At 37.3% G+C, this 42,751-nt stretch carries 34 protein-coding genes; 28 read left to right on the plus strand and 6 right to left on the minus strand.

Going from position 1 to position 42,751, the window contains the following annotated elements; all coding sequences use genetic code 11:
- The first annotated feature begins 101 nt into the window (after positions 1-101).
- The 13 genes from H6G68_RS21505 (at position 102) to H6G68_RS21565 (ending at position 19,588) form a co-directional block, all read left to right on the plus strand.
- Positions 102-551 (plus strand): hypothetical protein, encoded by a 450-nt coding sequence (locus tag H6G68_RS21505; protein WP_242045354.1) that lies wholly within the window; start codon positions 102-104, stop codon positions 549-551.
- A gap of 311 nt (positions 552-862) precedes the next feature.
- Positions 863-1,201, plus strand: a complete 339-nt coding sequence (locus H6G68_RS21510) for a hypothetical protein (protein WP_190908465.1) — start codon at positions 863-865, stop codon at positions 1,199-1,201.
- A 147-nt stretch (positions 1,202-1,348) separates the two neighbouring features.
- Positions 1,349-4,222: a hypothetical protein gene (locus H6G68_RS21515; RefSeq protein WP_190908466.1), complete on the plus strand. Its 2,874-nt coding sequence runs from the start codon at positions 1,349-1,351 to the stop codon at positions 4,220-4,222.
- A gap of 564 nt (positions 4,223-4,786) precedes the next feature.
- The gene (locus H6G68_RS21520; RefSeq protein ID WP_190908467.1) at positions 4,787-5,545 is read left to right on the plus strand and encodes a hypothetical protein; all 759 of its coding nucleotides are present in this window, start codon (positions 4,787-4,789) and stop codon (positions 5,543-5,545) included.
- 334 nt (positions 5,546-5,879) lie between these two features.
- Complete coding sequence (locus tag H6G68_RS21525; protein ID WP_190908468.1) at positions 5,880-7,022, plus strand: hypothetical protein; 1,143 nt, start codon at positions 5,880-5,882, stop codon at positions 7,020-7,022.
- A 39-nt stretch (positions 7,023-7,061) separates the two neighbouring features.
- On the plus strand, positions 7,062-7,844 hold the full coding sequence (locus tag H6G68_RS21530) for a hypothetical protein (protein WP_190908469.1): 783 nt from the start codon (positions 7,062-7,064) through the stop codon (positions 7,842-7,844).
- 566 nt (positions 7,845-8,410) lie between these two features.
- The gene (locus tag H6G68_RS21535) at positions 8,411-10,120 is read left to right on the plus strand and encodes a TrbI/VirB10 family protein (protein WP_190908470.1); all 1,710 of its coding nucleotides are present in this window, start codon (positions 8,411-8,413) and stop codon (positions 10,118-10,120) included.
- Positions 10,121-10,162: 42 nt separating this feature from the next.
- Entirely contained in the window at positions 10,163-10,996 is an 834-nt protein-coding gene (locus tag H6G68_RS21540) for a hypothetical protein (protein WP_190908471.1), read from the plus strand.
- Between the two features lie 13 nt (positions 10,997-11,009).
- Positions 11,010-12,296 carry a hypothetical protein gene (locus H6G68_RS21545; protein WP_190908472.1) on the plus strand — a complete coding sequence of 429 codons (1,287 nt, stop codon included), beginning with the start codon at positions 11,010-11,012 and terminating at the stop codon, positions 12,294-12,296.
- Positions 12,297-12,897: 601 nt separating this feature from the next.
- On the plus strand, positions 12,898-14,628 hold the full coding sequence (locus H6G68_RS21550) for a type IV secretory system conjugative DNA transfer family protein (protein WP_190908473.1): 1,731 nt from the start codon (positions 12,898-12,900) through the stop codon (positions 14,626-14,628).
- A 101-nt stretch (positions 14,629-14,729) separates the two neighbouring features.
- Entirely contained in the window at positions 14,730-17,015 is a 2,286-nt protein-coding gene (locus H6G68_RS21555; RefSeq protein WP_190908474.1) for a hypothetical protein, read from the plus strand.
- A 291-nt stretch (positions 17,016-17,306) separates the two neighbouring features.
- Positions 17,307-18,800, plus strand: a complete 1,494-nt coding sequence (locus tag H6G68_RS21560) for a serine/threonine-protein kinase (protein ID WP_190908475.1) — start codon at positions 17,307-17,309, stop codon at positions 18,798-18,800.
- Positions 18,801-19,039: 239 nt separating this feature from the next.
- Positions 19,040-19,588 (plus strand): hypothetical protein, encoded by a 549-nt coding sequence (locus tag H6G68_RS21565; RefSeq protein ID WP_190908476.1) that lies wholly within the window; start codon positions 19,040-19,042, stop codon positions 19,586-19,588.
- A gap of 92 nt (positions 19,589-19,680) precedes the next feature.
- On the opposite strand, the gene H6G68_RS21570 is transcribed toward H6G68_RS21565, so the two are convergent.
- The 3 genes from H6G68_RS21570 to H6G68_RS21580 all read right to left on the minus strand — a co-directional run bounded on the left by H6G68_RS21570 (position 19,681) and on the right by H6G68_RS21580 (position 22,927).
- Positions 19,681-21,387 carry a WD40 domain-containing protein gene (locus H6G68_RS21570; protein ID WP_190908477.1) on the minus strand — a complete coding sequence of 569 codons (1,707 nt, stop codon included), beginning with the start codon at positions 21,385-21,387 and terminating at the stop codon, positions 19,681-19,683.
- A complete protein-coding gene (locus H6G68_RS21575) occupies positions 21,387-22,262 on the minus strand; it encodes a S1 family peptidase (RefSeq protein WP_190908478.1) in 876 nt (291 codons plus the stop codon). The genes H6G68_RS21570 and H6G68_RS21575 overlap by 1 nt, the downstream gene beginning before the upstream one ends.
- Before the next feature lie 110 nt (positions 22,263-22,372).
- Complete coding sequence (locus tag H6G68_RS21580; protein ID WP_190908479.1) at positions 22,373-22,927, minus strand: COP23 domain-containing protein; 555 nt, start codon at positions 22,925-22,927, stop codon at positions 22,373-22,375.
- A 352-nt stretch (positions 22,928-23,279) separates the two neighbouring features.
- Here H6G68_RS21580 and H6G68_RS21585 point away from each other — a divergent pair, with 352 nt between their 5' ends.
- The 12 genes from H6G68_RS21585 to H6G68_RS21640 all read left to right on the plus strand — a co-directional run bounded on the left by H6G68_RS21585 (position 23,280) and on the right by H6G68_RS21640 (position 35,035).
- Positions 23,280-24,113 (plus strand): bifunctional DNA primase/polymerase, encoded by an 834-nt coding sequence (locus H6G68_RS21585; RefSeq protein ID WP_339327878.1) that lies wholly within the window; start codon positions 23,280-23,282, stop codon positions 24,111-24,113.
- Positions 24,114-24,122: 9 nt separating this feature from the next.
- Positions 24,123-24,590 carry a hypothetical protein gene (locus H6G68_RS21590; RefSeq protein WP_190908480.1) on the plus strand — a complete coding sequence of 156 codons (468 nt, stop codon included), beginning with the start codon at positions 24,123-24,125 and terminating at the stop codon, positions 24,588-24,590.
- Position 24,591: 1 nt separating this feature from the next.
- Positions 24,592-25,026, plus strand: a complete 435-nt coding sequence (locus H6G68_RS21595) for a hypothetical protein (RefSeq protein ID WP_190908481.1) — start codon at positions 24,592-24,594, stop codon at positions 25,024-25,026.
- Complete coding sequence (locus H6G68_RS21600; RefSeq protein ID WP_190908482.1) at positions 25,026-25,772, plus strand: hypothetical protein; 747 nt, start codon at positions 25,026-25,028, stop codon at positions 25,770-25,772. The genes H6G68_RS21595 and H6G68_RS21600 overlap by 1 nt, the downstream gene beginning before the upstream one ends.
- A complete protein-coding gene (locus tag H6G68_RS21605) occupies positions 25,751-26,479 on the plus strand; it encodes a prokaryotic E2 ligase family D protein (protein WP_190908483.1) in 729 nt (242 codons plus the stop codon). Before H6G68_RS21600 ends, H6G68_RS21605 begins: the two co-directional genes overlap by 22 nt.
- A complete protein-coding gene (locus H6G68_RS21610) occupies positions 26,476-27,084 on the plus strand; it encodes a hypothetical protein (RefSeq protein ID WP_190908484.1) in 609 nt (202 codons plus the stop codon). The genes H6G68_RS21605 and H6G68_RS21610 overlap by 4 nt, the downstream gene beginning before the upstream one ends.
- Before the next feature lie 129 nt (positions 27,085-27,213).
- A complete protein-coding gene (locus tag H6G68_RS21615) occupies positions 27,214-28,062 on the plus strand; it encodes a ThiF family adenylyltransferase (protein ID WP_190908485.1) in 849 nt (282 codons plus the stop codon).
- A gap of 466 nt (positions 28,063-28,528) precedes the next feature.
- Positions 28,529-28,819, plus strand: coding sequence for a hypothetical protein (locus tag H6G68_RS21620; RefSeq protein WP_190908486.1), 291 nt, complete (start codon positions 28,529-28,531; stop codon positions 28,817-28,819).
- Between the two features lie 246 nt (positions 28,820-29,065).
- Positions 29,066-29,371, plus strand: coding sequence for a hypothetical protein (locus H6G68_RS21625; RefSeq protein WP_190908487.1), 306 nt, complete (start codon positions 29,066-29,068; stop codon positions 29,369-29,371).
- Between the two features lie 286 nt (positions 29,372-29,657).
- Positions 29,658-31,088 carry a DNA polymerase III subunit beta gene (dnaN, locus tag H6G68_RS21630; RefSeq protein ID WP_190908488.1) on the plus strand — a complete coding sequence of 477 codons (1,431 nt, stop codon included), beginning with the start codon at positions 29,658-29,660 and terminating at the stop codon, positions 31,086-31,088.
- A 231-nt stretch (positions 31,089-31,319) separates the two neighbouring features.
- On the plus strand, positions 31,320-32,624 hold the full coding sequence (locus H6G68_RS21635) for a DNA polymerase III subunit gamma/tau (RefSeq protein WP_190908489.1): 1,305 nt from the start codon (positions 31,320-31,322) through the stop codon (positions 32,622-32,624).
- A 605-nt stretch (positions 32,625-33,229) separates the two neighbouring features.
- The gene (locus H6G68_RS21640; protein WP_190908490.1) at positions 33,230-35,035 is read left to right on the plus strand and encodes a 3'-5' exonuclease; all 1,806 of its coding nucleotides are present in this window, start codon (positions 33,230-33,232) and stop codon (positions 35,033-35,035) included.
- Between the two features lie 117 nt (positions 35,036-35,152).
- Here the strand turns inward: H6G68_RS21640 and H6G68_RS21645 are convergent, their stop codons facing one another.
- Genes H6G68_RS21645 through H6G68_RS21655 form a run of 3 tightly spaced genes read right to left on the minus strand, consistent with a single transcriptional unit; the run spans position 35,153 to position 38,926 of the window.
- A complete protein-coding gene (locus tag H6G68_RS21645) occupies positions 35,153-35,629 on the minus strand; it encodes a hypothetical protein (protein ID WP_190908491.1) in 477 nt (158 codons plus the stop codon).
- Between the two features lie 45 nt (positions 35,630-35,674).
- Positions 35,675-38,569 (minus strand): CHAT domain-containing protein, encoded by a 2,895-nt coding sequence (locus H6G68_RS21650; RefSeq protein ID WP_190908492.1) that lies wholly within the window; start codon positions 38,567-38,569, stop codon positions 35,675-35,677.
- A 60-nt stretch (positions 38,570-38,629) separates the two neighbouring features.
- Positions 38,630-38,926 carry a 2Fe-2S iron-sulfur cluster-binding protein gene (locus H6G68_RS21655; protein WP_190908497.1) on the minus strand — a complete coding sequence of 99 codons (297 nt, stop codon included), beginning with the start codon at positions 38,924-38,926 and terminating at the stop codon, positions 38,630-38,632.
- 392 nt (positions 38,927-39,318) lie between these two features.
- Between H6G68_RS21655 and holA the strand changes: the two genes are divergently transcribed.
- The 3 genes from holA (at position 39,319) to H6G68_RS21670 (ending at position 42,513) form a co-directional block, all read left to right on the plus strand.
- Positions 39,319-40,284 (plus strand): DNA polymerase III subunit delta, encoded by a 966-nt coding sequence (gene holA, locus H6G68_RS21660; RefSeq protein ID WP_190908493.1) that lies wholly within the window; start codon positions 39,319-39,321, stop codon positions 40,282-40,284.
- Positions 40,285-40,401: 117 nt separating this feature from the next.
- Entirely contained in the window at positions 40,402-41,397 is a 996-nt protein-coding gene (locus H6G68_RS21665) for an AAA family ATPase (RefSeq protein WP_190908494.1), read from the plus strand.
- A gap of 120 nt (positions 41,398-41,517) precedes the next feature.
- Positions 41,518-42,513 (plus strand): hypothetical protein, encoded by a 996-nt coding sequence (locus H6G68_RS21670; protein WP_190908495.1) that lies wholly within the window; start codon positions 41,518-41,520, stop codon positions 42,511-42,513.
- Positions 42,514-42,751: the final 238 nt, after the last annotated feature.

Consider the following 42,751-nt stretch of genomic DNA (forward strand, 5'->3'; position numbering starts at 1 on the left):
GGCATCTCTAACGCTTATTTTAGCGTACCAGCCAGCTACCTTTGCATTGGGGCATCTCACTTTTAAAAGCAGTGGCAGTAACACTTTAGCTATTTCCGGAGATGTCTATTAATCACCTGCTGATGTCTGTTTTAATCTTGCTGACTGCCATCATCGCAGCATTTCCCAAATTAGCAAATAAATTGCTGACCAAATTTGAAAAATTGCAACGCCGTTGGGGGATCAACTTTTATGCCATTTTAGTTGGCATTATCTGTATAATTTTAACTTTTGATTTCACCACAACATCAGCTAATGCCCAATTTTTTAATGGCGCACAAACATGGATGACAGGAGCTTTTGCAGGTATTCCTGCCACTGCTGTTACACTATTTTTTAATGTTCTAAGAGCATTGTTTTTGTTGTATCTTGGTATTTCACTGGTGAGAATTGTCAATGCTGCCAGAAATGATGAAGATTGGCAGAATTTAGCGAGAACTCCTTTAATCATCAGTGTTACTATTGTAGTTGGGGATATTCTCACTGGTTTGATTACTGGTAATGCGGCTTAAATAGCTCAGAGAAAGAGGGGTTGAACTCTTTCTTAAAGAGTAGCTTTTAGAGATTTACAGCAGATTTCAGATAAGTGAGGTACAGAATCTAAGTTAAAAGCCAGACAATAAGACAGTTTTAATTTTGACTCCTGATCCTTGAATTTTTCTGCATAACGAGCGCTCGTTTCTCAACAACTTCTATCACTCTTGGATAAATTAACTATTTTTCGACAATACAACGGACAAAATTTCAGCTTTTCTCTCAGTCTGATAATAGCAGTTTAGGTTAAATTTACATCTTCAAAAACCTCAGATAACTAATAGAGATAATGAAGCGCAAAGAATTTAGAACAGTCAATCGAATTTTGGGGGAACAGCCGAGAATTGGATTATTTCCAGCAGATCAAGTTTTTCCTTGGACAGCTATTGCACTGATTACATACTTAATCTGCAAACAAAGTCTTCAAGCTTCTTGGTTAGTGACTGGATTAGTTATCGCTTGGGGGTGGGGAACTTGGTGGACTCTTACCAGTAATAAAACCTGGTTATCAAAGTTTCTCACAGTACCCAGAGTTACTAGAGGATATAAACGCTTTTATTCCCTGATTCAAGAACCAAAAATACTAACATCAACAGCAAAACAGATGGTCGTGCCAAATTCCAAATAGTGCTAACCATAGGTTAGGTAAAAAATCAAAAGTCGTTGCTCCCGATGCGGGGTAAGTTAGAATCTGAAACTATCGAAATTTCGAGGCTTGCATCCTTTTTAAATTGGTCAAAGTCAGAAAAAACTACATTATTTGAGTACCGAAATCATGACAATAAATTCTTCAGCGAAAGGGAAAATATCTAAAGATAAGGTAGGAAATAAAAATATCTCTGCCCAAGAGATTTCTGTAGCCAAACGCCTGACTCCTTTTGAAGACTTAACCCATATTGGAGCGATCGCTAGTATTTCCATCACCGGCAGAAAAGATGTTGGTGCGATTATCCTCAAGCGTAAAGACGATATCCAAATTAAATTCTGCTTTGATTGCCAAGGTATCCACTCCTCACTGCCAGAAAGTCAAATTTTACCAATTTTTGCAGGTATAGAAGCAGGACTGAAAGAAATACCTTATGGTGAAACTTTAACCTTTCATCTGGGTTCATTTACCGATGACCATAACCGTCAACAGGAACTAAAAGCATTAGAAGAAAATTGTCGCAGTAATGAACTGATGCTATTAATTCGGTCAGAAAGGTTACGAATTAGAGATTTAACAAATCAAGGCAGTCGCAAAAACAAATTTTTGAGAATTTACTGTACCTACACTGTTGCTGAAAATATTGAAACAGCGGACTTTGTAGAGAAATTCATTCTCCAAGCTAAAGAAAGTTGGCATAAATTTACTGGACAAATTCACGAAGTGCGACATCAACGTATTGAATCAATTCTCAAAAATAGCTTTACATCTGGCTTTCAGCTATGGGAACAAACCCTGAATAATAAAATGGGGTTGAATATCAAACCCTTGGGTTCTCAGGAACTGTGGGGAGTAATTTGGGGACAATTTAATACCAGCAACCCTCCAAATATTCCGCACTTGCTGACTTTGGATGATGATGGATTGCGGGAAGAACAAAACAGCGACTTCCATATCCGTCACTTAATTTTAGAAAGAGAAGCATCAGTTCCTTTTTTGGATAGAGCTTGGGTAAATTTACAAGACCATTATATTGGTGCATTAACATTCACAGAAAAACCGATTGGTTGGGTGGATGAATATACTCAATTGCGTTATTTGTGGGAACTAATTGCTAGAGATAAGGTTTCTGATACAGAAATCATTTGTCAACTGACGAGAGCTAACGAGGGGTTAGCTAAAACCGCACTACAACGTCTGACTAAACAATCTATCGTTTCCTCTGCCATGTCTGCTGATAAAAACAGCGTGGATGTAAAAGCCAATTTGAACATGGAAGAAGCGATCGCTGCACAAGAAACTATTTATAAAGGTGCAGTGCCAATTAATACCGCAGTAGTCTTTCTAGTACACCGTCCTTCACGTCAAAAACTAGATGAAGCTTGTCGTTATGTTTCTAGCTGTTTTCTCCGTCCGGCTGTTGTGGTGCGAGAAATGGAATATGCCTGGAAAGTATGGTTACAATGTTTACCAATTGTTTGGCAAAACTTGCTGACTAAACCATTTAATCGCCGGTTGCCTTATTTTAGCAGTGAAGTCCCCGGACTAATGCCAGTAATAAAAACTGCAACTGGAGATAGAACAGGGTTTGAATTAATTGCTGATGAGGGTGGTACTCCTATTCATTTAGATTTATACAACCACCACAAGAATTTAGCAGTATTTGGAACAACTCGTGCAGGTAAATCAGTGTTGGTGGCTGGTTTACTCACCCCGGCTTTAGCTCAGGATATTCCTGTCGTTGCTCTTGATTATCCCAAGCCAGATGGTAGTAGCACTTTTACTGATTATACTAATTTTATGGGGGAAGATGGGGCATATTTTGATATTAGTCGTGAGACAAATAACCTGTTTGAATTACCAGATTTGAGGAGGTTAGAAGTAGAGTTAAGAAAAGAGCGATTAACAGATTTTAAGGATTTCCTTAAATCCACAATCATTACAATGGTGATAGGGACTAATTCTGTTGGTGTTGATGCCACAATGGTGAGTAATATTGAAAGTATTATCACTTTAGCAATTGAAACTTTCTTTGCTGATGATGACATCAAGTTACGTTATAAATTTGCATTAGAAAAAGGTTTGGGGACGGAAGAATGGAATGATACACCGACACTCAATGACTTCTATAAGTATTGCTCTCCTGGTTATATTAAACTAGATTCAATTGCCAGTAATAGTGAGGAGCAATTAAAAGCACTAGACCAAATTAGGCTACGATTAAAATTTTGGCTCAATAGTAGAGTTGGTCAATCTATTAGCAAACCTTCCAGTTTTCGTACTGATGCTAAATTATTAGTATTTGCATTGCGTTCTTTGTCTTCTGAAGCAGATGCAGCTATTTTATCATTAAGTGCTTATGCTGCGGCTTTGCGTCGCGCTCTGAGTTCTAAGGCTTCAATTTTCTTTTTAGATGAAGCACCAATTTTGTTTCAATTTGAGGCAATTGCCGAACTAATTGGCAGATTATGTGCTAATGGTGCTAAAGCTGGAATTCGTGTAATTTTATCAGCACAAGAGCCAGATACTATCTATCAAAGTAAATCATCTGCCAAAATCTTTGCTAACCTGACAACTCGGCTGATTGGTCGGATTCAAAGTAGTGCGATAGAGTCATTTATCAAATATTTTCAATATCCAACAGAGATTATTTCTCGTAATAGTACAGAGTCATTCTTTCCCAAGAAGGAAAGTATTTATTCACAATGGCTATTAGATGATAATGGGAAATTTACATTCTGCCGTTATTATCCTGCTTATTGCCTTTTAGCTGCTGTTGCTAATAATCCCCAAGAGCAGGAACTCAGAACATTATATCTTAGGAAATACCAAGATGATCCTATTACGGGAATAGTCAGGTTTTCTGAAGTGTACATCAAATTGCTTAGAGGTGAAGAACTTACTGAGGAGGCTAATGAAATTTTAGAACAGGTGAAACTGAAATCAAAACAAATTCATATTTCAGAAACTAAGTCTGATAAACCATTGAAAATAGTAGCATAAGAAAAATCTATGCCTCATAAAGAAATGGTATAGGACTTACGCACAAGTCAATTAGGAACGTATCCCTTACGGGAGTCGATAGCTTGCGTGGGGACGCAGGAGCCATAGACATACCACGGAGGCACAGAGGACACGGAGAAATTAGGGTTTAATACCAAATTAATATGAAGCTGCATAGAACGAAATACCAAGAATAATTGAACGCAGATAAACACAGATAAAAATGGGACAATCAATGGATTTCAGAATTCTGTTCAGCCTCACCTAAAATTGGTATATAGCTTTTCTCAGTCTAGTGGGTTACATCTCTTTTTATCTCTTTCTGTTCCCTCCCCATGACTTATGTCAACTTACGTCACGTTACGCTATCACTGATAAGTTCTCAATTCAAATAGGATTGCTATATAAGAATGTGATCGTAATAATTACTCTACTTTAAAAACCATCTTTCGTTATTTTTGGTGTTGTGAATTATGCTACTACAATTTTTTAATTATTAAAACACAAGGTCTAATATTCTGGGCATATCATTCATTTATTGAATTACTCAACAGGTGAAATATCATGAAAAGTAACAAGAAAAAGTTAATTTCAACTGCCATTACATCAGGTTTTATATTAGCAGCAATAACTTTACCAAAAGATGCCTTTGCAATTGACTTGGGAGGACAACTTGACAACTTCTTCAATCAAACATTTGGATACATAAACGGCTATTTTAACGAGGTAGCGAATCAACTCAAGGAAGAAGTAGATAAAAGTTGGGGAAATCTCCAAAAAGATGCTCAAGCAGCAATTGAAGAATCTAAGGGAAATATGGGGATACCAGACCCTACAGCAGCTAGTCAAAAATTAGCTGATAAGTTGCAAGAAAAAGGAGGGATAGCAGCAGAAAGTAGCACTGTTATTGGTGCGGTGGAAGCCGGGAAACAACTAGAAAGAGATAGCACCCGCGCTACAGTAGCTAGTGTTTTAGGGAAAGAAGGACAGCAACGAACTCAATCGGAAATTGATGCTACCAACAAAACTGTTGAAGAAGCACAGCAGTTAGCAGAAGATGCTCAAAATATGGATGCTTCACAAGATGTCCTCAAAGCGATCGCTGCTCAAAATGCTCAAATTGTCTCGATGTTAGGACAGGTACGTACTGATGGTTTACAAGCACGACATGATGCCCAACAAACTAACCTCATGCTCAATCAAATTGCTGAAAGTCAATCAGAACAAAATCGAGCGAGAAGAGTTTTATCTACTGGTATGACTAGTCAATATTTAGAGTTAACTGGTTGGAGTAGATTAGACCCTGCTTATGTCAATAAGTAGGTTGAAAATGAAAAAGTTTTCTAGCTAATAGAGAATAGTTCTAGAGTGACAGGACTGACGCAAAAATCCTCCAAAACTCTTATTCCTCTGTGTACTCTGCGTCCTCTGCGGTTTGATATTCCGTGATTCGTGCGTAAGTCCTAAGTGATTAACTCTCAATACGGTGCAGTTAACTAAAAATCCCAACGGTGCAGTTAACTAAAAATCCCAATTTTTGAAATCATGAAAAATTGATTATTACATTCCTTTGTTGAGAACAATGTCAATTATTAACCTTATCCAAACCGTATTGGATTAACTCTTTTTTCCCTTTTATTCTACCAGGAATAACATTATGCTTGGTCAAACAATACTAGCAGCAAATAACTTCGGTGCAGGAGATTTAATCGAAAATGCGTCTGCTGGTGCCAGCTTGGTAGCAGAAGGTTTTAATGATCTATGGCAACAAACTCTTACAGGTGGACTATATGCTTCACTGTGTAAAGTTGGAGTATTATTTGCAGTTGCTACCCTCACATTATTCATGGTGCAATGGGGTAAGCAAATGATTAATGACGAAGAACAAAGAGCATTTAGTGAATTAATCTGGCCTTTAATTGTCACTGTTCTTCTTGCTAATAATGGTTCTCTACTAGCGAATAGCACTTTGGCATTGAGGGAATATATTAACAGTGTCAATAACTATATATTAGAGTACACCGCAGCCGATGCTGATTTGAGAGCCGCTTACCAACAAGCATTAGGACAAGCAGCATTAGAAACGGCAGTAGGTAATGCTATTCAAGAATGTCGTTCTTCTCAATTATCAAATGAAGAAGAAATACAGTGTCTCAAACAAGCAAAAGCCGATTTAGAAGCTAAATTTCCTGACACTTTTAAAGATGCAGAAGGTGGTAGCTATTTGGGAGCAGCAGGTAGTTGGGTAACTCAAGGTTTGGACAAAATCAACCAAGCAGCTTCGGAAGCTGAAGGTGATGGTTTAGTGGGAAGTATTACCAGCAAATTGTCTGCGGCTTCTAGTGCGGCAATTGGTGCAGTTGTTACCACTTTTATTACCAGTTTATTATTAGCACTAAATAATGCTTACCAATGGGGGTTGGAACTAGCATTACTTTTAACTGCATTAATTGCTCCTTTAGCAGTTGGAGGTTCTTTAATGCCAATTGGTAATAAAGCAATTTTTGCTTGGTTAACAGGGTTTTTTACTGTTGGTCTTGCTAAACTTTCTTTCAATATTATTTTAGGTTTAGCTGGACAGTTAGTTGCTACAGCCAAAGCTAGTCAACCGATGATTTTTTTGGCATTTATTGGTTTAGTTGCTCCATTTTTAGCCACAGGAATTGCTGCTGGAGGTGGTCTAGCAGTGCTAACTCAGCTTAATAATGGCGCTCAATGGTTGGCTAGTGGTGCTATATCAGCAGGTAATATTGCTCTTTCTGCCAGTGTGTCCCGAATTACAGCCATGATTCGCAAATAAAAAGTTTATCAATCAGAACTTTATCAATTTTGAGAAATTATGCTAAATCACACTAAATCCAAAGTTCCTAAAAGGGAAGCATTACAGTTTCTAAGTTCTGGGCAATCGGTATCTAATCCCATTGCTATTGTTGCTATCATCTCGCTAATTTTTAGTTCTTTATCCTTCTTATTACAAATGCTCAATTATGGTGCAACTTCAACTTTAGCTCGTAAGGAACCACCATCTTTAGTCCAGATTGCTGATGGAAATACAATCAATGTGAAAGCACTCGAACCTGATGACCGTTCAGCAGAAGTGATTAAAAAATTTGTGGTTGATACGTTGGTAAAAATGTTCAATTGGGATGGATTAATCAAATCAACTAAAAATGGAGAAATTATTACTCAACAAGATAATGGCACTGCTATAAAAGTTACAAAAGGGACTGCAAGAGTTATGACAAAAGCTTGGGAAGCTGCTTTTGCATTAAGTGAAGAACAAGACTTTCGAGCCAGTTTTCTCAAAAGATTAGCAGAACTCACACCACCAAGTGTCTTTCAAGGTGGTTTACAAAGTTCTTTAGTTCCAAGATATGTTAGTGAACCACGCAAGATAGGTAAAGGAAAATGGCAAGTAGATGTGATTGCTACTTTGGTGACTTTTAGTAAGGAGGATAATGCTGGTAATGGAATAGCTTTTAACAAAACTGTGACAGTTCAAGTAATACAAACTCCTCAAAAACCTCCAGAAACTACAGAGATTGCTCAGAAAATTTATTCAGTTCGCAAGTCAGGTTTAGAAATTATTGAAATCACGGATTTGAATTTAGGAAAGAACTAAGAGAATACGGTTCAATCAAGGTAAATTACAGCAGATTTCGCTTTTTTGAGGTACAAGCTTAAATAATGAAACTCTTGTGGTGTGGGCATCTTGACGGCTAGAAATGTAACTCATAACACCGGGAAGTGCTGTATCTGTTTAGATAAGCAGAAGGAGAGAAAGAGATTATTTGAACTCAGGACTTACGCACGAGCCACGGAATATCGTATCCCTTACGGGAGTCGGTAGCTTGCGTGGCGACGCAGGAGCCATAGGCATACCACAGAGGACGCAGAGAACACAGAGGAATAGGAGTTTGGGAGAATTTTGCGTAAGTCCTAGAACTGTATTAATACCAAATTAATGTGAGGCTCCACAGAATCATGAAATTCATTGAATATTTCATCTTTATCTGTGTTTATCTGCGTTTATCTGCGGTCAATTATTCTTGATATTTTATTCTATGCAGCTTCATATTAATTTGGTGTGAGAACTGAGAAATTAATCTCATCCAACAGATATTTACTTTATTGATACATAAAAATCAAGAATTCTGGTTGTTTACTGTAAATACAATAGGGATATTTATGAAAACGAATTTAGAAAACAGAACTGAATCTAATAAGATAGATGACTTACTCAATTTCGCTGAAGATAACGCTGAAAATAATCTTGCTGGTACTGAGAATCAAAATATTATTACTGAATCAGATGTGGAATTAGCAGATGAATTGGAATTAGTAGAAACACAACATTCACTTGTAAATTCTCCCTGGTCACGAACAATAGTAGTTGGGGGAGGATTTGGATTAGGATTTCTGCTAATTTTTATGCTCCTCAATCCCATGATGAATGGCAAGATAACTAAGAAAGAAGCAACACCAGAAGTTGCTACTACCTCTCCTCCTGAAGAAGAAGTTCCCAAAAAAGATGGTGATATTTATGCCAAATTAGCATTACAAAAACAAGCTGAAGAACTGGAAGCATTCAAAGAACAAAATAGAATTAGACAAGAATCACCAGTTGAAAAACAAGATAAACAGACAGTTGAAAAACTGCCTAGAACTAAAACTATTCCTAATAAATCTGTTAACAGGGAAACATCGTCAACAGTCACTAGAGAACAACAACCTAGAAGACCGATGAGAATGGAAAGACCTGTTAGAGAAGTGCCAATGGCACGCTCTTCACCCCCAGTACAAACTGTTGCAACTTCAACGATTTTACCCAAACAACAAACCACTTTTAAATCTTCTACAAAACCTTCAGATCCATTAGCAGAATTAGCAAATTTACGTTCTCTAGGTTCTGGTGGTCAAATTTATTATGCAGCAGCAATCACGACCGAAAAACAGGAGGTAGCAAGCACTCAAACTCGAAATATTAGCACATCTGATTATACTCCCAGGCGTAGGTCAAGTTATAATCGTAATTCTCAACTAGAACCACTAGAAACAGTTACTACCAATAACTCATCATCAGATTTAGATAGCACTGTTGATAATAATAATGGGGGAATTGAAGAACTAAAAGCCAAGTGGACTCCGGTAATTAGTGAGAAGACTTTAACTAAAAGTGATAAGGTAACTAATTTCAGTGATAGCAAGAATTATTACCCAGAAGAAGCAGCTATTATTGAGGGCAGAGAAGAACAGTATTTAAGAGTAGGAGAATACACTACTGGCATATTAGAAACACCCGTCGTTTGGTCGGCAAATGTTAATTCTAATAATTCTCACATTCAAACTAAGTTTGTTGTGAAACTCACTCAACCTTTAATGAGCAATATTGGGAAAGAAGCAATTCCTGCTAATACACTTTTGAGTGCAGAAATTCAAGGAGTTGATTCCTCTGGCAGAGTTACTGCTGTAGTTACTGCCATTCTCAAAGATGGCACTGAATATACATTACGACCAGGAACAATTGTCATACAAGGTCAAGGGGGAGAACCTTTAATTGCTAATCAGTATCGGGACAAAGGTAAAGAGATTTTAAGCTTGGATGCAGGACTAGGTTTAATCTCAGGACTGGCCAAGGTGGGGGAGGTAGTTAATCAACCTGATATTCAAAGTAGCATTTCTCAATCCAATGGTGGGTTTAGCAGCATCCAAACCAGTAGAAGTGGCGATCGCTCTTTATTAGGTGCTTTTGCTCAAGGAGCGTTTGGTACAGTTTCCAAGCAGGTAGAGGAACGCAATCAAAAAGCGATCGCAGAAATTATGAAACGACCCAACATTTGGTTTATCCGCCAAAATACCCAAATTACTGTTCAAGTAAATCGCTCTTTGCGACTTTAAACTACCGAATACACATTGGTGAAGGTCTCTTGGAGGGCGAAAATGAACAAGTTTTTCTGGTTATCTCTAGCTATCACAACGTCTTGCTTGGTCAATATTCCATCTCAGGCACTACCGACACCAAGAACACAATCAACTAATACCAAAAGTTCTGTACGTATTATTTCCAGAAGCAAGGCCACCGGCACTCAAGCACAACTGCAAACTGTAGAGGTATGGCCGGGACATGGTGTATCCATCTCGTTTTATGAGACTGGTGAGGTTATTCAACGAGTGTGGTTAGATGATCCTTCCCGCATCCTCATGGATGTAGATGGTTGCTTGCAAGGCTTGTCTGATAGGTCTAATTGTAAAGACTCAGGAGCCGGTTTAATTCACCTCAGACAAATTAACCCGGTTAATATTCCCGGAATGCCTACAGCTAAAAACGGCGCACACTTGACGGTGATCACGCAATCTTCAGCAGGAACGCGCCAAGTTTACAACTTTCGGGTGCTAACAAGCAAAGGCAGTCCACGCTACAGTACCATCTCTATCACTCCTGATGTCACTCGCAAAGAATCACCACCAGCAGATTCTATAATTGTTAAAACTATTACTAAGGGATTACAGGTAGCAGCAGCAAAACGGTGGATAACTCCTAGTAATCCTTTATGGCAGAAACTTCAACAACTAATTCAAGAGTTACAGTCAGGTAAAAATTTGACCAATGCTGCTGAAAGTGTCAAAGTTTCTCCTCAGCTAATTGAGCGTTTATTGCAATTAGGATCTGAATCAACTGCTCCTAATCACGTTCCTAATCAAATTCCTAATCAAAAAGCTAAACCTACAATTCAGAGAAATCAAGATTTTTCAGACGATTCTTCTAGTAATTAATTAAGGTATAAATATGCTGCTAAATCGTCATAATCAAAATAATCAACAACCTGTTGAAAGTACAAAAACTAACCAATTAAATTTCAATTACCATATCAAATACTGGATGTTTTTAGGTTTATGTACAAGTTTATTATTGCATGGCTTAATATCCTTTCGCCATCATAATTTACTTGGTTATATTTTGGGAGTTCAGCCAGCAACAGCAGCTTCAGTGCCAAAAGCTAACATTATCCCTAGCAAATATATAAATAATGCACCAGTTCCTGATTGGCAAAGTATTACATTTAAATCCTTTGTTTTCTCTAATCCTGGCAGTGTTGAACTTCCCAATGTTGAATTTCCTGGATATAAATCAATCAGAAGTTGGCAAGCGGGACAAAGCTTAGATGAAGTGATGGAATTGGGAGATTTTGAAAATGTATTTAATTTAGAAAAATTTAGTTTACAAACAATTGGTCAACTGAGTGGTATTTCTCTGGTAAATATTAAATTATCAGATTTTGATACTGTTAAATGGCAAACTGTGCCTGAATTAACTAAAGCCATTCCCAGTTTAGTTAATGAATATGTAGAAAATGTACCACCCATTAAAGATTTAATCAAAAAGATATTGGGTGTTGCGAATATTAATGGACAAACAATAGGAAAAATTATTAATGATTACCCAAAGCTCAAAGATATAGAGTTAGGAGAAATTGATTTATCAGATTATAATCTGACTTCCATTCCTGGGATAGAAAAAACTGCTTTAAAACAATTTAGTAATTGGCAGAATACTAGCATATCAAAAATCCCTGGACTAAATCAGGTAACATTCACTAATTTTCCTAATGCACCTGTACCGCAAGGAAGTATTGTTGGTAAATTAGATTTGCCATTAAAGGAAGTAGAATCAAACCGACAACGTTCGATTAGTGGTAGTGACCAAGTTGGATTTAATGTTCCATGTACTAACAACTGCGCTCACATAGAATTATCAGGTGCAGGTGGAATCACAGGTAGTCAATGGATGAGTGGTAAATTTCAACAAGTAAAGGGTGGTTTTGGGATATTAGGCAATCTTAATGGTGGAAAAGAACCGACAGGAAGGCATCCTTTTGGCAAGGGTTTTAAACAAGCTGTGTGGGATATTAATGAAGGTGATGGAACTGCATCAACTGCTATTTTCTTCCGCATTTGTCGGCGAGGAGGTTGGTTTGATTTAGGTTGTTCACCTTATTTCATTGGTCCGTTTCCTTTTTTCATATATCAAGAAAAATCACCTATATTTCTTGGTACTCCTTTAACAATTCCCTAGATAATTTAATGTTTTTTGAAGTTGCATTTTAGTGGAGATAGGATATTATGTGTAATGAGAGTTTGTATATGGTGCTGATATCACAATTCTATCTAATTTGTGTTTTTAGAGGATGCGTGAAAAAGCATAAATAGATTTTTTATTTCATGCAGAGGCGCAGAGGCGCAGAGAACACAGAGAAGATATGGAAACAAAAGATAATTTTTTATGCCTGATACAGGACTAATATAGGCATCCTGTTTGATTATTGAAAATATACTGAGACTTTACTCTATGTCCAACAAGGCTTTTATCTTCAAACAAGTTGAGAAATCAAATATGGCACTCCTATTTGATTTGTGAAAAAATCGGGTACACCTTAATTTTCCATAATCCTCTTACCTGCCTAAAAAAACTATCAGCAATCAAATCGTATTCCTATTATATATGTTTTAAAATATTCATCTACAACAACTTTCAAATTTTCAGACAACACTCTTGCGCTCTTCTCTGCGTCTCTGCGTGAGATAAAAAATATAGTTTATCTAGCTTGAAATGACTGTCATACAAAATATCGCAATCTTAAGTCTATATCAATCATTTTGAAATTTATCTAATCACCATGAGTACAAACAACTTTATTTCCGAACTTCAAAATCCCCAAGCACCAATTGGTAAATACACTCATTATCTTTTTTCTGCTAATGGGTTAATGCTGACAGGATTATTGCTAGGATTTCTATTACTACAAATGTTATCTGGGAATAAAAAAGGCAGGTTAGCTACCAGTTATTTTGGCGGCAGCAAGGAGACAGCTAAAGCGAAAAAGAAAGCTATCAAACAAATCGCTAATCCTCAATGTGATAGTGCTACTCTCTATATTGGTAGACACAAATTTACAGGTAAAAAAACTCAAAATAAAGAACCAGGAAGTCCCACACCGTTATACATACCAGATGTACAAAGAGGAACGGCAGTCATTGGTGCGCCTGGTAGCGGTAAATCATTTTCTGCCATTAATCCGATGATTTATAGCGCCATTGACCAAGGTTTTCCGATTGTTTTGTATGACTTTAAATACCCAACTCAAGCTAAAGTTGCCAGTTATGCCAAAAAGATGGGTTATCAAGTCCATATTTTCGCTCCTGGTTTCCCTGAAAGTGAGGTGTGTAATCCCCTTGATTTTCTCCGAGATTCTACAGATGCGGAAACGGCAAGGCAGTTAGCAACTGTGATCAACAAAAACTTAAAAATGATGGCTGCTAGTAATGAGGATGCTTTTTTTGGACCTGCTGGTGATCAGTTGACTGAAGCTATCCTGATGCTGACTAAACAAACTCAGTATGCAGATATTATGACGGCGGCGGCTATTCTCAGTAGCGATCGCATGGTAGAAAGATTAATGGCTGCTAACCTCAATCCCTGGATTAAGATTGCTTTTGGTCAGTTGTTCAGTTCTGCTGGTTCTGAGAAAACGATTGCAGGTATCGCCGGTACTGCCAGTTTGATGTTTACCCGGTTTATGAAAAAGAATACTTTGGGGTGTTTTGTTGGTAAGACGACTCTACCTCTGGAAATCAAGGGTAAGCAGATGATTATCTTTGGGTTGGATAGGGAACGACGGGATGCTGTGGGACCGCTATTATGCAGTATTTTACACATGACCGTTGCTAGAGCGATCGCTAAAAAAAGGCAAGACCCATTAGTTGTTGTCCTGGATGAAGTGCCTTCTTTATACCTACCAGACTTGTTTAGATGGCTGAATGAATCTCGTAGTGAGGGTTTTTGTGGCATTCTGGGATGGCAGAACATGGGACAGTTAGAGAAATACTACGGTAAGGAAGTTGCTAAAACCATGCTGGGTGCTTGCGGTACGAAGTTCATTTTTAATCCGGGTGAGGAAGAATCAGCGCGGTTGTTTAGTGCTTACCTGGGAGATGAAGAAATTAAGTATAAGCAGAAATCTAAAAGCACTGGGGGAGGTAAAAGCAGTACCTCAATCTCTGAACAAGATAAAACACGGAAGTTATTTGAACCAGCACAGTTTTTGAAGTTGCCACCGGGAAAGTGTATATTTATTAATCCGGCTTACTGTAATCAGAATGAAGCTTCTGTGCCTTTATTAAAAACCATTAAAATCCCCAAAGTTTTAATTAATATTGACCAAGAAAATGACTCTAGGTGGACAAGTTTGATTGCTCAGTTGACAGAAAAAAGCACTCAACAACGTCCTACCCAAGAAGATTTAGATAAACGAGTGGCTGAGGTAAATAAATTATTTCCTGTTCCTCAGCAACCTGTACAAGCTGGTGCTGTACCATTACCTATTGATGCTTATAAAGGATTTTTCTAATTATCAATGTTAAAGATATTGCTATATGATAAATCAGCGACTAAAGTTATTAAATGAATCCTAGTAATCCTTTAATCCTGCTCTAAAATGGATATATTAATATGTTTGATGAAAGAGTAACGCAATTAGCAACTGCTTATCAAAAAACTGTTGATCATATAATTGATGAGCTTCAAATTACTGCCTCAGTATTAGCAGAATTAGTCCAGGCTTTAATAGATAAAATCAGAGAAACACTTAAACAAGAACTAGAAAAGATATCTGAAATTGAAGTACAAATAGGAAGTGAGAAATATCGGCTTGTTCCAGATGCGGAATGTCCTGGTGCTTGGAAATGGGAATCTGCCAAAATGTCCGATGTCCAAGTGCAGAATATCGCCAAGCAGTTAATGTTAACAGCAGCAAATAATTCTCAAGACATCACAGATATTGTTCTAGCTAATAATAACTCTTCCTTGGCTATCATTGCCACTATCGAATCAGGTGATAAATTAACTGTTTACCAGCAAGATATTGAAGGTAAATGTCGTCATAACTGGGTGACGGAAAATTTAGACACAGAGGAAATTATCGCTGTAGTCTATGAACCCATAATTCGTTATTTACCTCCTAGTCAAAATTCCACGGATAATACAAGAGAGATAAAGGAAGATTTAACCAAAATTATTGATGAACTGCTAGGTCAACTTTTTGGATTTCAAGATATTGAGAGTGAAGTTGTTGATAATTCTACAGAATCTGAATCTCCAACAACAGCAGTAAGTTCTAGAGAAAACATTGAATTAGAAAATGAATTTACATCAGTTTTAGACTCACCATTTGAAGAGGAGAGTTTCATATTCTGGGATGAAAATACTCCATTACTAGAACCACCAGTAGATGATTCACCAGAATGGGATGATGCCAGGGATATACCTATGGCTGAAATGACATATTCAGAAGAAGAAAATCAGCATAATTTTACTGATAAGCAAGTTTCGACGAATGAAATAAAAACTGAAGAAACAGTCACGGAGACAATACCTGAAGTTGATGCTTTTAGGGAAGAAAAGTCAGCTAAATTTGTTGAAACAATAGAGGAAGAAAGTAAAACACAAAAACGAAAAGTTACTTTTACAGAAAACTACAATGGTGTGGTTTCATCTCCAACAGTAACTTCTCAAAATCAGCAGTGGATACGGGAAGTGGAAGTTCCTATTAAGAAGGATGTTGCAGCCAGTTGGCAAAAGATCCTAAGTTTAAATTGGCTGAAAATGCGGCATAATCTCAAAGTTGAAAATGCCAAAATTGCTCAAACAGCAGTTGAATTTCTCAAGGCTTATGGAGAGACGTTAGCAGATGGTTCTAGAATTTACAGAAGTGATGCTTTTGTAATTAGAAAAGAAGGTGAAAAGTATAGTATCCATCATCGGCGTGATGAATTATCTAATTTTTCTCATTCTCTGATGGAATTTACTGTCAATTCTCGTCAGGATATAAAATTTAAAGTTCCTCCTACACAAATGTTAGCAGTAGAAAGACAGGAGTTTTTGATGGTAGCTGAGAAGATTTCGAGTGAGAAGAAATTACCACAGTTACAAAATGCGGATATCAGAGATATTGCTAATCAACTAGGTTCTTTAGCACCTGCTGGTACTTTTGCAACATTGGAAAGTTTTAGAAAGACTGAGGTTTTGGGTTTACTAAATTCTGCTTTACAACAAGCTAAGACTGATAATTTAACTATAGGAGAATACACTATTTCTAGATCCAGGGATGTAGAAGCTGGGGTGGCACAATTGCAGCTACATAAAACTAATCATCAGGGTGAACAACAAGAAATGGTATCTTTTACTCTCCATAAAACAGCAGAAGGTATTATTAAGCAGGTAGACTATCTTAATATTAGCGATTGGGATTTAACACAGTTGAAGTTTATATCCCGCAATGCTCATTTATTTGATTTGGAGAAGTATGGTTTAGTTGATAAAACCAGGGATGGTAGCAAGGAGGTTAAGAATATTGCTGATATACCAGTTCCTTTACATCCTGCACTTAAAAAGGTATGGCAGCAAGTAGAAAGGGATAATTCTCATATTAATTCTTCTGTCATTAATGCAGAAGAGGTTAAAGTAGGTATTCGAGATAAGGTTGAAAAGTTTCAGGAGATGCTTTCTGTAGGTGAACAGAGAGAATTGTATTTTCAACTTTTGGTTTTACAGAGTTTAAAGGATGATGATTTGCTAAATAAAATGCAACCTTTGAGAGAGATAACTAATGATTTAGAAAGGTGGCGTAAGGAAATTATAGAGAATAAATATACTCCAAAAATGGATATATTGAGAGAGGATATGAATGCAAAGAGGACACCCAGTAAATCTAGTTATACTGATCAGTTGTCACTTTAAACGTTTAATAACGACTAATTTTTTTAATCTTAATGTTTTATTATTAAATTTTAATTAATTTTAAATACAACTTACAATATTCGATTTTAAAAAAATTTTTATATTTAGTAGTCTATCAGATTTATGTTGACAAATTGTAAAAATTGAGAAGCTCTGTAGTTTATGACTTTTGGAAAATTTATATTATCAATGCACCCTTCCTAAATCTATATCTCAATACGCCCCACCCCCTATAGTCGTAACTAGATGTATAAATGGTATAAAGATATTGTCGGGTGTTGGGTAACTGGGATGATAAACGAAATTACTGTAGGTCAAATTATTGGCGGACGTTACCAAATTGTTGAACAACTCGGTAGCGGTGGATTTGGAGTTACCTTCAAAGCGGAGGATACAAAAACACAAGGAAATCCTATATGTGTTGTGAAACATTTTAGACCTGACCACCCAAGTAAATGGGAAAAAGGTTTAGAATTATTTAAACGTGAAGCAGAAAAGCTTCAAAGCTTAGGTAATCATGACCAGATTCCTAAATTTTTCGATTTTTTTACGGAAAATCAAGAGTTTTATTTAGTACAAGAATACATAAAAGGTCACAATCTACGTGAGGAATTAACACAGGGTAAACAACTAAGTGAAACTGAAGTAATTAATCTTCTGCGGGATATTTTAGGAGTTTTAAGTTTTGTTCACCAAAATGATTTAATTCACAGGGATATCAAACCTGAGAATATTCTGAGACGTGAATCTGATGGGAAAATAGTTTTAATTGACTTTGGAGCAGTTAAAGAAATCCCTACACTATTAATTACTCCACCTGCACAACCACGGGTTGTTACTAATATATATAGTGATGGTTATGCACCTAAAGAACAACAACAAGGTAAACCACCACAATTTAGTAGTGATATATATCCAGTCGGTGTAATTGCTATCCAAGCCTTAACAGGGATAAATCCTCGTGTTTCACCATTTCCGACTCACCCCGATACAAAGGAAATTATTTGGCGCGATCGCGCTCCTCATGTTAGCACAGAATTAGCTAAGATTATTGATAAAATGGTGCGCCAGAATCACGAAGAGCGTTATCCATCAGCAAGAGAAGCATTAGCAGCAGTTAACGAACTCCTATTACCACCAAAAACACCACCAATAAACAACACTACAACAACTACAGGAACAACGCAAGTAATACCACCACCAAGAAAAATTCCTCAGAATATATTCCTAGTTGCAGGAGTATTTGGAGTATTTGCGTTTATTACACCTGCGATTTTCTGGTTAAAATCTCAAATAATACATCCTCAACCCAATTTTTTATCTTATCCATATCAGGACACCAATACTCAATATCCTGAGAACTGGACTCCCCAAAAACCACCAGGGCAATTTGGCGGTGAATTAATCAACTTTTTACCCAAAAATATCCATTCTGAAAATTCCTGTTTTCCAGTATTTACAGTTAATAGGGAGGAATTTGGCAAAAAGATTCTCTCTCTCAATGAATTTAAAGCCAAAACTATAACAAAAATCAAAGCTAATAATTCCTATTCAAACCTTAAAGACGAAACTACACCAGAAACAACTTTATCTGAATTTCCCGCCTACAAACTCGCCTATTTTTTTCAAGATAATGAATGTAAATTTCGAGTTTTAGAAATTAGCACAGTCAGAAAAGGTAATGGTTACTATCTTACCTTCAGGGCGACAGAAAAAGAATTTGAGCAATATTTAGGAACGGTAGAAGCAATGATTAAGTTATTTAAAATAATTGACGTTAAATGATATGTTTACACAACCTGGTTAAATCAAATTTAGTCAAAATCACTGTGTATGTTGCCTTTAGAAAAAACCGAAAAAGTACCGTAAATGCTTGATTTAAGGTCTTTAAAAGCAACATAAATTTATTTAATGTATTATTAAATATTGAATAAGCTATGTAAAATCAATGAAAAACAAAGTACATTACTATAATCAAAAGTGATAAACTTAACAAATAATCCCATGTTTACCATCATTAAATTATGCGTACCATTCGTCACCTCACCAAAGTTAGCACTCTCACAGGTGTAGTTTTAACCAGCCTACTCGTTTCTAGTCATCCAGTAGCAGCACAAAGGGCGTGTGTTGTTACCGATAGTGGTAATGTTGTATGCGGCAGACTTCAGCAGAACTCTCAAAAACCTAGCAGTGTCAAAAATCAAACTTTAGAATTTGAACATATTAATGTAACTTTGCAAGGCTGTAAGCGTTCCTCTTCTACCGTGAATTGTTACTTTTTATTAACCGCTAAACAAGATAGTGATGTAGAGTTTAACTGCTATAGAAGTAAGATGTTTGACTTGTATGGCAGTGAGCATTTGTGTCGGCAAGCACAAATAGGCAAAAGTAAAGGAGATAATTCTGCTCAAACAAGGATGCTTAAAGGTATTCCTCTGAAAGCAATAGCTACCTTTAAAGAAGTACCAACACAAGTTAAAGAGATAGCAGCAATTGAAGTGCAAGTTAATCCTTATGTTGATTACTGGAGATCCTACAATGCTGTATTTCGTAACACTCCTATATCAGAGTAACTGAGGTCTTGTATAGGTTTGTCTAAATAATAAATATCTATTTCCAGTGTTGTTTTTACAACTGAAAAAAATTAACAACCTACTTATCCTATCTACTTAGACACCCGCCAAACTTTAATATTACTTTCTCTACTCGCACTAGCCAGAGTTTTACCATCTAAACTAAAAATGACAGAATCAACGGTGTCAGCATAACCTGTCAAAGTGTGGATTTGTGTTCCCGTTGCCACATTCCACAGTTTAATTGTGTTGTCATCACTGCCACTAGCCAAAATTCTCCCTTCAGGACTAAAAGCCACAGAATTAACTCGGTTAGAATGACCTGTGAGAGTGCGGATTTCTGTTCCTGTATCTATATTCCATAGTTTGATTGTATTGTCATCACTGCCACTGGCTAAAATTCTCTCTTTGAGACTAAAAGCCACAGAATTAACTCGGTTAGAATGGCCTGTAAGAGTGCGGATTTCTGTTCCCGTATCTATATTCCATAGTTTGATTGTATTGTCTGAACTACCACTAGCCAAAATTCTCCCATCAGGACTGAAGGCCACAGCATTAACCTTAGTAGTATGCCCTGCTAGGGTGAGTCTTTCGTTGGTTGTGAACACATCCCACAACTTGATAGTCCCATCACTACTGCCACTAGCCAAGGTTTTACCATTTGGACTGAAAGTGACAGAATAAACCGAGAAAAAACTTCCTTGAAGGCTGCCAATTTCCGTTCCTGTAGCGACATTCCACAGTTTAATCGTCTCGTCATTACTGCCACTAGCCAAGGTTTTACCATCTGGACTGAAAGCAAGCGACTCAATTCGGTCGGAGTGTCCTTGAAGAGTGCGGATTTTGCTTCCTGTAGCTATATTCCATAGTTCAATACTTCCATTCTTACTGCCACTAGCGAGAATTTCGCCCTTGGGACTCAACGCAATAGCTGTTACCAGGAAAAAATCTCCAGGTAGGGTTTTCGCTAGGGTGAAAGGAACGCTAGGAACTTTTGTAACTGGTGGACTGGGAATTTTAGTAACTGGTTGAGGAGGATTTTTGGTGGTAGTTCGACTGGGAACTTTTGTAACTGCTGGACTGGGATTTATCCGTGTTCCAGTAAGTTGTAAATAGGTCTTCAACGGAATACCTAACGCAATACCATCAGTATTACGACTATTAATATTTCTGGACGACTGACCGTAAATACCAACTAACTTGCCATTTGCATCAAGTATCGGTCCACCACTTTTGCCCTTGATAACCGCAACCTCTAAGGACAAAGTATAACCGTCTTTATTTGGTTTTTGTGGTGGTCCACTAATAGACCCTGAACCAAAGTGAATTTTGCGTTCAGTCAGTCCAAAAGCTAGTTCTGGAAAACCAATCACATAGATAGTTTCTCCCACAGTCATTTGCTCAGAATTTCCCATTTCTGCTACTTCATAATATTGATTACTGGTAAAGGTAAACTCTGCTAAATCCACATCTCCCAATTGTTTTACTTGCCGATGGCTAAAGGTATACTGTGTATACGGTGTATTTGGTCTACTATTATATATTTGAGCTGTGTACTTACCTTCTAAATTGACAACGTGCCAGTTAGTCAATACTGTATAAGTATAAGTTGAAGCTTGGCTATTAGTTTTGCGCTTGATGATAATACCAGAACCAACCTGAGTACCATCAATACGAACTGTTATTTTTTGGGCAATGAGATAAACTTCTTGACGTGATAATGCTGCTATACCATTCAACGGAAAAATGACAATTGTTGTAGTGAGTAAGACTGATGATAAGATACTGCCAAACCTCATCAGTTATTCTCCAAATGACGTAGTAAAACCTGTTGATTAATAGGTATAGCCATACTAGAATCTATAATCATTTTTTCTACTTGTGGTTCTGGTTGAGAACCATCTTGATATACTTCTGAACTATCCCATAGTGGGTTTTTGTGTAAACTATTGATACCCACAACTTCACCATTTATATTTAACAATGGTGCGCCACTCATGCCTTTACGAACATCATTAGTATAGCCAATCTGATAACCTCCCACTAAGGGCTTAGTCAGTAAAATGGAAACTTCACCAGCAGTAAACACAAACCGATACCAGCTATTTTTGACTGTTTTCACTTCTGACTCAGGAATATCATCAGCAGTTCCTCTGGATATAAATCCTCCCACAAACACCTGCTCCCCAACTTGCAGACTAGAGGTATTTCCTAACCTAGCTCCTGTATAAACTACATTAGGACTGGAAAACTGCAACACAGCTAAATCCTCTTGGGGAAATTTCGCCTTAGTTAAGACAGCAGCATTGTAAATAAATCCATCAACGGTGTGAATTTGATAGGGTGGTTTAGCGGCTCTTAAGACATGAGCATTAGTGATGACTGTATAAATATTGGCTGTTTTTTTTAATAAAGTACCTGAACCTAGTAAGGTTTGTGGTGATTGCTTTGCTGATATTTTTACTGTTATATTTTGTGCTAATTGTTGTATTTGCTCTACAGTTAGGGTAGGTTCAGACTGAGAGGGTGTTGGTATTGGACATTCAGAAATATTGCAATTACTAGAAATGCTTTGCTGTCTTGATATTGCTAAGGAAACACCACCAAGACAGATCACTAATCCTAGAGTATAAATAATTTTACTTCTAAACCAATACCAATTCCTGTTTGACATTAATTCCAAAAATGTTAAATGCTAAACTTTGAATTTTGACAGGAAAATAATCCAATTTCCCAAGGAGAAAATAAATCGTGAATATCAAGGAATTTAATGATTGTCAGTACCTAATTATTAGTACAGGTTTCATTATCTAGCAATTTTTTCACATCTATGTAAATATTACCTTCATCATCGTAGGAGATCAGATTACATCCACTTAAATTAATTGGAGAATCACCTGCACCTCGACGGAAATCGGTCATTCTTACCAGCACTTCTTCAAAATCAGTTCCCGGTTTAAGAGTGACTAATAAATTATCGACTGTACAAGGTGCGCCTTCTTTATTAGCAATACATACAACTGGATAGCCGTTAAACTTCTTTCTGCCAGTAAAAAACAACTTACCTTGATCATAATATCGTTGTAATTTAGCAGTAACAATTTGACAGCGTTTCTGGGGTGGGAAGTTCTTAAAATCTTTGACAACCCAACGCAGAAAAGTCTCAGAACCCCGTGAACCGCGAACCTTGGTAACTGGTACATTTTCCTCTTGGGTACAGAAAAATTTGTTACCTCTGGCATAACTTGGTTCACTTAGAGACATTCCTAAAGTCAAAAGAGAGGATACGGTGACGGCTGCTAGTCCTGGTAAAACTTGAGTCAAGAACCTTTGCTGCATAAATTCAAATATTAGTCATTGAAATCTACGTAAACAACTAAAATACAACATCTAGTTGCTTTTTTCGCTTCTTTGTCAAGTCTTTTCACTGAAAATTAATATTTGATCATTAATTATAAAATTATAGTCTGCTAACGCAGACATAAGTAGTAAATCAAAATTTGATACTAATATGGTTATTGATTTCATACTCTTTGAACAAAGCAAAAATCCTGCAAAAGCAGCGTAGCAATTTATTTTCAGCTTTTTATCCCTTTTATAACCCCAACCAAAATTAAAATCCTATGCTGAAAAAAAACCACAAACCCAAAAACTAATTGACACCCTCAAACTACTCCCCCCACACTGGCCTATCATCCCCACCCAGGGAAAAAGACCATTAGGGTATCAATGGGAACAGCATTCCTGGTCTCCTCAAACATTGCTGAACCAACTCCAGCAATATGAGAAAGTACCAGTCAGAAACCGCCATCACGGTTTTTACAAAGTAACCCCCACAGGTATAGGTGTCCTTTGCGGTCAAAACTCCCAGGAATTTTTAATCGCCATAGACTGTGATGGATACAGCGCCCATGCAGCAATTATCGCTCATCAACCACTCCCCACCACAGTTGCATTTACATCAGGACGACCAGGAAGGGCGCAATATTTACTGAAATTGCCAGGTAACAATCATCCTCAACTCAAATCCCGTAAAATCACCACCGCCCCTGGTGAAGTTTTAGAATTTAGAGGTACTAAACTACCATCAATACTTCCCCCCAGTATTCATCCACAAACAGGGTATTATCGTTGGCTGAGTGGTTGTCGTCCTGACCAAATTGAAGTAGCGATCGCACCATCTTGGATAATTGAACAGATGACCAAACGTGCGAAATCACCAAAAAGAGATTACCACAAAAATAGTAACTTTTTACCAACAAATCCAGAATTTACAGGTGAGGATACAGAAACAGCACTGCTACTACTGGAAATTATTCATCCTCGCTTTGCAGATAAATATGATTCATGGATCAAGGTAGGAATGGCTTTGAAATCAGTCAATCCTACCCTGCTTTCTGCTTGGGAGGAATGGAGTCAGCTATCAGCTAAATACACACCAGGGGAGTGCGAATACAAATGGCAATCTTTCAGAAAATGGGGAATGAATATGCAGATTTTACACCGTTTAGCTAATCTTTCCTAACTACTAATTATGTCAAAAACTGAAACTCAACAAATTGTGGATGCAGATGTTGAAGCTGACGATAACGATGGTGATTTCACCACCGCATTCACAGAAACTGATGTTGTTAACGTAGCATCTGAAAAAGAAAATAGATTTGATTTTGATAGCAACACTATCATCTTAGGCATCCAAATTTTACCAGCAAATCAGCACGATTTACGACAAGTGTTTATCACGGCTGGAATCAAGGGAGAACCACCAGTCATGCAAATTACTACACTAAATGAAATTGAGCAATATCCAGTAATAGCTGAAGTTCTCACGAAACTAAAAGTTATTTTACCACAAATGGCAGAACAAGCCCAACAAAAAGAAGCTCAAAAACAGAAACTATCTGTCAAGCCATCAGAGAATAACAAAATTGTCAATCCTCCTGATTTACCACCAACTAATACTCACAAAGCTAATCCATCTAATCAATTAACACTGTTTTAAGATGCCGTACATTTTGATGATTGAAGGTCAAGAAATACCCATAGCTGATGAAATTGCAGCTACTGACGAAACTCTCCGCAATGCCCTGACACCATTCTACCCAGAAATTGCTCATGCAGAAATTACGCGAACGGATAAAGATGGAATTACCCAAATTCGCATGGTCAAGAAAGCAGGTACTAAAGGTTTAGGTGATATCCTCCAAACTTTAATTACTAGCGAACATCAATTTAACCCAGCTTTACTATTAAGTTGGCAAATCAAAATGTTAGAAATTCAAGGTCATCTGAATATCGAAAATCTGCTGTTATTACAAGATGAAATAGAAACAGCAATTACCACTGGGAGAGAATGGCAAACTGAATTAGACAAGAGTTTAAATATTCTCAAAAAATCTCCTCCTATACCTTCAGAAATACCAATTTCCGGCTTCTAATGCAGTCTCAATATCAATTGGCTGCTGAGTCTTTAAAAAAATACCAGATTCCCCAAACTGTGCAAGAGAGAATTTGGTATTTAGAAGAACTCAGCGAACAAATTAATTACCTCAGTCTCTACAAAGAACTATTCCCCAATGAATGGTCATCTTCAACAACTCCCTTGAGACAACATTCACATCCCAGTGTTTACAGTGACTTAGAAATTGAGTTTTTGGAACTGGTAAATGAGTGGTTATTTCCCATAGATTACCACGAAGACTTTCGGGAATGCACAGAAAGGTACACAGAAATTCCCGTTTACTCCCAAAACATAGATTGGTGGGAAATAAGTTTAGAAGAACTCAGCCTTACAGAACAATTTCTATTATCAATTATAGGTTATGGACATCCTCAAGAAGATTGGAATTCTTGCTTTGGATTCATTCCTCATAAATTGGTAACGGTGGATAAAATCAATTGGGATAAACTTTCATCACTTTGTCAACAAACAACATCACCTTTGTCTCTACTTTATGATGTCATATCTATCATTGACCACAGTACAGAATGTATTTGGTTAAATGTCACCCATGAAGAATATGTCTCATTTGATTGGGAACAAGCAGTGCTGAAATATTTAGCCGAACAATGGCAATTATGCCAAACATATTGCCAGAAAATGACAGAGTTTTCCGAATGGATTGAATCTTCTATTGACCATAGAAAACAGGTAATCAAACTATGGAACAAAGCACGGTATTAACTAACATTTTACCTCAACTCAACATCGGTGATATTTCACATTCAATTATCAACCAAACTACTCATGCAGAAACACTAGCACATCTGTTATTTCTGCCAGGACAATACCTTCTAGTTTATAAAGAAGGAGAAACGACAAATTACAAATTTATCGCTCCTGCTGCGTTGAGAGAAGCTTTTGCTGCTGAACCCATTGACTCAGGTTATTTACCAACAAATACCGTGAGGTGGGGAAGATGTCACAAAGGAGAATGGTTAGTGCAGTTTTATCCACCACAACGTTATTGCATCTCCTTGGAAAATACGACTTTTAAAATACCTATGCCGGGGTTAATATTTGCCGGATGTAATCGTCAATATTGGATTTGGGCTATTAAGAAATTCGAGCAAAATTCTCCCCTATTTTATGCACCATTACCAAACGTGATGGAGAACGGTTCTATCTGTTTCGGTGGAAATTCTGTTCCCCATTGTTCCCCTGAAAATATCATGCAGGTATGGGAATTGTTTTGGCATAGTCCTTTCAATCAAGATTTTGTGCAGGGTAAATCTAAATCATATCCTGAAGATGTGCGTTGCCTTTGGCGGGCGAAGCCATCGCATTTACAGCAACTACACAACAACAAATCTAAAAGATACCCCACGCGGGATTTAGTGCCTTGGGGTAACAAAACCATCACCACTGCAATTGAGCTTATTATCTCATGACCATGCCGACACTCATCAATTATCAATTTGCCACCAACACCGACTTACCACCAATAACAGGCAAAATGATGGAATACTGGGTAGCTGGGAACGGAGTGTTTATCCGTGCTGCACGTCAAGGACTATCTGCGTGCTTTCCTATCAACCAATGCAGTATTCGCGGTTTACCCCATCTCACACCGTACTTTCACCTGCAATATCCTTTGGTTTCCGCTAGGTTAGTGTTGCAAATTTTACAGTTAGCTCAAAATGTGGGACACCAAGAAATACTCTTCTATCTCTGCTTTACGGACGGGGAGTGGTATCTGCACACCCCAGAACAAACTGCCACATCTACCAGTGTAACTCCAGTAGGGGCAACAAGCTTATCATATCAGACTGCGATGATTGAGATACACAGTCACCACAGTATGAGCGCACAATTTTCTGCTACTGACAACGAGGAAGAAGCTGGAAAGTTTAGAATCTTCGCTGTTTTGGGTGAGATTTTCACTAATCCTCATATCTGCGTGCGGTTGGGTACATACAGCCACTTTTGGCAAATCCCTGCTAACTGGGTATTTGATTTACCAAGCTGTCAGCAATTCCAATTCAGTAGCATCTGAATGATTACAGCTATTTTCAGGTAAATGAACCACATTTTTAAATCTCACGCAGAGACGCAGAGAACGCAGAGGTAAAATTCAAGGAATGATACCGCTACAAAACGGATTTGATGTCAGAGATATTACACCATGATGAAATTAGACCTATCTTTTGCTCACTCTGTCCCGCTTATGCTACCTGCACATAATCACGTTGAGTTCATAATTGTGGGTGCTGGTGGGACAGGGGGTTTTTTGATTCCGTCGGTTGCTAGACTGATGCTGGAGATTGAAGCAAACAGCAACAAAACCACTTCTTGTATAGCTGTAGACCCAGATATCATTGAACCTAAAAACATTCCTCGGCAGAATTTTCAACAGTCAGAGATTGGGTTATACAAAGCGGAAGTTCTAGCAGCTAGATACAGTTTAGGATTGGGAGTACAAGTCAGAGCGATCGCTATTCCATTCACTAAAAAGATTATATCAGTCAGATGGCGTAAGTTAACAGTTATTATCGGTTGTGTAGATAATGCTGCTGCGCGTGCTGAAATTAGCAGTTGCTTAGACCAAAATTACTCAGGTTCTCTACCACAAATTTGGTGGTTAGATTGCGGTAATCATGCTGTTTCTAGTTCTGGACAAGTAGTGCTTGGTTCTACTAACCAATTTACCTTAGAAGCTGCTTTTGATAATCGTCAAAAACCGAACTTTTGCATTAATCTTCCTAGTCCTTCTAAGCAACATCCAGAACTGCTCACACCATTACCTGAAGAATTAAATTCAACAAGTTTATCGTGTGCTGAAATTCAAGCACGAAACCGCCAAAGCTTATTTGTTAATCAACAGGTGGCTGTTATTGCTGCGGAGTATTTGCTGGCATTAACATTAACTGGAAGTTTGAGAAAATTTGCAACCTATTTCCATAATACTACAGGTTCTTGTCGTTCACTATATACCTGTGTAGATTCTCTGCAAAAGTTACAAATGACGAAATAATTTCACCAAGTCGTTCAATTTCAGTTTAGCACTACAGGATTAAATCACTTTCGCTGACGCGCTTCTTCCTTGGAGAAATTCAAGGGAGAAGATTATTTATAACACTTACGTAAGAAAATCTTTTAAAATCTCATTTTTTGTCTATTTTAGGTTTTTGTGACTAACCACAGAGGCACAGAGAACACAGAGAATGAGGGTTTTACCAATTTTATGTGAGGCTGCACAGAATACTGAAATCCATTGATTTATCCATCTTTATCTGTGTTTATCTGCGTACCCTTCGGGAAGCAAGCTACATCTGCGGTCAATTATTCTTGTTGTTTTATTCTATGCCGCTTCATATAAATTTAGTATTAAAAGATATTTTCGTAAGTTCTGAGAAATATTTGTAAAACAAAAAAAAGCGACTACCGAATATCTAAAGCCTGTTCCCAAAGTTGAAATTAAACTACCACAAATAAAATCAATGCTCAACATTACTAAAGTACAACTGAGTGCAAGTGGATGGACTCTCAATATCCTTTCAACTAGAGTCGCGACTATTACTAATCCTTTGGGACAAAGAAAAGTCACATACTTCGGTTTTGAAACTGAAGAAAAGGCACTTCAATTTAAAAAATGGCTTCTTGAAAATACAACAAATTTGACTATTTATGTGAGAAAAGCGGAACGATTAAGTCAAAATTGGGAATGTAAATGTTGGAATGTACCAACAGAGGTAATAATTCAAATAGCCGAACTAGATATAAACCAATAAAACCAGATTAAAAATCAACAAAATTAGTTCAAGCAATAAATTATTTGACACCAAAACAACTAATTTATTATGCGCTACGCGCTAAGTATTTGATGATTTTAATCAGAAGGCGTAATCTCTATTTTAGATTAAGTTTCTAATTTTGTAGAGGTGTATATCAACAGAATAATGTATACATAAAACGCCTTCACTGTTAATTAAATCATCATATTTTCTTGCTAAGAATTGTACAATCTCTATCAAACTATGAAACTATCTCATTCATTTACAGCCAATATTACCAAAGACACTTATGTCAGTTCATATAACAATGGTAATAACCAATCCTGTTCATTTTTTGAAGATGGAGAAACCGTAACATTAAATTTTAATACTGATTGTCTTCACCAAGTACGAGAAACCATCAAAGTTCTTCAACAAATTTATCAATCTCTTTCTCAACAACGACAACAGCAAATTACAAATGAGATTGAACAGTTAAATACTCATAGTCTCATCCCAGTTTCTCCAAGTCATAACGGCAAATCTCACACAGTAGAAATAGGTTCATAAACAGACCTTTTTTATTAATTTACTAATTTACACAATGATTTGTAATAAATTACCACTTCAAACTAAGCAGATGATGAAAAATCGTAAAAATTGAGAAAATTTCATCTGTAATAAAACGCTAACAACTTTGATATTGATGGTTTTTAGCGATTAATTGAAACTTGCCAAACATGAATTCCAGAACATAACTACTCTGTATACAAAGTACAGGGTGAATCAAGGTGTTTAGTGATAAACTAAGCACCTCTTATTTCATGGCTTTATTGACATCAAGTAACCCAAAATTATGAAATTCACAATTTCTCAAAAAGACCTGGCTGATACCCTTAACTTGGTTAGTTACGCTGTACCTAACAAACCTCATCACCCTATACTCAACAATATATTGTTGGTTGCGGATAAGCACGAACAAGAAATTTTAATGACTGCTTTTGATTTGAGTTTAGGAATTCGAGTTCAATGCAAATCCAGAATAGAACTAGAAGGTAAAATTGCTTTACCTGCTAAATTATTCACCCAGGTAATTTCAAGTCTTCCCAAACAAGATATTACTTTGGAAATTGTAGATAATGCTGCCATTATTACTCACTCTTGCGGTAAATGTCGGATTCAAACGGTTAGTCCTCAAGAGTTTCCATCTTTACCAGAAATTGAAGGGAAGAATATTATATTACCAGCAATTAAGTTGTTACAAGCATTAGAAGCAACATTATTTGCTGCTAGTCATGATGAAAATAAACAAGTTTTAGCTGGAGTTCATTTTCAATTTACTAATAGTAGTTGGGAAGCAGCAGCAACAGATGGACATCGATTAGCAGTTGTTTCTGGAACGATAGAAACAGATGAACAATTGACAGAAAATGCACAAATTGAAGCTGATTCAAATACAGTAGAAGTCACAATTCCTCAACCTACACTAATAGAATTACAAAAGATTTTAGGTAGTGTAGGAGATAACAGCGAATGTACTATTAACATCGACAATGGAATTGCGGTATTTACATTACCCAATATCCAAATTACCACCAGATTATTAGAAGGAGATTATCCCAAATATTCATCTCTAATTCCCCAGCAATTTCAACATCAATTTATTGTTGATAGGAAATTATTTGATAATGCTTTAAAAAGAGTGGGAATTGTAGCTGACCAAAAGAATAAAATTGTCAAGATTACCTGTGACTATCAGCATCAACAAGCAACTTTATCTACTGAATCTTCAGATATAGGTGGTGCTGTGGAATCTTTGAATATTAAACCTCAAGATGGTTATCAGCAACAATTAGTCATGGGTTTTAATATCAAATATATGGAACAAGCTCTCAAATTCCTACCTACAAATGAGGTCTTGATTCATATCAACCAAACTACAACTCCTGTGGTTATTACTCCTGTTGATGGTATTCTCAATCAATTAATTCTGGTGATGCCGGTTCAACTTATTGGTAATAACAGCACAGCTATGGAAGAAGATACTTCAGATGATGAAGAAGTTATCGTTACAGAAAATATTTCTTCTGTAACTGAAGTAAATGAGGAAATAAATGTAGCTGCTAAAGGTGGGAATACGGAAGAAGATGTCAAGGAGAAGAATAATCTGATGAACACAGATTCTTCTCGACAGAAAAACACAGCAAACACTAAAACGAATTCTCAAACTTCTGCAAATTCTACTTCTAAACCTAAAGGAAGGAAAAAGAAAGTTGCTGCTGCATAGGATAACTGAATCAAAAATTGTAGTGGTTTAGATTTACTAAGCACATCTCAATACTTGTCAGTCAAAAGTTACAAAAATCTCTCTTAAACTTTCTTGTCTCTGTGTACTCTGTACCTCTGTGGTTCGTTACATCAAATCTGTTTTAACAATCACACCAAAAATTACTCACACCCCAAGCTTGTTACTGATACATAAGCTTGGGGAAATTCAACATATCTACTTTTGAAAAACATGACATATCAACCACTTCACCTGAAATATCGCCCTCAGTCTTTTACTGAACTTGTTGGTCAAAGAGCGATCGCAACTACTCTCACCAATGCTATCACATCCCAAAGAATTGCCCCGGCGTACTTATTCACTGGTCCCAGAGGTACAGGTAAAACTTCCAGCGCACGCATCTTTGCTAAATCTCTCAATTGTCAACATGATAATTCTCCCACTCCCACACCCTGCGGCCAGTGCAATTCATGTACCAGCATCTCCAAAGGTTTGTCTCTGGATGTGGTAGAAATAGATGCTGCTAGTAACTCTGGTGTTGAAAATATCAGACAAATTATTGACCGCACTCACATTATACCTGTCAACAGCCGCTACAAGGTGTTTGTTTTAGATGAAGTGCATAGCCTCAGTTCACAAGGTTTTCAAGCTTTACTCAAAACCTTGGAAGAACCACCAAAGAATGTAGTGTTTATTCTCTGCACCACAGAAATTCACAAAGTTCCTGCAACAATAATTTCTCGTTGTCAAAGGTTCGATTTCAAGAGAATTGGTGTGGAGGATATGATACAACACCTCAACCAAATTGTGAATGAGGAATTAATTGATATTACTCCAGAAGCATTACGTTTGATTGCACAACTCTCTTCTGGTTGTTTGCGCGATAGTCAATGTTTACTGGATCAATTGAGTTTACTAAATATCACCATTGACCAAAATTGGGTATGGGAAATGGTGGGAAATGTGCCTGAATATGAGTTGCTAACAATGGTGGAAAGAATTGTTGAAAATGATAGCGATTCCGTAATTAATATTATTCGGAATTTGTTGGAATGGGGTAAAGAACCTTTAGTAATTCTGCAAAATCTCACCAGCTTTTATCGAGATATGTTGATTGCTAAAACATCTCCTAGCAGTAAAGAAATGGTGATGCTAACTGAAGATACTTGGCAACAATTGTGTCAAATAGCTAAAGATTGGCAGACTACAACTATCTTAGCAGCACAGCAGCACCTGAGACAATGTGAAGTGCAGGTAAAATTATCTACTCAACCACAATTATGGTTAGAAGTTGCTATTTTAGGTTTACTACCTGCTGCTAATTCTACAAATTCGAGTCAATTTATTCCCATTGCTGAAAATCCACCTTGGACGAATTGGAAAACACCTGCTGATGCGATCGCTTGGGGACAACAGAAATTACCAAATATGAGTTTTGAATCCCTGCAAGAACGTTGGAATTCCTTGATTCCAGTCAATGGTAAGAAAGCTCCTGTTTGGGTAGAAACGGTACAACAGTTATCCTCTTCTCGATAACATTCTATGAATTAGTATAGCAATCTTATCTAATTTTTGAAAATTCATTTATGTAAATAGCTTTACCCAGAGGTGGAAAGATAATAAATGTCAATTTTCAGAATAATTTAGGATTGCTATATAACCAACCATTCACGATGAATGGCTTTTAAATTTTCCATCACATACTAATTCCTAAATTAGTTAAGGGACTTCCAGGAAACAAATTATCCCAATAAATCAACAAAAGAACCACAGAGGCACAGAGAACAAAGAGAGAGAAGAAATAGAGAGGGTTTTTGCGTTAGTTTTGGGACATATTTTTATTTGGAAGTCCCTAATTTCTTACACCAATTTTATGTGAGGCTGCACAGAATCATGAATTTCATTATTCCATCTTCATCTGTGTTTATCTGCGTTCATCTGCGTTCTATTATTTCTGATATTTTACTCTATGGAGTTTCATATTAATTTGGAATTACATTATAAAATTACCATAGCGATTATTTTGAAAATCTATTTGTAACAGGCTTTTTTAATATTAGCGGCTAATGCCGTTATAGATGTAAATTCATTCTTTTCAAAATCAAAAGATAAAAACAATTAGTAAATAACTCATAATTACAATGAACATTAATTACAATCATCGTCATTTTATCACCAAAAGCGATAATCAAATTACCGTTGTCGAAGATAAATTAAACATCTTCTACACAGATAATACACTTTATCAATCCTGGCAACCTTTACAGACCATTAAACCTTACAATGCCCTGAAGCAAATGGTTATTGACATTGAAACTTCAGGGCTGATTCCTAGTAAAGATAGAATTTTCGCTATTGGTTGTATGAATGAATTAGGCGAGTATTTTGTATTTATGGATGAAAATGAATCAAAATTACTCTGCCAATTTCTTTCCTATTTTCAGTCTATATCTCCTGATGTAGTTCTCACATACAACGGTACAGAATTTGATTTTCCATTTATCATTACTAGATGTCTAATCAATAACATATCTCATCCATTTAATATTTCTCAGCAATCGAGAATTATCAAAACAGCACAGGTATTTGGCAAGCCTATGAATATTTCCGAAATATTCATCAGCAACAGCCAACATATTGATGTTTATATTTGCGTCCTGAGATGGGATTTTGTCAATAAAGCATTATATCAACATTCCCTAAAAAGTGCAGTCATAGAAATGGGATTGCGAGAATCTGCTAGGTTAGTTTTAACTCCCCAAGAAATTCAACATTGTTGGGGTGAAGGTGCAGGTTCTCAAGGATGGGAAAAAATCAGAAAATACCTAATTTATGACTTGGAAGATACGAAATTAATTGCTGATAAATTAGTTCCTTCCTATTACTATGAATCGCTGATAGTACCAGGGATGAATTTACAACAACTATCGCTCACTGGTAATGGTACTAAATGGCAGCGAGTTTTAGAAAGACAATATCCAGGTTACAAACCAACTGCTGATCTGAAGTTGAAATTTGAGGGAGGACTGGTAATTTCTGTACCAGGTTTACATAAACATATCGCCAAAATTGATGTTTCCAGTCTGTATCCCAGCATTATGCTTAAATATGGTATTTGCTCCCGCAAGGATACGCAACGAGTGGGTTTAAGTATTCTCGATTATCTCACCAGGGAACGACTCAGACTCAAGGAATTAGGAAAAGCTGGAGATTTAGCTGCTAAACAAGCTGAAGCGGCTCTCAAAGTGTTAATCAACTCGTTGTTTGGCTTTTATGGGACTTCTGGTGTTGGTTTTAACGATATGGAAGCTGCTGCACTGGTTACAGCTTATGGTAGACGGATTCTGCGATTCATGATTGATGTGATTGAAAAAGCGGGAGGTATCCAGGTTGAAAGTGATACTGATGGTGTGTTCTTCTCCCACTCTGAACCTCTGCTGATATTTGAAAAGCTGCAAAATGCTTTACCTACGGGTATCAAAATTGAGTTGGAAATTCTTGCTCAAGCGATGTTTGTTCCCTCTAGAGGAGCTAAGAATTATATTATCTGGCATGAAGATGGTAAAATTACTACTAAGGGTTCATGGCGGAAACGCGATCGTTCTCGTCTAGAAAAGGAGTTTCCTTTGAACTACCTGACACAATATCTTCTGTCAAAGGCTAAGGCAGAACAATATTACCAGGAATTAACAAAGGTTATTCGTTTTGGTGATTTTCCTGTGGAACGGTTACAGGTTACTCGGAAAATTAAGAAGGGTGAAAAGGCTCTTTTGGTTCTGGGTAATACTGGGGATGTTGTGACGTTTTATCAAGGAATTATGGGGTTGACTAATTCTGAAGCCTATTCCAGTGGGTATTATTTGGAGTTGATAGCTAAAAAACGGGATGAGTTACTTTCGGTTGTTGAGCCTCAAGGTGATGTGGGAAAGCAGTTGAGTCTGTTTTGAGGGAAGAAGTATGCAGGGTAAATCTTGCCAATTGCACTCATTTTGCCGAATGCAGTATGAGTACATTGATACTTCCCCCAACGACTATATGTGCCTAGTGACTGCTCGCTACAACGATTATGTTGTGCTACTTTCAGAGGCTTCAAGGTTTTGCTTCCATGTAGCACATATCTCATCACTGATGGTTTTGGCAAAGGTTTTGATAACTAAAGTTGCCACAATCGCAGCTACAGCAGGAGCCAAACCCAGATTAGCAACTAAAACAGGAGCAAGAAATCCAGCAGCTTTTGCAGTACTGTCTTTCAAAGCTTCATTCAGTTTTTTTAAGGTTTCTCCATCATCAAATGGATCTTTGCACAAAAGCTCATAAGATGCAGCATTCAGGCGTTTGAATAGCCTTTGTCCAAAGTTCATCGTGTCTACATTGCCTCTGGTGATCTGATAGAGATTGAGATCGATGGAATCAAGAGAAGCGCTTCTTGTTTGACCTTCAATATCTTCACTAATGCCTTCGGCACACATCCCTAGATGTAGCATCAACTGATTATCGTCAAACTCTGCTAGTTTTTCCGTAAGACTATCAATTTGTGACATATAAAATTTACCTGTTTTGAATCTGTAATGTACTTGAATGAAAGTTTAATTTTTTACTCTTCCTTCTGGATCAGCGTAAAGAGTGTAAGCTAACCAAGTTGAATTATAAGGGGCAGCCTGTCGTATTTCTTCCCGTGCTTGACGGAAAGATTCTGCGATTGTCTTATTGTCTTTCAAAAGTGCCGTATAAAAAGACTTAGTAAACTGAAGGGCTAGTTTATCGCTCACTTCCCACATAGCACCAATAAAAGCTCCAGCTTGGGCTTTAAGCACTCTCTCTGCCCATCCACCTAAACCTGTAAAGCTAAACTCTGCACGTCCTCCATGACAAGCATTAATGAAAATTAATGGACGCTGACGCTTTCCTCCAAAACGGACTCGGATATCTGAAGGATACAATGAACCATCGGATAATTTAATTGCAGAATCATTGGGTGAAGTTGAATCAAATAATCCATGACAGGCAAAGTGCATAATTGATAAGTCTTCATTTTTCAGACTATCCAATACCTGAGTTGGAGTGCTGAAAGAGGCTAGAGAAGTAATATTAGGGCTTAGACTAGAAAGCTGTTCTAGAAAAGCAATTTCCTCCTGTAAAGATGGCAAATTTTCTTGTTTTGGAGCTATCGGTCTTGCAGTTTTAATATGAAACTCACCTACTGTTCCTGCTCCTGATAACCATCGGGCAATCGAAAACTGCTGACACCAAAATAGGTCGTCCTCCCGTTCACCCTCATCATTCTCTCGGAAAGGCTTGATCATTTCCCAAGGAATCCACGGTTCATCGGAATTAATTAAAATAGACTTCACACGGGGCTTGAATTTCCAGTATTCCTGTTTGAGTTTTTCTGGGATTAATTCTTCCCATAAATCATTCCCCTCTGCTTCTATACGCTTCTCAGCCAATACCCTATCTTCAGCAGTTGTTGGCATTGTTCTAGCATATTGATTCATCTTTTTATAGACTGCTTGCATTTTCTCTAAAGGTGAACCTTGAAGGGTTACTTTCCCAACCTTAGTACGGCGATAGCCAATTTCTTCTTTCACTGAATGTAAGAAGAAGGAGAGCGTACAGCCATCATCGTCTAGTTCTATAAACAATTCCAAATCTTGGGGAGGAACAGTTAGCGAAGTTTTTAACTCAATATCAATTGGTTTATCAGGTTGACTAACTTCTGTGGTTACAGGCTGTTCTGAGACTAAGATGTTACGAATAGCTTTTCCAATAGGCTTTCCATTTTGATAGAACTGAACTTTGATTTTTTGTTGTCCTAGTTTTCGCGGAATCAGAACAAATCTCACACTTGAGTCATCATCTCGTTCAACCTGCATAATTTGAGTATTATTACCTTCAAGATCGAATCCTGAATAGCTTAATACAACTTCAACTTCTGGCAAGTTGTCAGTTTCAGTTTCCTGAAGAAATAACACACCGTATATAGGTTCGGGTTGGTCTTCAGGCTTATCGAGTAGTAATTCAATGGTTAAACTAAATCTTTGATTAAGGATAGTTTTGTCAGGACAATCAAGGTTTGGATATCTTATGAGGTTCTGAGGAGTAGTATTCACCTGGGTGTTAGGGTCAGGGGAGAATTGAGGGAATTCTGCTATATCTGATCGCGTTAACTGTTCAACATCATATTCTTCAACATCATATTGACGGAATTTTGCTGATCGCGTTAACTTTTCAACATCATATTCTTCAACATCATATTCTTCAACATCATATTCAGGAGAATTCTGTAACTCTTCAAAAACATCTCCAAGAACATCTCCAACACCATATTCAGGAGGAGGTGATGGTATTGGTACTGGCGGTAATCCCTCGATCATATTTGGCTTCCACCATCTATCATCGCCAAACAGGAGTCTCTCAGTACCTTCAAGTATACTTAAGGTTTCGCTTAAAAGAGTTGAGATTGATAGAGTATGAAACTGGCCTTCTAGTTCCTGAATCTTTGCACCATCAATCTGTTCTCTAAACCAATGATTATTAAATTCTTGAATATCTTTACTAATACTAATATCTTCAACAATCTCTTTTACAATCATGAAAGCTCTTTCTGTTACTCTCCTAGCTGAGTTCTTCGGTAGGTATGGAGCTAGAGCCATAAGAGATCTTGCTTTACAAGGTTGAGCAGGAACTTCTTCAATGGTTTCTAGTAGTCTTTCAAAAACTTGAGATTGTTGTTCTCCTTCCAAATAATAGTAAAGTAACACCAGGATCTTAGCCCTAGCACGTGGAACACCACAAAACTGTCTATCTATTTCCTCATTTTTTGTGGCTCGGTGAGGAGCAGCATTATGAGACTTGGAAAACTGTTCTAAAACCTTGTTAAGCTCAGTGAGTGCATGAATACGGTTATTCCTTGCGTCACTATCATTAATTTCATAAGCAATTACCAAAACTTCCTGGAGTAAGTTGGGAGACAATTGTGGGATTATTGCTACTAACAACTTTGTACAGGCATGATAACTTTTGCTAGAAATAAGTTCTTTGGCTATTGCCAAAACTTCCTGGAGTAAGTCGGGAGACAATTGTGGGATTATTGCTACTAAAAACTCTGCACAGGTATCATACCTTTTGGTAGAAATAAGTTCTCTGGCTACTCCTAAAGCTTTCGGCATTAAATCAGGAGTGAGCCGCGAATTGAAGGTAGCCATAGCACTAGCGCGTGACTTCGGTTGACTAATGCTACTAGCTATTTTAAGAGCTTCTAATATCTGATCCGCATTTAAACGAGAACTTAACTTTGATAATGCAAAAGCAGATGCCCCTGAGTTACTAATTTCAGCAACTATTTTTAGTGCTTCTGAGAGTAAATTAGGCGTTGTTAGATCAGGAACTAAATTTACTAGTTTTTGTGCACGTTTAGATGGATTTCCAAGCTGATTAATACTAGCCAGAGCATCAAAAATATCTTCTTCTGAATTCGGCATATAATTTAAATACAAAGTACTAATTTTTGTGGTTTACGTAACTCATTCTTTACCTATTTACTACCACCAGTTCTGTTCTTTATGAGTTTCGATAGTGCAATCCGAGAGAGGGTAAGCTACACACGTCAATACATAACCAGCATCAATCTGCTCATCATCTAAAAAGCTTTGATCCGACTGATCAACTATCCCTTCAACAATCAAACCAGCGCAAGTAGTGCAAGCTCCTGCTCGACAACTATATGGCAGATCCATACCCTTTTCCTCAGCAGCATCAAGTATATACTCATCTTCAGAAACCTCAATAGTTGTGTTCAGTCCTTCGGATTTATTAATCAAAGTAACTTTATAAATCATTTTTGCGGTATCCCCATCCCCATTAGATACGTCCTCAAACAACGTCATTAGCAACATCTCATCTGTATAAATTTTCATGAAAATAGCATAAGTCCTCCCAGAAAGTGACAAAAGAGGGGTAATCTTTACAAAATTACAAAAACTGTTGAGTAAAATCTTCGCATTTTTACCTAAAAAAACTCATTGTTTAAAAAATTTTGATACTGGATACTGTTGGGGAAATATTACTTAACAATATTAATGTTTTTATAAACTTGTCTTCACTGCATTTGAAGTCCCTAAAGCATTGCACAACAGTGCCATTTCGTTAACTTCCTACTTTCCCGTGCAGACAAAATTATAGTGTGTCTAGAGCTTACGCTCATGTACGACAATTGTATTACCGTACTACCATGCCAACATACTTATACTGTGGTGAAAACGAATTCTTTCTAAATCGCACCATCAAACAACTAAAAACCCACACTCTAGATCAACAATGGTCAAACTTCAACTATACAGAATACCCCCCAGAATCTAAAGAAACCATTCCTCAAGCATTATCCGATATCATGACACCACCAGTTGGAAGTGGAAGAAGATTAGTACATTTGCCCAACAGCACATTACTGGGAATTTGTTCAAAAGAAATTTTGTTGCAGTTGGAGTCCATTCTCCCCAAAATTCCCTCAACAAATACCCTCCTGATCACCAACACTCACAAACCTGACGCAAGAAATAAATCAGTTAAACTCCTACTGGAATACTCACAGGTACAGGAATTTTCTCTCATTCCCCAATGGCAAACCCAAGCATTAATAGAGCAAGTTCGTACTTTAGCTGACGAAGTAGGTGTAACACTCACCACTGATGCCTACACAGTATTGATTGATTACACAGGCAATCATACACGACTGATATTCACCGAACTAGAAAAGCTCAAAACTTATGCTTTGGGTAAAACAGTTAATGGGGATATGGTGAAAGAATTAGTCTCAGAAAGTGCTGCTAATAGCTTACAACTAGCCAACGCCATTCGCTTGGGTAACATTGCTCAAGCATTGGAATTTGGCGATCGCTTAATTAACTGTAACGAACCAGCTTTAAAAATTACCGCTACCCTGACTACTACCTTTCGCACTTGGCTAACCGTCAAACAGATGATCATCACCGGGTGTCAAGACGACAATAAAATAGCCCAATTTGCAGACTTGAAAAATCCCAAACGCTTGTATTACATCCGCCAAGAGGTTGCTAATTGTTGTGTAAACAAGCTGAAAAATAGTTTGAAAATGCTGTTGGAACTAGAGCTAATGCTGAAGTCTGGTGTAGATGAAAAACTCGCATTGCAAACTCAAATTATCAAACTTTGCTCGTAGGTACTACTTCTTGCAAATGCAATCAACACCTCGGAAATTTAACCTAAAATGCTCCGGTTGTTGGAAGGCTATTAAATTTCTGGAGATGTCTAATCAACCATTTCAAATACTCAAAAAATGAAACAACTTGATCTACTTCATCTCACAACAGACCTTTCTGTTTGTGAACCTTCTCAAAGTATAGATTCCGAATCTACACAGCCAATTGCAGAAAACTGGCAGTTATCAAAAATCATTGGTCAAAATTTAGCAGTATCTTTACTCAAAGGTGCAATTACACACAACCGAATTGTCCCCGCTTATTTGTTTGCTGGAGCAGAGGGAGTAGGAAAATCATTAGCTGCTAAATGCTTTATCGCTGAAATTTTCAACATCCAAAACCTAGCTAACTGTCCTGATATTTTATGGGTTGAACCAACATACCTACACCAAAAACAGTTATTAAGTGAAAGTGAAATAGCAGCTTCTGGGGTAATGCGAAAATCTCCATCCCAAATTAGAACTGAGCAGATTCGAGAAATCACCCAATTTCTGGCTACCTCTCCTCTAATTGCACCTTACAAAATTGTCGTGGTAGAAAATGCTGAAAGAATGCCACCCACTGCTGCTAATGCACTGCTGAAAACCTTGGAAGAGCCAATATCCGCCACAATTATCCTCATTTCATCCCAACCCCAAAGGTTACTGGCTACAATTACCAGCCGTTGTCAACTGATTCCTTTCCAGCGACTAAACAACGCCCAAATGACCACAGTTTTAGAAAATGTGGGACGTTCTGAAATTCTCAATCACCCAAATGTTATACAGTTTGCGGGTGGTTCTCCAGGGTATGCGATCGCTTACCATGATCAACTCCAATCTATCCCACAATCAATTTTGCAACAACTAATTCAACCACCTAGCAATCTGTTAACAGCGTTAAGTATCGCCAAAGATATTGAAGTGCAATTAGATTTTCATCAACAACTATGGTTGATAGATTACCTGCAACATTGCTGGAAGGAATTTCTCAGTGTTCAAAATTGGCTGTTGAAATTGGAAGATGCCAAAAACTCTCTGTTGAAAATGGCCTCTCCTCGATTGGTATGGGAAGTTTTATTATTTCCTGACTAACACCAAAAACTACATTTTTAACGCAATCTGTCTAAACATCATCAAAGATACCAAACAACATTTTTGGACAAAAGGATTGCGCTATGCGCTCTTGTGGTGAACTAAATCAAACAAAAAACCATGAGTGCCATTATCAATAATTACCGTCAATTGGATGTAGCATTTCTCCTGCTCAACGACTTGACAACAAGACTCCGTACGGCTGGGGCAAGAATCTCAGTTAGAAAAGTGGGAAATTTCCACAGAATCACTGTTTTAAAAGAACCCACTGTAGCCAGTATTGAGCAAATTCTTGGTGACACAAGCGGGGATACAGAAACGCCTAACCTCAGGAGTAGTGATGCAATTACTTCACCCTCTGAAATCACTCCGTCACCAGATGAAACTTTTAGTGAAGCTGGTAGTAATACATTACCTACCGTAAACGAAGATATTGAGGAGAACTCAGTAGTTGAGGCGAACTGCTTGCAGCAGCGCTTCGCTATCGCTCAAACATCATCTGAATCTATTACACCACCAGATGATACTCCTAGTGAAGATGGTGCTAATACAGTACCTACCGTAAACGAAGAGATTGAGGATAATTCAGTAGTGGATGCGTTCGCTCAAACATCACCTGAATTTATTACACCACCAGATGATACTCCTGGTGAAGATAGTGGTAATACAGTACCTACCGTAAACGAAGAGATTGAGGATAATTTAGTAGTTGAGGCGATCACACAAAAGACACTGCCAGAAGAGATCGCTCTACCCGAATCATCTGAATCTATTACACCACCAGATGAAACTCCTAGTGAAGCTAGTAGCGATACTGTAACTGTGGTGAGTGAAGATATTGATCATAGCAGTGACAGCAATGATATTATTCCCTGCGACACAGCAGAACTAATCACCGATTCAACTGATTCTCCTACACCTGATCACTCTTCCTCAGAAGTAACAAATATTCCCGATTCTCCAGAATTAGCAAGTTTGGAAGATTTACAAACCCTAACTTTAAAAAGACTAAGGGAGTTAGCCAAATTGCACAAAATCCCTGGTTTCTCTCGCATGAAAGAAGAGAAATTAGTAACCAAATTGCATGGTTTAGCAACCAAAGAACAAATTTTGTAATAGTCATCAACCTCAAATCTCTAGTAGATTTGGGGTTATTTTTTACGCAGTTTTACCCAATACAACCAGTAATAAATGCGCTAGGCGCAATCAGGTTTGATACTGGGCTGTATCCAATAAAGCCTCAAATCAGCCTGTAGCAAATCATTCGTTTAGTTGCATAACCGAGAATGCGCTATCGCGCTAATACCGTGAAAAACATTGATTACCCAAGGAAAATAATATGACTCAGCAATAC

Source organism: Anabaena catenula FACHB-362, from assembly GCF_014698735.1.
GTDB lineage: Bacteria > Cyanobacteriota > Cyanobacteriia > Cyanobacteriales > Nostocaceae > Anabaena > Anabaena variabilis_A.

Coding starts and splice junctions, on each gene's coding strand:
- H6G68_RS21505 (WP_242045354.1), top strand. CDS start 102: ATGTCTATTAATCACCTGCTGATGTCTGTTTTAATCTTGCTGACTGCC.
- H6G68_RS21510 (WP_190908465.1), top strand. CDS start 863: ATGAAGCGCAAAGAATTTAGAACAGTCAATCGAATTTTGGGGGAACAG.
- H6G68_RS21515 (WP_190908466.1), top strand. CDS start 1,349: ATGACAATAAATTCTTCAGCGAAAGGGAAAATATCTAAAGATAAGGTA.
- H6G68_RS21520 (WP_190908467.1), top strand. CDS start 4,787: ATGAAAAGTAACAAGAAAAAGTTAATTTCAACTGCCATTACATCAGGT.
- H6G68_RS21525 (WP_190908468.1), top strand. CDS start 5,880: ATGCTTGGTCAAACAATACTAGCAGCAAATAACTTCGGTGCAGGAGAT.
- H6G68_RS21530 (WP_190908469.1), top strand. CDS start 7,062: ATGCTAAATCACACTAAATCCAAAGTTCCTAAAAGGGAAGCATTACAG.
- H6G68_RS21535 (WP_190908470.1), top strand. CDS start 8,411: ATGAAAACGAATTTAGAAAACAGAACTGAATCTAATAAGATAGATGAC.
- H6G68_RS21540 (WP_190908471.1), top strand. CDS start 10,163: ATGAACAAGTTTTTCTGGTTATCTCTAGCTATCACAACGTCTTGCTTG.
- H6G68_RS21545 (WP_190908472.1), top strand. CDS start 11,010: ATGCTGCTAAATCGTCATAATCAAAATAATCAACAACCTGTTGAAAGT.
- H6G68_RS21550 (WP_190908473.1), top strand. CDS start 12,898: ATGAGTACAAACAACTTTATTTCCGAACTTCAAAATCCCCAAGCACCA.
- H6G68_RS21555 (WP_190908474.1), top strand. CDS start 14,730: ATGTTTGATGAAAGAGTAACGCAATTAGCAACTGCTTATCAAAAAACT.
- H6G68_RS21560 (WP_190908475.1), top strand. CDS start 17,307: ATGATAAACGAAATTACTGTAGGTCAAATTATTGGCGGACGTTACCAA.
- H6G68_RS21565 (WP_190908476.1), top strand. CDS start 19,040: ATGCGTACCATTCGTCACCTCACCAAAGTTAGCACTCTCACAGGTGTA.
- H6G68_RS21570 (WP_190908477.1), bottom strand. CDS start 21,387: ATGAGGTTTGGCAGTATCTTATCATCAGTCTTACTCACTACAACAATT.
- H6G68_RS21575 (WP_190908478.1), bottom strand. CDS start 22,262: ATGTCAAACAGGAATTGGTATTGGTTTAGAAGTAAAATTATTTATACT.
- H6G68_RS21580 (WP_190908479.1), bottom strand. CDS start 22,927: ATGCAGCAAAGGTTCTTGACTCAAGTTTTACCAGGACTAGCAGCCGTC.
- H6G68_RS21590 (WP_190908480.1), top strand. CDS start 24,123: ATGTCAAAAACTGAAACTCAACAAATTGTGGATGCAGATGTTGAAGCT.
- H6G68_RS21595 (WP_190908481.1), top strand. CDS start 24,592: ATGCCGTACATTTTGATGATTGAAGGTCAAGAAATACCCATAGCTGAT.
- H6G68_RS21600 (WP_190908482.1), top strand. CDS start 25,026: ATGCAGTCTCAATATCAATTGGCTGCTGAGTCTTTAAAAAAATACCAG.
- H6G68_RS21605 (WP_190908483.1), top strand. CDS start 25,751: ATGGAACAAAGCACGGTATTAACTAACATTTTACCTCAACTCAACATC.
- H6G68_RS21610 (WP_190908484.1), top strand. CDS start 26,476: ATGACCATGCCGACACTCATCAATTATCAATTTGCCACCAACACCGAC.
- H6G68_RS21615 (WP_190908485.1), top strand. CDS start 27,214: ATGATGAAATTAGACCTATCTTTTGCTCACTCTGTCCCGCTTATGCTA.
- H6G68_RS21620 (WP_190908486.1), top strand. CDS start 28,529: ATGCTCAACATTACTAAAGTACAACTGAGTGCAAGTGGATGGACTCTC.
- H6G68_RS21625 (WP_190908487.1), top strand. CDS start 29,066: ATGAAACTATCTCATTCATTTACAGCCAATATTACCAAAGACACTTAT.
- dnaN (WP_190908488.1), top strand. CDS start 29,658: ATGAAATTCACAATTTCTCAAAAAGACCTGGCTGATACCCTTAACTTG.
- H6G68_RS21635 (WP_190908489.1), top strand. CDS start 31,320: ATGACATATCAACCACTTCACCTGAAATATCGCCCTCAGTCTTTTACT.
- H6G68_RS21640 (WP_190908490.1), top strand. CDS start 33,230: ATGAACATTAATTACAATCATCGTCATTTTATCACCAAAAGCGATAAT.
- H6G68_RS21645 (WP_190908491.1), bottom strand. CDS start 35,629: ATGTCACAAATTGATAGTCTTACGGAAAAACTAGCAGAGTTTGACGAT.
- H6G68_RS21650 (WP_190908492.1), bottom strand. CDS start 38,569: ATGCCGAATTCAGAAGAAGATATTTTTGATGCTCTGGCTAGTATTAAT.
- H6G68_RS21655 (WP_190908497.1), bottom strand. CDS start 38,926: ATGATTTATAAAGTTACTTTGATTAATAAATCCGAAGGACTGAACACA.
- holA (WP_190908493.1), top strand. CDS start 39,319: ATGCCAACATACTTATACTGTGGTGAAAACGAATTCTTTCTAAATCGC.
- H6G68_RS21665 (WP_190908494.1), top strand. CDS start 40,402: ATGAAACAACTTGATCTACTTCATCTCACAACAGACCTTTCTGTTTGT.
- H6G68_RS21670 (WP_190908495.1), top strand. CDS start 41,518: ATGAGTGCCATTATCAATAATTACCGTCAATTGGATGTAGCATTTCTC.